The organism is Nocardia miyunensis NBRC 108239 (genome assembly GCF_001613065.1).
GTDB lineage: Bacteria > Actinomycetota > Actinomycetes > Mycobacteriales > Mycobacteriaceae > Nocardia > Nocardia miyunensis.
On the sequence record NZ_BDBQ01000086.1, the window covers coordinates 1 to 57671 of the forward strand.

The window sequence follows — 57671 nt, forward strand, 5'->3', positions numbered from 1 at the left end:
GTTCGGGCAGCACCCCGACGGAGTATTCGTAATGGCTCCTAACCGGTTGGCATGCGGTGATCGACAAGGGCGAGCAAATCGAAATATCATGTGCCGGAGGCTATGTAGGCCGCCGGGATGTAGTTCGGGTGCCGGTCCAGGACCGCCCACACGGTCACCGCAGGATCGGTCGATCACACGGCCCACCGCTGGCGGCAGCGGCATCAGTGCGACCTTGGCGCCCATGCCGACGACCCGCATGATGCGATGCTCGTGTTCTTCGCCGAGATCGGATCCGCAGGCTTCGAAGATCCGCAATCACAGCACCCCGAGCATCCTCGCCGACGCGAATCGGTGGCGTGGGACGAATCCCGCGCCGCGTGAGCATCGCGACGAACTGGAGATGCGAAAGCCTCGGCGTCGGTGACTCGTTCGATACCCGTGGTCGGCGTACATACTCCGCAGGCGAGTGCTCCGGAACACCGTCGATGACGGCATGAGCGGACACTCAGTTATTGGTGAACAAGCGAGCGCGTGCGGCCGTCAGCGCCACTGCCGCAGCCGCGTCGGCGGTGCTGTCGTCGACTGGCTCGCCGGTGATCAAGACGCGGAAATAGATCGGCGCCACAAGCGTTTTCACCATTTCGGCAGGATCCGTGCCGTCGGGAATCTCCCCGCGGGTGATCGCGCGCGTCACCACCGGCAGTGTTTGCCGAATCCGGTCGCGGAAGACGTGTCGAGCGGACAGTGGTGGCGCCGGTAGGCCCGCGGCGGTGGAAACCATCACGGCCAGCACTGCTCGGCCGGAGGCGCTGTTGGCCCATGCGACGAGGCTGCGCGCGAGCGCGCGGAGGTCTTCGTCGACCGAACCGGTGTCGGGGAGGGGGATTTCGGTGGTGACGCTATCGGTCAGAGCCTCGGCGATCAGGGTCTCGCGATCGGGCCATCGCCGGTAGACGGTGGTCTTGTGTACTCCGGTGCGCTGGGCGACGTTGTCGATCGTGAATGCGGCGTAGCCCCGTTCGCTCAGTTCGTCGATGGTTGCCGCGAGCACGGCGGTGCGGACCTTGGGACCACGGCCCAGGGGTGCGGTCGGACTCATTGCAACTCCTAGTTGCGATATCGGCGATGTACGGGCATGCTGACAATATCGCAACTAGGAGTTGCGATAGGAGTGGAGTGTCGATGCTGTCGAAATCCGTTCGGGGAGCCGCGTTGTTGTTCCCCGGTTTGCTCGCCGGTGCGTTCGGATACGGCGCGGTGAACGTGCTGTACGCGTTTCGTGAAGTGCCCCTTGATGTCCGGTTCACCTTCCATACCGCGCTGATGCGGGTCAACGGGCCTGTCATGCAGTCGCTGATGGGTCTGGCGGTGCTGAGCACCGTGCTGCTCGCGGTGCGATCGACGCATCGGCAACGTTGGCTCGCCGCGAGCGCCGCGGTGCTGGTCTTCTCCTCGTTCGTGGTGACCCGATGGGGGAATGTGCCGATCAATCAGCAGATCAAGCGCTGGCGGGTAGGCGCGTTGCCCGCTGACTACACCGAGATCCTGCGTCGCTGGGAATTGTTCCACTTCACCCGAACCGGTTGCGCCCTGATCGCATTCGCTCTGGTGATCACCACCGTGATCGGTTCCGCCGCCGATCGCCGCGCCGGTGCTCGCATCCACCCTTCCGTGGCACCGGAGTATCGATGACTCGCGCACGGGCCACGCCGGTCACTGGACACACCCTCGATTCACGACGCAAACCGCTGGATCGGCGGCATTACGGCGTGTCCGCATTGTCATGCGACGCTTCGGGTTTCCGGCGCGCTCTCAGGTGTGCGGCTGTTCGAGCAACCGGGTTGCGGAACGATGGACCTTTTCGAGCGCGGTGAGCAGGCATCGGCGTTCGGCTTCGGTGAGATCCGCGGTGATCAGGTTCTCCAGCGATGTCCGGCTGGTTTCGACCTGGTCTCGAAGCTCGTGCCCTTTGTCGGTGAGCCACAGCCGGACGAGCCGGTTGTCGTCGGGGTCACCGCGCCGGGTCAGTAACCCGGTCTCGGTCATGCGGTTGGCCATCTTCACGATGGTCGGCGTGGTGACTTTCAGTGCGGCGGCGACCTCGCCGGGGGTGCGGCCGTCGCGGTCCCAGAGCACGCCGAGCACCAAATCCTGACCCGGATACAGCCCGTAGGGCCGTACGCTGCGCTCGACCAGCGCCCGCAACAGCTTCGATGTGCGGCTGTGCAGGTCGAGGAATGCGGGCATCAAGCCTCCTGAGCTGGAGCGAGACCGTCGTCGGCAGCGCGCTTGTCATTGGGTTGTTAGCCGTCTATCGTTTTTCGATAGACGGCTAACGAATGGAGTTGTGATGATACTTCTCACCGGAGCTACCGGAAACATCGGTCGCGAACTCGTGCACGCCCTTGCCGTGCAGGATGTCGAGTTCCGCATTTTCGTCCGCGATCCACGACGTGCCGAGGGCCTGCCCGAGCGCGCTCGCCGCGTGGTCGGCGACCTGGATGATCCGAACACCTACGCGGCGCTCGACGGTGTCGACCGCCTGTTCCTGCTCGTCCCAGGGATCGGCATCGACCACACCCGCGACATGGTCGCCGCAGCGCGCGCGGCCCGGATCGGCCGGATCGTGCTGCTGTCGTCCTACAACGTGATGGGCGATCCGATACCCGCGATGGGGCGCTGGCACCACGAACGCGAGACCATCGTGAGAGCCGCGGGCATCCCGTACACGATCCTGCGGCCGGGCGGCTTGATGACCAACGCCCTGGAGTGGGCGCCGGTCATCCGTGCCGGAGGTGTTGTGGACGACCCCACCGGTCCCGGCCGATACGCGCCGGTCGATCCAGCCGATATCGCCGCGGTCGCCGCCATGACTCTCACCGAGAACGGCCATGACGGCAAGGAGTACTACCTCACCGGTGACGAGACGTTCACCATCGCCGAGCAAATCGCGGTCATCGCGGCCGCGATCGGCCGCGACATCGACGTGCGCGAGGCCGCCACCCCCGAGCAGGCCGTCGCGTCCCGATATCCCCACGGCGCACCCCCGGCCCTCGCCGCCGCCATCCTCGAAGGCTTCACCCTCATGCGCCAGGACACCACCGGATTTCGCACCGACACCATCGAACGCCTGCTCGGTCGCCGCCCCCGAAACTTCACCGACTGGTGCGCACGCAACATCGACGCATTCCGTACGGATCAGGCCGTCTACAATTCATGACGCCCGACTCCGTATGTGGGGAGCATCCGGTACTGCGGACACCCCAATAACTGTGGATGCCATAGTGATTCGCTAGGCATCGCATCGAAGCGTCCAGCCGCCCGGGAGTCGATGATCTCGACTCGAGTGAGACAGGGTGTGCGATGCGCGATCCTATCGCAGCGCATCGGAATGCTCTGGCGCACAACCGGACTGATCGCAGACCGCACCGCAGGCACATCGCCCCTTCCGGCCACCGGGACCACCTGCTCGTCTTACAATGCGCCCTTCGGGTACGCCTCAACCCGGTGACGCTGCCGCCAGCTCGGCACAGAGCGCATCCAGTTGGGATGCAGGGATTCGAGGCGCGTCCGGAGAATCGGCGTTGTGCCACGGCACATCTCGTGCGGTGTCGGCGGGGCGGGTGAAGACGTGCTGGTGCAGGTGGACACCGGCTGCGCTCAGGCCCGCCACGAAGGTGAAGACATGGGCGGGTTCGAGAACTCGGCGCAGGGCGCCGATCGACGAGCGGACGGCGCGCGCGAACGCTACTGTCTCAGCGTCGTCGAGCAGATCGAGGCTCGCAACGTGACGGCGAGGCTCGACGAACAGGTAACCCGGCCGGACCCACTCGCCATGGCCGGGCCGGTGGGTCACCACCACGAGGTCGTCGGCATGGATCACCGGGCTCACCAGTGGTCCGGTCCCATTGTGTTTGTCGCAGATCATGCACCCCCACATGCGGGGGGACGATACCGCTGCTCCGGCAGTTGGTGTGCAGGCGCATCTCGAACTCTCGATTCGGCGCAGGGTCAGTTCCGGCCGGAGGTGATGTAGTAGTACATGGGGTCGACCATGTCGAGTAGGTGTTCGATTTCGTTGTCGGTGAGACGGTTTCGGCGGGTGATCGTGATCAGCACGAGGTCGTTGATGGCTTGGGCGATGGTGTCGAATTCGCTGCTCGGCGGTGTGCCGGCGGTGTGCTCCGGCGGGTTCGCTTGCCGCAGTTCGATACCGGCGTCGACTGCCAGGGTGCGGAGGATGCCGGTGGCTCCGCGTGGGCTCGCAGCGGCGGCGGTGTGGTCGTAGAACTGGGCAGCGGCTTGGATCAGCGCGGCGGGATGCGGATGGATCAGCGGGTTCCTCGTTCGTGCTGGATCCGCGGTGTCGGCCGGACTGTTCACCGCTCCGTCGAGGGGAGCGAGGGATTGCGCTTTCGCCACCAGATAGCGCGCGACCAGAATGTCACGGATGGCACCGTATTCGGCGGTTCGGAGCAGGTCGATGGCCGCCTGCTCGTAGGCTTCGACGATCGACCGGATCCGGCCGGATTCGTCGGCCGGGCCGATCCGGTCGAGCTGGCGGGCCAGATCATCCAGACGCAGTAGGGCACGGACGTTGCCTTCGTGGCGATGGCTTTCGCTGGTTGTCGTGGGAAAGCATGCCAGCAACTTTCGTGTCGTGTCCGCCATGCTGTCACCGAAGATCGTGGCGTGCAGTTCGTGGTATTCGGGATGGGTGGCGTAGGCCATGTCGATTCGGTGCAGTCCGACGATGATGTCGGCGAGTTCCTCGGCTCGCAGCGTGTCGCGAGGGTCCAGGATACGAGCTGGATCAGGTCCGCACAGCTCGATCACGGTGGCGGCGATCGCTCGATGCGATCGCATTTCGCGGTCGGGGTCTTCTTCGCTGAGGGCGCGGGCGTGTTCGGCGTGGAAATGTGCCAGTTCGCGGCGCACCTGCCAGCCGAGGGTGTCGGCGAAGGCCATTTCGGTTTCTTTGATGGACCGGATCCGGCTGAGCCCGGTGGGCTCGTAATCGGTCTTTCTGCACAGTGCCGTTTCGGCGGCAGCGGCGGTCCGGGTGCAGCGTATCCCCATCATGCAATCCAGGCGCGCCGTGGAGTCGACCAGGCCGATGCCCCGGCGCGCCCAGTCGCGAGCCGCGATGACCGTTCGGCGCTCGCCGCGGCGTCGGCGTTGTAGGTGGCGTTCGGCTAGTTCGGCCGCCCAGAACAGCATGTCGGACTGCTCGTTTCGCGCCGATGCGGCGTCGAACTCTTCCGCCAGGCGAGCGATGTCGTATTGCCGCGCCGAGAATCGCGCCTCCAGCCGCTGCGCGTCGACACCGTTCCGGCTGGTATCGGCATGTTCGTCGCGCGCCGCCAACGCGGCAATCGGATCGGGAACCTGCCGATTGTCGGCAGTCAGGTTCTCGACGACGGCGGCAGCGAGCGCTTGGACGGACTTGAAGTGCTTCCACATGGTGGCCTTGGGAATCGGGCCCTCGGTGCCGTCGCGTCGAATGTATCCACTTGCGGCAGCGCACACGTCGGCGATGGTGAGCCGTTCGATCGAGTGGCCCGGGCGGGACGTGTTGATTCGTTCCATCATCACCTGCTCGGCTGCGGCGATGATCATCGCTTTGGTGTTTTCTTCGATCGCTCGGCCGGCTCGCGCTTGGTAGCTCGGCGCATCGCGATGCATTGCAGTAGACGCCACAGCATCGAGTTTATTGCAGTACATATAGTTGTGTACTCGTCTATTCCGACTAGGGTCGGCTCTCGAGGCGAAACCGGTCGCATGGCCGGTCCGAGGGAGGACGTATCCGTGGAAACGACGACCGCCGCGAAACTGGCTCTGCTGCAACAGAATCTCGCGGCGACACGCGAGCCGACAGGGGCGGCGGGCATCGCCAAACGCGCAGCCAAAGGCATCCCCAGTCCCCGCGAGCGCATCGAAATGCTCGTGGACCCAGGCAGTTTCATCGAATTCGGTGCGTTGGTGCGCCAACCGGGACGTGCTGATGCTCTCTACGGCGACGGGGTGGTCACCGGGCGGGCCGCGGTCGAAGGGCGTCCGGTAGTGGTGGTTTCGCACGATCAGACGGTCTACGGCGGGTCGATCGGGGAGATGTTCGGGCGGAAGGTTGCCGCGGCGATGGACTTGGCGGCCGACGTCGGCTGCCCTTTCGTCGCGATCAATGATTCCGGTGGTGCCCGGGTACAGGACACCGCGACCTCGCTCGCCTGGTACGCGGCCTTGAGCCGACGGCAGCTACGCATGTCCGGTGTGGTGCCCCAGGTGTCGCTGATGCTGGGCAAATGCGCTGCGGGAGCGGTCTATTCACCGATCAACACCGATGTGCTGATCGCGACCGAATCCGCCTACATGTTCGTGACCGGCCCCGACATCATCCGCGAGACCACAGGCGAAGAGCTCAGCCTCGAAGAGCTCGGTGGCGCGTTCAACCAAGCCCAGAACGGCAACATCCACCACATCGCCACCGACGAACGCGCAGCATTCGACTGGGCGCGCAACTATCTGAGCTTCATGCCGTCGAACTGCTTCGACCGGTCACCCGTCGTGAATCCGGGCCTCGAGCCCGGCCTCACCGACAGCGACCGGGAGTTGGACACGATCATCCCCGATTCCGACCGGGCCGGGTACGACATGTACGACGTCCTGGCCAGGATCTTCGACGACGGCGACTTTCACGAAGTCGGCGCTGCCGCCGCCCGCAACATGATCACCGGCTTCGCTCGGGTCGACGGCCGCAGCGTCGGTGTGGTCGCCAATCAGCCGCTGGTGGCCAGCGGTGCGATCGATGCTCGCTGCTCGGACAAGGCGGCGCACTTCATCCGGCTCTGCGACGCATTCGACCTCCCGCTGATCTTCGTCGTCGACACCCCGGGTGTGCTGCCCGGCGTCGAGGAGGAGAAGATCGGCGTCATCAAACGAGGCGGTCGCTTCTTCTACGCCGTCGTCGAGGCCACCGTGCCGATCGTCACCGTCATCGTGCGCAAAGCCTACGGTGGCGCCTACGCCGTCATGGGATCCAAACAACTCGGCGGCGACGTCAATCTGGCCTGGCCCACGGCGCGCATCGCCGTTATGGGCGCCGAGGCCGCCGTCAGTCTGACCCAACGCCGCCAGCTCGCAGCCGTACCGGATGACGAGCGACCCGCCCTGCGCCAGCAGATGATCGACTTCTACAACGCCACCATGGCAACCCCGTGGACGGCCGCCGAACGCGGCTACATCGACGCGGTCATCGAACCAGCCCACACCCGACTGGAAATCCGGAAAGCACTGCGCCTGCTGCGTGATAAAACCATCCGGCACGGCCCCCGCAAACATCACCTCATGCCGCTCTGACACCCGAGACGCCCGGCACCGCTTCACCCCGGTCGCGGTCGCGGTCAGCGAGCGGCAACTCCAGGTCGTCCCGTTGACGCTCGGTCCGCTGCCGGTCCACGCTGCGGCGTCGGTCGGCAACCACAGGGCGATGACCGGATCTGCCGCCGCCGCATGTCCGTACGGACCGCCACAGGTCATGGGATAGCCTGCGCCACAGCAAATCTCGGCCTACCTACCGCGCCGCGTGTCGATACAGGACGGCCGCCGACGGGCGCGAGACGGTGAAGGCTACTCGCGCCCGGCGGCGGCCGCATCCGGAAGCCGGTCGGCTCGGACGGGGTTCTCAGGTGTGCGTCAGACCGCTGCGGCGCCTCCCTCCGCGGTCAGCAGGGCCGCCTCGGAGGCGCCGCCGCGGGATGGCGTCCGTCCGGTGCGCAGAGCGATGGCGAGCAGCACTGCCAGGACGGATGGTATGACGCCCACCGCGATGTAGGACAGGCTGTAGGCAGTGTCGGTGTAAACGCTCGGGATATTGCTGACGATCGTCTTACCCCCTTGGTTGGCGATCAGTTGGAAGGGGTGAGCGGCCGCGACCGCGGTGAACACGGCAGTGCCGACGGAGGTGCCGATGGCGCCGAAGACCGCCAGCATGCCGGCGCTGATTCCCTGACGTTCGGCGGGGACGGCGTCCATGAGCAGGTTGGGATTGGCGGCGTAATAGAACCCGAAGGCGATTCCGTACAGCACGCCGATGAACACCTGCTCCTGCCAGGTCGAGTGCCACTTGATCCACAGCGCGCAGGCGATCACCAGGAAGACGCCGCTGGTGATCAGCAGCAGGCGCGCGCCGAAGCGGCGGCACAGCCAGCCGCCGACAATGCCGAAGATCATGCCGAACAGCGCGGTCCACACGGTGATGTGCAGTGCCATCTGCAAGACCGAGAAGCCGTTGGCATAGCTGATGTCGCCCCGGAAGGTGACGAACTTCTCCACCAGTGACGGTGGAACGTGCGCTTGGGCTGCCGCACCTGCCACGACCTGTGCCTCCAACTGCGGAGCCTTCGGCGTCTGGAACATGTACGCGATGATGATGTTCAGCGTGCTGATGGTCAGGGTGATGAGGAATGCCACCGCCATCGGGATCGCGACTGCCCGCGACCGCAGCAGCGACAATTCGATCATCGGCTCGGGCACCCGCAGTTCCCATGCGATGAACGCGGCGAGCAGAACCACACCCACGATGAGGTAGACCAGCGAGGTGGCGCGCACCCAGCCCCAGCTCGACCCCTCGCTGACGTACAGCAGGATCAGGCCGATGGAGCTGCCGAACAGTATCGCCCCGAGAATGTCGAGGCGTTGTTTGACCCGGAACGGTGACTCGGGCACGAAGATCATCACGAGCGGGGTTGTGACCGCGACGTAGATGATGAGGAACCAGAAGACCGACCGCCAGCTGTAGTGGTCGGTCAGTGCGCCGCAGATGATGGGCGTGAGCACCGCGCCGATGCCGAACCCGGTCCCGATGACGCCGATCGCGACGGGGATCCATTTGCGCGGCAGGAGGTCGCGGACGAGGCCGTACTCGACCGCGGTCAGAGCCCAGGACGCGCCGCCCAGGGCACGCCCGACCAGGAACAGCGGCCAGCTCGAGGTGAATACGCACAGCAGGGCGCCGATCAGGAACAGCAAGCCGCACAACAGGGTCAGGCGCTTCTTGCCGATCAGGTCGCCGAGCTTGCCGAGTAGCGCCATGGTGGCGCCGCCCGCGATGCCGACGATCGTGACTGCCCAGGTCACGCCGGCTCCCGCACCGGGGAAGGACGCTGCGAATTTCGGCACGATGATCGAGACCATGCCGAGCTGCATCGGCGCAATCTCCGAGTACAGCACCAGTGCGACGAGGATTGCGACGAGGCGACCCCAGTGTGCGGAGTCGATTCGGCCCGCGTCCTCCGCTGCCGTTGGCTGTGAATGTTGGATGTCGGTTGGTTCAGCCACGATGTGTTACCTGCTAGCTACTTCGATGAGATTCGGGTTCAAGGGTGGATCGGATACTGAAGGCCATGGCTGCCGGGCCGCTTGTGCGCCCCTTCGGCTAGCCATGATGGGCCGCCTGCTCCTTTCTGGCAGGGGCGAGCCGTGGGTGGGATGCTCGAGGTCGGTCGCTTGCGGAGTCAGGCGTCGGCGTATATCTGTGTGCCGGGCGAATTACGGGCTATCGATTCGAGGGAGTGCGGGGCGCCCGGGACGGTGTCGCCCCTGGCTGCGGCGAGTCCGGCGGCGTAGTCGCAGCGGGTGGAGCCGATATCCGCAACGCGATCGCTTCCCGTGTGACGCCGGGCGGTGCCGCGCGGAGCTCTCATCAGTGCGGTGGCCTTTCGGAGGATCGTCCGGCGTACTGGACTGCCGACAGCCGGGTTGGGGTGAGAACCGGCAGGCGGGCGTAGCTCGGGGTGCAACTGTGCGACGCAGACGCTTGCATGGGTGTCTCTCCTAGTCCGCAGTGAGACGGTCTGTCCTGGATTTGCCCGGTGGGCGAACCGATCATAAGGCTTTTGAGAACGGGATTACCGTGAAATGAGAATCTAAGTCCAGGCCTCCAGCTGGGGCGTACAACCACGAGCCCGAGCGGCTGAGCGCACCGCGACCCTTTCATTTTTTAATCGGGACATCTAATATCCCTATTATGAAGATGGGTGAGGGCGTCGAGTGGAGCTTGCACTGTTGTGTGACCCTGGGTTGGTTGCAGGAGCAGGGCCCGGTGTCGATCGCGCGGCTGGCGAGCTGGTTCGACCTGCCGGTGGAATACCTGAAGAAGCGTTTGCAGGCATTGGTCCGCGCCGGGATCTTGACCTCCACCCCGGGGGTGCGGGGCGGTTTGAGCCTGGCTCGCCCGCCCGAGCGGATCACGCTCCTGGAGGTGGTGACGGCCATCGAGGGGGGTGTGGATCCGTTCCGCTGCACCGAGATTCGCCAGCGTGGGATCAGCGGCGCATCGGCGGTCGAAAAGTTCTCCCGCCCGTGCGGTATCGCAGTGGCGATGCGGCGGGCGGAACTCGCATGGCGGCGTGAACTCGCCGCACAGACCATCGCGGATCTGATGGCGGGCGCACCCGCGAGTTCGGTGGCGCGCACCCGGCGGGGATTCGAAAGCATGAACCTCTAGCTGATCGGAGCATTCGCCGGTGATCGCCGCCGTCTGCAAATAAAGAGGACATCTCATGTCCCTAATAGCTGAAAGGAGGACGCAGTGTCCAAGATTCTCGTAGTGGGCGGCGGTTTCGCCGGCGTCTGGAGTGCGGCGAGCGCGGTGCGACTGGTCCGCGCGCACGGTGCCCAACGTGACGTGTCGGTCACCGTTGTCGCACCCGGTGACGACTTGGTGATCCGTCCGCGGCTGTATGAGGCCGACCCGGATCGCATGCGCGTGTCGCTGGATCGAATTCTGGGTCCCGTCGGCGTGCGCCGGATGGCCGCGGTCGTCACCGGCATCGATACCGACCGGCGAACGGTCACCGGCGTCGGGTCCGACGGCCGCGGCATCCAATCCGATTACGACAGACTGATTCTCGCCACCGGGAGCCAGCTGACGCGACCGCGGCTGCCGGGCGCCGAGCTGATGCACGACGTGGATACCTTGCCCGCCGCGGCGGCGCTCGACGCGCACCTGCACCGGCTGCCGGAAATCCCTTCCGGGGAAGGGCGTTTCACCGTGGTCGTCGTCGGCGCCGGCTTCACCGGCCTGGAGATCGCCACCGAACTGGTGGACCGGCTTCGGCCGATCGCCGAGAGCGCGCCGGGCGAGGGCAGCCGAATCGTGCTGGTCGAGCGGAACGACGAGATCGGACCCGAACTCGGTCCTGGCCCCCGCCCGCACATTCTGGCGGTTCTCGCGAAACTCGGTGTGGAACAACGGCTCGGAGTGAGCGTCGCCGCCGTGGATCCGCGCGGGGTCACCCTGTCCGACGGCAGCCGGATTGCCGCTGCCACCGTGGTCTGGACCGCCGGAGTGCAGGCCAGCCCACTCACCGCCGACATCCCTGGAACCCGGGATCGGCTGGGGCGCATTCGCGTCGACGATTATCTGCGAGCGCGCGGTGCGCCCGGCGTATACGCCGCCGGCGATACCGCCGCGACGGCCGTCAACGATGACACCAGAGTTCTGCAGTGCTGCCAGCATGCCCTGCAACTGGGCAAATACGCCGGTCACAACGCCGCTGCCGAGGTGCTCGGCCTCCCGCTCGTCCCGTTCGTGGCCGAACCGTACGTCACCTGCCTGGATCTCGGTTCCACCGAAGCCATGTTCAGCAATGGCTGGGACCGTCGGGTGGTCGCCACGGGAGCTGCCGCAAAGGCACGCAAGCGCAGGGTCAACGAGCTGTTCATCTACCCGCCGGTCAACGACCCCGACGAACTGTTGCGCCAGGCCGACTATCGGTTCTCCGTGCGCCAACTCGGCCAGCCGCAGATGGCCTGATTCGGGCGGTCATATTGCGGCAAAGGCGTTCGGAGACAGAGTGATTGGCCCGGCTGGCACCAGCCGGACTCACCCTCGGCTGCCCAGCCCGCCCCACGGCGCTCGACTTCAGTTGTTCGGGACGTCGAGAGTCGGCGGGTGTGATCCGCCGGTGATGGTCAGGTCCTCGAACCGCACCGGCATTCGGCACGCCGAGCAGACCGTCCCCACCTCGAGCTGGTCGCCGCATCGGTGGGTGAACTCGACGGTCTGCTCACCGTCGCGACACCAGCGGTCGCCCCACTGCTTCAGGGCCAGCAGGATCGGCATCAGATCACGCCCGGAGTCGGTGAGCAGGTATTCCTCGCGGGGTGGGCGTTCGCTGTATCGGCGACGCTCCACGACGCCCGTGTCGCACAGCATGGACAGCCTGTTCGACAACACGCTGCGTGGTGCGCCCAGCTGTGCGACGAGGTCCACGAAACGGCGGTTTCCGTAGAACAACTCACGCGCGATCTCCAGCGTGTACCGGCCGCCCAGGACGGTCAGGGCATCGGTAACGGAACATTCTCGAGGGGTCGGTTTCAATGATGGACTCACCTTGTTAGAGTAACGACAACACTCAGTCCACATTCCGGACCGACTAGAAGGGATAAGCGTCATGACCACCGCTCAGAGCGTGCATGAGACCAATCGCATTGTCCGGCGTGTGCTGACCGACGGGCAGTACGTCGTCAACCACTCGCTGGTCACCGGCGACAGCGGGCCAACCGCGGTCCGTTTCGATTTGTGGCGTATCGACACCGGCGAGATCGTTGAGCACTGGGCCGACGAGGAACCGTGGGCGCCGGAGACCGCCAACGGTCATACGCAGATCGACGGTGTGCAGGCCATCGACCAGAGCAAGGACACCGAGGCAACCCGCGGGGTCGCCACCGCCACGGTGCAGGCGATCCTCGTGGGCGGGGACGTCTCGAAAGTCGACGAATACCTGGCAGAGTCCTACGTACAGCACAATCCGCGGTTCGCCGACGGTTCCAGCGGGCTACTCGCGGCGCTCGGCGCGCTCGCTGCGCAGGGCATCACGATGAAGTACGACGGGATCGAGCAGGTCGTTGCCGAAGGGGACTTCGCCTACGTCCGCTCGGAGGGTGCGTTCGGCGGGGAGCCCTACATCTTTCACGATCTGTTCCGCGTCGCCGACGGACGCTGCGCCGAACACTGGGACGTGATGGTCCCCCGGCAGTAGCCGCCGACCTTCGACCGATCAAGGAAACCGTGATGGCAACCAACCTGAGTTATGACGTACTGATCGCCGACCCCATCCCGCAAAACGTCGATGCGCTCGTTCCCAACGGGGATCACTACATGTGGTCACCACAATCGACCACCCTGATCTTCGGTGAGCACCAAGCCGTCTTGGTCGATCCGCCCTTCACCACAAAACAGGTGCATGACGTGATCGACTGGGTGCGTTCCAGCGGTAGGAACCTTACGCATATCTACATCACGCACGGACACGGCGACCACTGGTTCACCGCCGGAGTGCTGGCAGATCGATTCCACGCGCGAGTCGTCGCCACCGCGGGGACCATTGAGCTGATGCACCGTGAGGTGGCGAACCGGGAAGCGCTGTGGGACAAACTGTTCCCCGGCCAGATTCCGGCGGCCGAAGTTACCGCGACGCCCCCCGAAGACAACCACATCACGTTGGAGGGGCACTCACTGTGGGCTGTCGAGGTCGGCCACAGCGACACCGACGACACCACGGTGCTGCACGTACCGTCCCTGGACCTGGTCGTAGGTGGCGACGTCATCTACAACGGCGTGCACCAATACCTGGCCGAATCAGCCGGCGGCGGCCTCCGGAAATGGCTCGAGGCGGTCGACGTCGTCGAGTCGCTCGAACCACTGCGGATCGTCGCCGGACACAAGGACAGGAACCTGGACGACGCGGGTCCCCGGGCGATCACGCAAACCAGGGACTACCTGCGCAGCGCTGAAGAACTCCGCGCCGGCTGCGGCACCGCGCGCGAATTCTTCAGCGCGATGAGCGAACGCTATCCCACCAGACTCAACCCCACGGCGCTGTGGATGGGGGCGACCGCACTCTATCGATGAACCAATCAGGGCTTGGCCCAGCATGTTCCACTCGTGCAGCTCGGTCAGCCGCGGATGTACTGATTCGGTTGGTCAGCTCAGCGGGGTCATCCACGGGACTGCGTTGTGGGCGAAGCTCTGTCTGACCGGTACCAGGTTCGCATGATCGTCCAAGGCTGTGATCGTGACGCCTACCAAGCCGGTTTCATCTCCCTTGGACGCGACCGAGGAACCGCACTTCGGGCAGAACCCTCGGCAGATCCGCGGGAAGGTCTCGAACCAGGTCGGTTCCCCACCCGGACCGGTCCACGCGAATCCTTCCTCCTGGAAGGACACCCACGACATCACCGGGGCGCCGGAAAGTTTCTGGCAGTGCTCGCACGAGCACAGGTGAGGGAAGTCCGGGTCGCCGGTCGCGGAGAACCGGATATTGCCGCAGAGACAGCCGCCGTTCACATCGCTCCTTCTTGCTGGAAGCCAGGTCGTTTCATCCGATGTCGCGCGTTGCCGATCAATGACGCCCGACGCTCGGCAAGGCCGTCGCCGTCGCGGCACCGAGCAGGCATGGTCACTCTGTCACAGCGCGACGACGAGTTCGCTTGCGCAGCGCGGAGAAGGGGCCGGAAACGTTATGTGGCCCGGCCGCGAGCGGGGGCGTGTACTGCTCGGTACAGTCGGCGTGACCGACCCGTCGGAAGGAGTCAGGTATGGCAGCGTTGCCGTGGGATCGTAGTCCAGGGCTGCGGGAAGAACTCGCCGATTTCTATCGTGACCTGCACCGGCACCCGGAGTTGTCGTTGCAGGAATTCCGGACCGCGCAACGGGTTGCCGAGGCGCTCGCTCCGCTGAAGTTCGAGGTGACCACCGGGGTCGGCGGTACCGGGGTGGTCGGGGTGCTGCGGAACGGGGACGGGCCGGTGGTGCTGATGCGGGCCGATTTCGACGCGTTGCCGGTGGCGGAGAAGACCGGTCTGCCGTATGCGAGTTCGGTTCGGGCGCAGGATCAATCGGGTGTGGAGGTCCCGGTGATGCACGCCTGCGGTCACGATATGCACGCCACCTGTCTGATCGGTGCGGCCGCACTGCTGGCGAATTCGACCGCCGAGTGGTCGGGGACCGTGGTGGCGGTGTTCCAACCGGCGGAGGAACTGGCCTGCGGCGCGCGAAATATGGTGGCGGACGGGCTGTTCGAGCGATTTCCGAAACCGGACATCGTGCTGGCGCAACACGTCGGCCCGCTACCGGCCGGGATGATCGGCTACGGCAGCGGTCCGGTCATGGCCGGTATGGATGGGGTGCAGGTGACGCTGTATGGCCGCGGCGGGCACGGATCCCGGCCCGAGGCCGCGATCGATACCGTCCTGATGGCCGCGAACGTGGTGACCCGGTTGCAGGGCGTCGTCTCGCGCGAGGTCCCGCCCGCGGCGACCGCGGTGGTGACGGTCGGCCGCCTACAGGCGGGCACCAAGGACAACATCATCCCGGACACCGCCGAACTCGGCATCAATATCCGCACCTATGACGAGAAGATCCGCGCCCTGGTCCGCGCCGCCATCGAACGCATCGTGCGCGCGGAGGCCACGGCGTCGGGAGCCGAGCGCGAACCGGACTTCGACTGGAATATCAGCGCCCCCGTCCTGGTGAACGACCCGGATGCGACCACCGCGACGGTCGCGGCCCTCACCGAACATTTCGGCGAACAGCGCATACTGCCCATACCCCAGGTGAATGCCAGCGAGGATGCGGGCGTCCTCGGTGAGTCCGCGGGCGTGCCGAGCGTCTATTGGTTCTGGGGCGGAATAAATTACGCGGGCCGAGATCTGGATCAGGTACCCGCCAACCACTCACCCGAATTCGCCCCGGAGATCGAGCCCACCCTCACCACGGGAGTCGAGGCGCTGGTGGTGGCAGCTCGTAGGTGGCTGGAGCACACTGCCTGAACGGGGTTGCGTCTTCCCGTCGCTCAGCCGACGTGCCTGGGAGTTGACGCGCTGGAAACTCCAGCGCGGCGGGATTGGATACAGCTCGTGAACAGGTTTCGGCGAGAATGGGTTTCGCGCGTCTCGAGCGCCGAATGCACAGTTGGCGTGAGTATTGCGGGACGTACACATCGTATCGGTGCGCCCGGTGAGGTAACGGATCAGGGCTGTCGCGCGCTTGCGGAGGGGCGCATGTCGCTCGCCGGGGCGATGGACAGTGATGTGGTTTCCAGGAATCCGTCCAGACCCTCGGGGCCGAATTCGCGGCCGATGCCGCTGGCCTTGACGCCGCCGAACGGGGCTGCGGGGTCCATGCTGTAGGCCGCATTGATTCCCAGTGTGCCGCTGCGGATTCGGTGGGCGACCGTAGTTGCCCGGGAGACGTCGGGACTCCAGATCGAGCCGGAGAGGCCGTATTCGGTGTCGTTCGCGAGGCGGATCGCGTCTTCGTCGCCGTCGTGCGGGATCAGGGTGAGCACCGGCCCGAAGATTTCCTCCTGGGCGATGCGCATGCTGTTGTCGGCGTCGGTGAAAAGGGTCGGTCGGACGTACCAGCCGCGGTCGATCCCTTCGGGCAGGCCGGGACCGCCGACGAGCAAGCGCGCGCCTTCGCGGACACCCTGTTCGATGTAGCCGCGGACACGCTGCTGCTGAGGTCGGGACGCCATCGGGCCGACCCGGGTCGCGGGGTCGAAGGGATCGCCCACCGGCAGACTCTCGACGGTACTCGCCAGTGCGTCGGCGAACTCACCATACCGGTTGCGTGGCAGCAGGATTCGTGTCTGGGCGACGCACGCCTGTCCGCTGTTCATCAAACCCGCGACCGTCATGCCCTCGGCGACGACCTGTGGATCGGCATCGTCCAGGACGACCGCGGCCGATTTGCCGCCGAGCTCCAGGCTCACCCGGTGCAGCGCGGAACCACATGCCGCCGCGACCTGTCTGCCCGCGGCGGTGGAACCGGTGAACGAGACCTTGTCCACGCCAGGATGGGAGACCAGATAACGGCCGATCTCGCGGTCACCCGGCAGGACGCTGACCAAGCCGGGCGGCAGACCCAACTCGTTGAGCAACTCGGCGGTGAAGTAGGCGTCGAGCGCTGTCTCCGGGGAGGGCTTGAGCACGACCGCACATCCGGCCAGCAGTGCGGGAACGAGTTTCGCGACGGTGAGGAACATCGGCATGTTCCACGGGATGATCGCCGCGACCACGCCGACGGGTGCACGACGCACGGCCACCTCGCCGCCGAACGCGCCCGCGCGGGTCTCGTGCCACCGATGCCGGGCGGCGACGTCGGCGAACGCCCCGATCATCGCCCCGGGCAGGCGGGCGTGCGCCGACCGGGAGAAGGTGATCGGCGCACCCATCTCGGTGCTGATCAGCCGGGCCAGTTCCTCCTGTCGCGAACCATAGCGTTCGGCGAAGTCGCGTACGACCGCGATGCGGTCCCGCGGGTCCAGGCGCGGCCACGGTCCCGCGTCGAATGCGTTGCGCGCGAGCGAGATCGCGCGATCGACGTCGGCGTTCGTCGGCGCGGGCACGCGACCCACCGGTTGCTCGGTGTGCGGGGAGATCACCTCGATGGTGTCCGTCCCGCTGGGCGCGACCCACTCACCGCCGATGAACAGATGCCGATGAGTCGACACGGTTACCTCCTCGGTAGTCCGTTGTCCTGCGTGCGGGTCACGTTGTGCGAGTGCGGATCTGCCGCAGGAGCGCTTCGGATTCGACGTGGGGAATTCCCTGGGAATCGACGGGATTCGGCCTATTGACGTTTGACGACGCGGCCGTCCTTCATGACGAAGCGCACGTCCTGCAACGTGGTGATATCCGCGGTGGGATCGCCCGGGACGGCGATGATGTCCGCGAGCAGTCCGGCGGCCAGTCGGCCACGGTCGTCGACGTCGATGAGTTCGGCGCTGGTGACGGTGGCGGCGCGTAGCGCCTGAGCGGGTGTCATGCCCCGATCCACCAGTGCCCACAGCTCTTTGGCGTTGTCGCCGTGCGGAACCGCCGGTGCGTCTGTGCCACAGGCGATCTTGACTCCGGCCGCGATCGCTTTGCGCAGTGTCTCGCGAGCCTTCGGGAACACCTCCGCGGCCTTCTTCTGTAGCGCCGGAGCGGCTTTGGAGATGTCGAGGCCCTCGGACAGATAACTCGTCGGCACCAGGAACGTGCCGTGCTCGACCATCATCGCGATCGTGTCGTCACTGGCCAGCGAGCCGTGTTCGATGCAGTCGACCCCGGCGCGGATGCAGGCGCGAATTCCCGCGTCGCCGTGGGCATGTGCGGCGACCCGGATCCCGGCGCGGTGCGCCTCGTCCACGATCGCTTCCAATTCTTCGTCGGAGTACTGCTGCGCACCCGCGACGGTGCCGTGCGACATCACCCCACCCGAGGCCGAGATCTTGATCACGCCCGCGCCGTATTTGATCTGATAGCGCACGCATTCGCGCACCTGTGGCACACCGTTGGCGCGGCCCTCCTCCACGCTCACCGGCATGATGTGCGGGGCCAGGCGCTGGAACATCGTGGGATCGAGATGACCGCCGGTCGGGGTGACGGCGTGTCCCGCCCCGACGATGCGCGGACCCTCCACCCAGCCCTGATCGATCGCGCGGCCCAGATCGACGTCCAGCAGATAACCACCGGACTTCACCATCAGCCCCAGATTGCGGACCGTGGTGAATCCCGCGTGCAGGGTGGTGCGGGCGTTCACGGTGCCGCGCAACGTGCGATAGACCGGGTCGTCCTGCACTCCGTGCATGGGATTCGGCAGCCCGGTGGGGGTGTCGGGCCCGCCGATGAGCAGGTTGATCTCCATATCCATCAGACCGGGCAGCAGGGTGAGATCGCCCAGGTCGATCACCTTCGCGCCCGCGGGCTCCCGAGGCGGATCGACCGCGGTGATGTGCGTGCCGTCGACGACGATGGTCGCGGGGGAGTGCACCTGTCCGGTCTCGACGTCGACGCGGCGCGCGGCGCGCAGAACTGTACTCGGCTCGGTCACGACCGCACCTCCCTGGGCATCGTTGTCCGCTGTCTCGATCGTTCGTTCACGGGATCGGCTCCACGACGCAGTCCAAAGCCGTTGTGCCACTGTCGGGTACCCACGGCTGACTCCAGACCTCCACGGGGAAGGAGACGTTGATCATCGAATAGAGCAGATACAGCAGGTTCTGCACCTGTTCGGGGAGATCGTCCAGCGGAAACTCGTCGCAGTAGGCGATGACGGCCTCCGCGCGCGGCGTGATCGCATCGTAGAACTCCTGCATCTGCGGCATCGTGCCGGCCAGGCGACGGGCATAACGCTCGGGCTCGGTTGCCAGACACCATGTTTCGGCGAAGGGTTCGAGATCGGCGAATTCCGGTGGCAGTAGGGGCTCGCTCATCGCGCGGCCTCCGCCCGCTCACGCCGGTAGTCCTCGACCCAGTCCCCGGCCACCTTGTGCAGATGCCGCAACAGGATCTCCTGGTCGTTCAACGGAAATGCCGTCACCGCACGGGATTCCAACATCAACTGCGTCGCCTCCAGCGTGCTGCAATCCTGCAGGCCGTACTCCTTGAACGTCACCGCGGCCATCTCGTGCGCGACCCGCTCCCGCGTGTTGCGGGCGGGCGCGAAGTACAGATTTCCCTCGAAGATGTGGGTGTTGTGGGACGTCGGCCAGTAGTGATAGGTCAGATACCAACCGCTGGACCAGATCAGGATCACGAAGTTAGGCCACAGCTGGAACGAGTCCAGGCCCCACGGTTCGCATTTCGCGGGATTCACCCCGACGGGCATGGGCCCGAGATCCGGTGTGTCCCAAGGCCCGAACAGTCCGCTGCGGGTGATGTCCTCCATGGGTTTGCGCATGGTCGGATCGAGCTCCCAGGTGACCACGCCCGAGGTGCTGACCATCCGGTGCGGTCCCTCGAGCCGGTAGTGCGGCGCCTGAAAGCCCGCTTCCTGCGCGGCATTCGAAAAGTTGGCCGGTGTCTGCTTACCGTGCAGGACAGGTGCGTGATAGAACTCCTGGAAGGCGTCCATGTAGAGCTTCCAGTTGGCGTGCACCTCGGAGCGGTAGGAGAAGCGTTCGGTGAGCGCGTCGAAGGGGTACCCGTCCAGGTCGGTGATCATGGGGCCCAGGAATTCTCGCAGCGACTGGCGCGGCTCCCGAGCGAGATTGACGAAGACGAATCCCGACCACACCTCGCAGTGCACCCGCACCAGGCCGTACTCGTTCTGGTCCAGATCGAAGAATTCCTCCGGCTGCTGAACGAAATTCAGCGCGCCGTCCAGGCCGTAGCGCCAGCCGTGATATTTGCAGGTGAACTGGCGGCAGGTGCCCGACACCTCCTCGCGCGGGATGGTGTCCCATACCAGTTTGTTGCCGCGGTGGCGGCAGACGTTGTGGAACGCGTTGACGCTCCCGTCGCGGTCGCGCACGACGATGACCGAGGCGTGCGCCGCGGCGATCTCCTTGGTGAAATAGCTGCCGGTGCGCGGAAGTTGTTCCACCCGGCCGACATTGAGCCAGGCGCGTTTGAACACGGCCTCGCGTTCGAGTTCGAAGAACTCCGGTGAGATCGAATCCTCGTAGGACATCGGCGCGGTGCCGAGTTCGGGATAGTGCTGGGTCCAGCTACCCTCTGCGGGCTTGGGCCAACGGGGCATTGTGTCGCTCCTGGGGGTGGGTGGTTCTCGTCAGCTGATCGGTTCGTCGCCGAGTACGGTGGTACGCAACATTTCTCGCGGCGAGCCGGGTTCGTACGGGGCGGCGCGGTGGATGACGCCGCGGTTGTCCCAGATCACGGTGTCGCCCACCGACCACTCGTGCCGGTAGACGTGTTCGGGGGCGGTGCAGCGGTGCAGCAGGTCGTCCAGTAGTGCGCGGCTCTCATCGGGATCGATGTCCACCACGTGATCGGCCGAAGCGCCCAGCACCAGCGAGCGGCGGCCGGAACGATGCGTCCAGATCAGCGGATGCTCGCGGGTAGGGCGACGACGCCACGCGGCCAGCTGCTCGGGGGTGGGATCCGGGGTGACCGGACGTTGCGAGGCTTCCAGCGAATGCACCACCCGCAGTGCGGCCAGCCGGGTGCGCTCGGCCTCGGTGAGATTGTCGAAAGCCTTGTAGGTGGAGGCGAATTCGGTCTCGCCGCCGCTCGCGGCCACAGCCTTCGCGGTGAGCACGGTGGCCATCTGCGGGTAGGCGTCGTCCTGGGGTGTGCAGCCGTCGATATGCCAGTCGAACGTCGCGCGCAGATAGTTCGCCGAGGAGTTCTTCGTGGTGTCGAGGCTGACGCGGTAGATGCCCTCGACCGGATGATGCCCGGGTTCGGTATCGATCTCGCCGAGCTTGCGGCAGAACGCCACCTGCGTCTCGGCCTCGAGGTGCAGATCGCGGAAGACGAGTACCCCGTACTCTTCGAGAGCCCGGGGCAGGATGCCGGCGAGGGTGTCGTCGTCGAGCAGCTGTCCCCGCTCGACGCCCGTCACCTGTGCGCCGACCTCGTGGCCGAGGGGTTCGACGGTGATCGTCATGACGATGTCCTTCCGGCCCGTCGCCGGAATCGGCAGCGGGACTTGGGTTTACGGCGACGGCTCGGCAACGCGACGCAATTGCGCGTCGGCGCTGTCGGTGGGTGCGGGCTGCTGGAAGATCTCCACGGCCATGGCGACCATCACCAGCGAATACACCAGGTACAGCAGGTTCAGTACGTCCTCGGGCAGGTCGTCGAGGGGGTATTTGTCGCAGTGCTGGATAGCCTCTTCCAAGCGTGGCAGGAACGCGTCGTGGAATGCCACCAGATCCCGCATGGGCGTGGACATCCGGCGATCCCATCGCTCGGATTCGGTGGGCAGGCACCAGATTCGCGCGTACGCCTCGAACTCGGCGAATTCGGGCGGCAGCAGGTTCTCGGCCACGGCGCTCACACTCCCGCCGGTTCGCGCTGGTATTCCCCGACCCAGTCGGCGACCGCTTTGTGGAAGTGCCGCACCAGGATTTCCTGATCGTTGACCGGGAAACGGGTGATCCCGGCGCTGCGATACGCTTGTTCCAATGCGGTCTGGGTGCCGGTGAGCATGCCCGCGTCCTGGAGGGCGAACTCCTTGAACACCACCGAGGCGACCTCGTGTTCCACGCGTTCACGCACGGTCCGCGCGGGCTGATAGCACAGCATGCCCTCGAAGCGGTGGGTGTTGTAGGAGGTCGGCCAGTAGCGGTAGAGCAGATACCAGCCGCGGTAGATCAGGATCTCGATATTGGGGAATATCTGGAAATTGTCGATTCCCCACGGTTCGACGCGTCCGGGGTTCAAACCCGTTGGCATATCGCCGAGTTCGGGCGATTCCCACGGCCCGACCAAGCCGCTGCGGGTGATCCGCTCGATCGGATACATGAACTCCGGCGGCAGCGTCCAGCGTCGCGCGCCGCCGGTGCTGACCATCCGGTGCGGGCCGTCGAGTTGAAAGTGCGCGCACTCGAAGCCTTTTCCGGTGCGCACCGCGTTCGGGATCTGCTGCGGGTGCAGGCCGGGGACGTGGTAGTACTCCTGGAACGCGTCGGCGAACAGTTTCCAATTGCTGTCGTTGTCCGCGGTGAACTCGTACCACTCGGTCATCCGGTCGAACGGGTAGCCGTCCAGCGCGGTCACCATGGGGCCGAGGAATTCCCGCAATGTCTGCCGAGGCTCGTCGGCGAGGTTGATGAAGACGAATCCGTTCCAGACATCGCAGTGCACGCGGACGAGCCCGGATTTTTTCGTGTCCAGATCGAAGAATTCCTCCGGCTGTTGCACGAAGTCCAGTTCCCCACCGAGCCCGTAGCGCCAGCCGTGGTATTTGCAGGTGAATTGGCGGCAGACGCCGGAGGATTCGGTGCGCGGATCGTCGGTCCAGACGAGTTTGTTGCCGCGGTGGCGGCAGACGTTGTGGAAAGCGTTGATGCTGCCGTCGCGGTCGCGCACCACGATGATCGAGGCGCGCGCGGCGTCGATCTCCTTGGTGAAATAGCTTCCGGTGCGCGGAAGTTGTTCCACCCGACCAACATTCAACCATGCGCGCCGGAAGATCGCCTCGCGTTCGAGTTCGAAGAATTCCGGTGACACCGAGTCCTCGAACGAGATCGCGCCGGTGCCGAGGTCGGGATAGTGCTCGGTCCAGCTGCCCGCGGCGGGTTTGGGCCATTGCCTCACGGTTGCTCCTTGATCTCGCGATCCGTTCATATGACCGACCCGCCGTTCACGCCGAGCACCTGGCCGGTGATGTATCCGGCCTGCTCGGAACACAGGAACAGACAGGCCGCGGCGATGTCCTCGCCCGCGCCGAGGTGACCGACCGGGATCGCCTTGGCCATCGTGGCGTTGTCCGGGAGGTTCCCGGCCGCTTGGGAGTTGCGTGACATGGGCGTATCGATGCCCGAGGGCGGGATGGTGTTGACGGTGATGCCGCACGATGCGTATTCGCGGGCCAGCCCCTTGGTCATCGCCACGACCGCGCCCTTGGCGGCGGTGTAGTGGACCATGCCGGGCGACCCGCGCTGGGCGCTGGAGGAGGAGATCGTCACGATCCGGCCCCAACCGGCGGCGACCATATCCGGGATCACCGCCTGGGCGCAGTGGAAGGTTCCGGTCAGATTCACCTCGATGATGCGATGCCATTGTTCGGGGGAGATCTCGGTGAACGGGGCGAACCCGACCATTCCCGCGCTGGTGACGAGGATGTCGACCGGCCCGAATTCGGCGCGGACCTGACCCATCGCCTCGAACACCGCTTCGCGGTCGGCGACATCCACCGCGCGGGCCAGCACCGCTGCGCCACCGGCGCGAAGCTTCTCGGCGGCCTCTTGTGCGGCCGGGCCGTCGATGTCCAGGATCGCCGTGCGATAGCCGTGCGCGGCGAAGGACTCGCAGATGGACAGGCCCATTCCGGATGCGCCGCCGGTTACCACCGCCACCTGCTCGCGAGGGGATGCCGCCAGGCCCGGACCGGACGATCGGTCCAGGTCGGGCCGGTTCGTATCGCTCATCACATCTCCGTTCGTATGCCGCGCATGCGTGCAGATCGGCCGGGCGATCCGCCCGGTACGGTGCCCCGCCGCAGCGCCGCATTCTCGGATCGGCCGTGACGGATCGAGCCGTCGCGAGGCTTTCGGACGTCCCGGGGCGAGGCCTCGGGGGAGTTGATCGACTGCCTAATTAGGCGAGTGACTAAGATATACGGCAGCGGTGTCCGAGCTGTCAATAGGCTTCGGCGGGAAGCGTTTCCGTTCGGTGCGCGGTTCCGAGGCCCGGATTTGCCAGCCGTACACTGGGCGAACGTCGTCGAGTCCGCAGGAGGCCACCAGATGAAGCCGGGCACGGGTCCCGAGGACTCTCCGACCCGCATCGCGTTACTGGACGCGGCCGAGCGGATCATGCTCGAAGAGGGCTACGCCGCGGTGAGTACCCGTCGGATCGCGGCGCGGGCCGAGGCGAACCCCGCGCTCGTGTACTACTACTTCGGCACCATGGACAACCTGTTCATCGAGCTGTTCCGGCGCGGCGCGGAGCGCAGCTACCAGCGACAGAGCGAGGCGCTGGCCTCCGCGCAGCCGCTGTGGGCGCTGTGGGAGACGATCCACGACCGCTCGCATACGGCCCTGACCATGGAATTCGTCGCCCTGGCCAACCATCGCAAGGCCATTCGCGCCGAGATCGCCAACTCCTCCCAGCGATTTCGCACGCTGCAACTCGACGAGGTCACCAGGGTCCTGGACGGCTACGGCTACCGGTCCGAGACATACACACCGGCCGCGGTGGTCCTGCTGATGTCCAGTGTCTCCCGGTTCCTGCGCATGGAGGAGGCGTTCGGCATCGATGCGGGCCACCGCGACGTGACCGCATTGCTCGAGACACTCCTGCGCGAACTCGAGGGTGACCCGCGGCCGGTCACCGAAGCGGCCGTCCCCGCGCGACCCGGCCAGTCCTAGGCGACCGTCGAGTCGTGGATGTGGGGGCCAGCCCACCTGCCGCGGCCGCGTGGTCAGGCGTCGCGCGAATCTCGGCGGAGGTCAGGTAACCGACATGCCCACCCGGACGCTCGAGAAGGTCACGGCCGAGGTGGCGTCTCGCCGCGCGGGCGGCTCGTCCGTCCGGGAAATCGGTCCGAGATCTCCCTGACCGGCCCTCCAAGCGAATTACCTGAGCGATGCAATGATTTCTTGTCGACCGGTTCGGAATCTTCCGGCTGATCACGGACCATGCACGGCTCGACCGGTCGATCGCCGGTTGATTACGGACGTCTCGGCTGGGTATACACCGATGGTGCCCGGTGGACGAGAGTTCGATGAAAGATCACGAAACGGTCGCAATCGACGTTTCGTGCGAATTTTATTGCCATTTTCATTGCTGAACAGTTGCTGCCAGGCATAGCGTCGAGGTCCGACAGTCGCAAAACCGACATCGTGAGGCATGAGCCGCAGCGAGGTCGATCGCGACGCGGAGCAGCAGAGGGGTCGGGGGATCCCGCAAGCGAGGACTGTGCCATGAACAGATATCCGCACCCGATGTCCACAGTGCCCAATACACCCAATACCTCCGCCCCGGTCGGCGACGGAAGACTCATGGTGGCCAGAGTGCTTGTCGCCGAAGGCAATCCGGCCGCCGCGGAGATGGTCGGGCTGGTTCTCGAACACGCCGGTTATCAATCCTTGCGCACCGTCACCGGACGCCAGGTGCTCGCCGCTGCCCCGCAGTGGCATCCGGATCTGGTGCTTCTGGATCTGGACCTGCCGGACCTGCCCGGTCCGGACGTGTGCCGACAGTTGCGGCAGATGGTCTCGGCCCCGATTGTGGCCGTGTCGACCGAATCAGATCCGGAGGCCGCCGAATTGGCGATGGCCTGTGGCGCGTCGGATTACGTGCGCAAGCCGTTCCGCACGGTCGATCTGCTCTCCCGGATCGAATCGCGCCTGGCGGGCAGTGCGCTGGGCGGCTGACCCGCAGGCGCTCGGGACGCGTCAGGCGCGGTTGGTGCGTACGACCCAGAAGTCGTGCCGCCCCACGGTGATTCGCTCGATGCCCGGGTCCGCCAACCCCGCCGCGCGGCACAGCTCGGCGAACGATCGCGCCTGATCCTCGGTCCAGCCGTGTGTGGCCAGACCGGTCGCGCCCACCGGTGAATATCGCTCGACGGCCACGAAACGGCCGCCCGGCGCCAGCACCCGCGCCACTTCGGTCAGTGCGGTCGTGACATCGGGCCAGTGATGCACCGTCGCCACGGCGAGCGCGACGGTGGCCTCGTCATCCCCCAGCGGCAACCGCTCGGCGACACCGGTCGCCCACCGGATAGACGAACCGCGCACGAGCAGCCGGGCCAGTCGCAACATCACCGGCGACGGGTCCACCCCCGTGACCCGAGCGCCGCGACGGGCAGCGGCCCGCACCGCGGCACCGGAACCGCATCCGATGTCGACGACCCGGTCGGATCCGGTCACCGCGGCGGTCTCGATCACCATGCGGGCGCGTCGCCGCCCGGCGGCGAACATCAGCGCACCGGCCGCCAGCCCGGCGGGTCCGGAGAATCCGGGATGATCGGCGTGATGGTTGACCGGCAGGGTCTGCGGCGGGTTCATGCGAACGTCCTCCTCGCGAATGGGTGTTGTCACCACCTTGCAAGTTCAAGCCGACTGGAGGTCAAATGGCGCCATGGACCTGATCCCGATCGGGGAGGCCGCGGCGAAACTGGGCATGGCCGCCTCGGCGCTGCGGTATTACGACGAGCGCGGCCTGGTGCGTCCGGCCGCGCGCCGCGGCGGCAAACGAATGTACGACCGGGAACAGCTGCGCCGGCTCGCCTTCATCAAGGTGGCGCACAGCCTGGGACTTCCGCTGGAGACCGCGGCGGCGGTGCTGGACGCGCCGAGTCCGCAGTGGCGCGAGGTGCTCGAGCGACAGATCGCCGAACTCGAGGAGGCCATCGCGCGGGCCCGCACCGCACAGACCTTCCTGACGCACGCCGCGCGGTGCCCGTCCGAGCATCCCGCCCGTGAATGCCCGACCATGCTCGGCGGTCTGGACGCACTCCTGACCGGAACGCCGGTCACCGAGCTGATGGACGAAAACCACTGAGCGCGTACTGATTCGCACGTTCGACAGACATGGGCCGGCGCACGGTGTTGCGCGGCGCTGCCGTGGCCGGTGCCGCGCTGGCCGCCACCGCGGCGGCATATCTACCGCGCGCATCAGCCGGTCCGATCGCGGCTCGTGCGACCTCGCGGGGACGGGAGGTGGCGATCTTCGGCGGCGGGATGTCGGGATTATCGGCCGCGCACGAACTCGCCGAACGCGGATATCGGGTCACCGGGTACGAGCCGTCGTGTCTGGGTTCATTCCCGCCCTGCCGCACGCCGAACTGGCGTTCTTCGGCAAACAGGTCGCCATGTGGTTCACCAGCTCCGCCGAGCGGCGGTTCGGGCAGTTCGAGTACATCTCGTGGGAGGACATGCTCCAAGCGCAGGGCAAATCCGACGCGTACCGCGAATATCTGGTCGCCGCGCTGACCCGCATCACCCTCGCGGCCAAACCGCATCTGAGTTCCGCGCGCACGATCGGCACCATCGGCGAGGCGCTCGTACTCGCCGGGACCGGACTGTTCCCGCAGTATCAGGGCGGCGCGGACCGGATCCTGAGCGGTCCGACCAACGAGGTGTGGATCGATACGTGGGTGGCGTATCTGCGCTCGCGTGGTATGCGGTTCGTAATGGGCGCTCGCGCAACGTGATTGGACGTCCGGGATCGGCGGATCACCGGTGTCCGGGTCGTCGGCGGCGGGGTGAGCGGGCCGTCACGGCCGACTGGTGCCTCTGTGCGATGCCGGTCGACAAGGCGGTGTCCCTGCTGAACGGGCCTGTGCTGGAAGCGGATCCGTCGCTGGCGGGTATGCGGATCGGTAACTGTTCTTCGGCGGCGACTACGTGCGCACCCACATCGATCTGGCGACGATGGAGGGTGCGAACGAATCCGGGCGCGCGGCCGCGAACGCGATCGTGGACGCCGCGGGCGATCCCGGCCCGCGCGCCGGAATCTTCCCGCTGGTCGAACCGCCCGAACTCGAGCCGTTCAAACAGCTCGACGCGGCCCGCTACCGCGCCGGTCTGCCGCACATTCTGGCGTGAACCGATGGGCCGCAACCGGTGAGCCTGTCGGTCTACTGCGGGGGAGTCAGAGGGTGGGTGTGGCTGTGGCGCTCGGTGGTTCGGTGCGAGGTGCGCAGGACCGAGCGGCCCTTGTGGTTCGCCTTGGCCAGGTACAGGACGGTGTCGGCGGAGTCGAGCAGCGACTCCGCGTCGGAGCCCGCGAGCGGGGTGACGATGGCTCCGATGCTGGCCGAGACGTGCAGTTGGTGGCCGTCGACGGCGATCGGCTCGACCAGGGCCGACTGCAACTGGTCGACGATCGTGATGACGACGTCGTTCTCCGCCGGTGGCGGGATCAGGGCGACGAATTCGTCCCCGCCGATGCGGGCGATGAGGCAATCCTGTTCGCGCACACTGTCACCGAAGCGGGTGGCGACCTCGGTGAGCACCCTGTCCCCGGTGCCGTGGCCGTACATGTCGTTGATGGGCTTGAACCTGTCCAGGTCGACGAAGCACAGGCCCACCTGGTCGTCGTCGCCGACGCCGGAGGACACGGCCTCGATGCTCTCCAGCAGGCAGCGGCGGTTCGGCAGGCCGGTCAGCGGATCGTGCCGGGCCTGCCAGTGCAGTTCCTGCTGTAGTCGATGACGTTCGGTCACATCCTCACCGACCGCGAGCAGGTAGTCGCCGTGGCTCTGGTTGCCCTTGACATAGGTGATGGAGAACGCCACCCAGCCCACACTGCCGTCCGAGCGCAGCAGGCGACGTTCCATCTTGACCGAGCCCTCCCCGGCGGGGACCAGCTTGTCGAAGATCAGGGCCCGGATCTCGTCCTGATCGTCCGGGTGGGCGAAGTCGTAGACCGAGATTCCCCACAGTTGTTCGACGGGCACGCCGATCATGTCGGCGAGTCCGCGGTTGGCGTCGACGAGCGTCCCGTCGGTGTCGCCTATGGCGATCGCGATGTCGGTGCTGTCGAAGACGATGCGAAAACGCGCGTTCTGATCCTGCCGGAGCTGCTGCCGGGTCAGGAACATCTGATGGCCCTGCGCCAGCGCGGCGCCCAGCACGGCGAACCGGGCGCCGGCGTCGGGCCGGTCACCCTCGCCGACCAGGGGCTGCAGGACCTGGACGGTGCGGATCGGGACGGTGGTGTCGGTCCACCCCGCATCCGCCAGGGCCTCGCCGACCGAGGTGCCCGCGGCCGGGTCGAATTCCCGCGCCGCGAGTCCGGACCGGAGGGTATCGACCAGCCGCGTCAGCAGCCCGAGGGCCTGCTCGGGCTCCGCAGGTCCCGCACCCGTGGCGGACAGTTCCCGCCACCAGTCTGCGACCAGGGAATCTCGGTCCATACCCTCCAGCACCCCCTCGATGTCCGGCGACCGATCGGCATACCCCTCTCCGATCTGGCGCAGTCTTGCCTCTCACACTAGATCAAATGTGCAAGAAGCTGTTGCGCGGAATATTTCCGGTTGGTGGCAGCGGTCAGACGGCATGGTTCTCGTCGAAGATCGAGACCCCCTTGTATCGCGGGGTGACGATCTCCCAGGCCCAGGTCGCCTGCACGCAGCCGACCAGATCGCGCACGTGCGCGGCCACCGACTCCGCCGCCCGCCGCTCGGCCCGGGCGACGTATTCGTTGAGGATCTGCTCGCTCAGGGTGTGGAATTCGGTGAGCCGATCGCGCACGATCGCCGCCGACCCGTGCACAGCGTCTGCCAGGGTCGCGCCCGGTGTGTTCAGCAGCCACACCGGGATCAGGTTGAAGTCGGCGCCATCGGCGATGCACTCCTTCTCGAAGGAGAACATGTCGTTCATCAGCGCACCGATCTCGGCGGTCAGCTGTTGCAGTCTGCGCAACTGCGCGGCCGGGACGTCGGCCGGGATGAGATCCCAGGGCAGATAGTCGTCACGGCCGAACTCGCACATCGCGATCGCCGGATACATGCCGGAGACCTCCGATCGCAGATCGATGTACTCCGCGACGCTCAGCAATCCGCCACGGGCGTCGGTGTTCTGATTGCGGATCGCGGTCCGCAGATGTTCGGCCGTCGAGCTGAGAAACCGATCCAGCCATACCGGTTCGGCGTCGCGGGCCAGCAGGTCCAGGAATTCGGCTGTGGCGATTTCCTCCCGGCTCGGATCCGCTGCCGGGCTTCGGGATTCGAGCATGTCACGTAATCGGCCCGCGGTGTACGAGGCACGCAGCTGCTCGTCCTCGGACAGATGCGCGAACTTCTCCCGGCCGACGGTGTCGTTCAGCCAGAACAGGATCGCGTTGAAGATCCCGATGATCGTCATCCGTTCGGCGGTAACCGCGTTCGGATGCAGATAGGGGGTCATGCTGTTGTAGTGCGCGCCGCCGGATTCCAGCCAGATCCGATGTCGGCGACAGAAACGTTCCACCTCGGCGAGTGCGTGCTCGCCGAATCTGTTGGGGCGGAACTCTCGGCAGTAGTCCTCGATATCTCGGTCCGGTGTGCTGAACAGTGCTCGCAGCGACCACCGCTCACCCTGTTCCACCAGCGCGTCGTACTCGGATCGCATTGCGACCAGCGCCGTGTCCACCATCGTTTGCTCACTCACCACGGGATTGCCTCCCCGGTCCATCCGATCCACCAACCACCGTCGAGACGGTCAGACCGACTGGTGATAATCGTTCCAGTCGGTGCTTAAAGAGTAAGCAATAAGGACGAATCGAACAGTGTGTCCGATGTTCGTCCTGGTTAGGGCGCTGTCGGACCGGGCCGATCGGGTCAAGTTCACGAGCATTCCGACCAGCCCCCGCCGGGCGAGGGTTGGTGGGATGCGGCTCGGGGCAGGCTCAGCGGCGGATCAGCGGGCCGCGAACGACACTCGTGCCCGACACGCGATCGGCCGAGTCGAAAGAAGTCCTCGCGGTAGCTGTCCCGCGGGAACAGTCGTGCCTTCATCAGGGCCTTCATCGTGTCGGCGATCATCTCCGGGCTGCCGCAGAGGTACGCGACACGCCCGGCCGCCCAAGGATGGCCCTGGGCGAGTCGGCCGGGTATCCGGCCGCGCGGCCCTGTCATTCCTCGCGGGACAGCGCCGGGCGGTAGGTGAACCACGCGTGCTCGTCCTGCACGGCCTCGAAATGGGTGTGCTCGTGCAGATCCTCGCGGGTCGACACACGTGATACAGGACGGCATCGTGTCCGTACCTGGTCGGGTCGATGTGCGCGAGAATGGATTTCAGCGGTACGAGCCGGGACTCGCTGCCCAGCAACAGAATCGACTGGGTCCGGGCGGACGGAAGGAGAATCGCGACGCGGGACCTTCGAGATACCCTGCGAGATAAGCGCAATAGCGGTGCCCGGCGTACTCGAGCGGCGTGACGCCCTGGACGAACAGCTTGATCGGCGAGGTCATCCTCGGATTTCGGCGCCCAATCGGGATTCACCCCGGCCGCGACCGCCGCCCAGCAGGGCCTGCGATCGGGCGAGTACCCGGGCCAGGACGGGGGAGTCGTCGCCCTTGCGCCAGGCGATCGCCAGTTCGACCTCGGTGGTGGTGCCCACCAGGGGTTTGAACGTCGCGCCGGTGATCTGCAGATGCCGCACCGACGCGGGCACCAGCGCTACCCCGAAACCGGCGGCGACCAATGAGACCAGCGTGGATGTCTCGGCGACCTCCTGTGTCCGTTCGGGGCGGAATCCGGCTTTGCGGCAGGCCGTTTCGACCGCGTCGTGCACCACCGATCGCCGGTGCGAGGGATAGCTGATGAACGTGTCCGCGCGCAGGTCGGCCAGCCGCACCGCCGGTTGATCGGCCAGCGGATGCGCCAGCGGCAACGCGGCGATGAGCGGTTCGCGGCGCAGCACGCGCACCTCGAGTTGCGGATCGTTCACCGGCGGGCGCAGGAATCCCAGATCGATGGTGCCGTCGGCGAGTGCGGCGACCTGTCGCGGGGTGAGCATCTCACCGCGCAGATCCATTTCGATGCCGGGCAGGTCCTCGCGCATTATCTGCGCCAGGGTCGGCAGCAGTTCGTAGGTGGCGGTGCCGGTGAAGCCGATCGCCAGTCGCCCCACCTCACCGGACGCGATGCGCACAGCCTCGGTGCTCGCGACGTCGAGGGAGGCCAGAATGCCGCGGGCGCGATCCAGGAAATGCCGACCGGCCGGGGTCAGTTCGACCCGGCGGGTGGAGCGCTCGAGCAGGACCACGCCGAGTTCGTTCTCCAGCGCCTTGATCTGCTGGGACAGTGGCGGCTGGGCGATGTGCAGGCGTTCGGCGGCACGGCCGAAGTGGCATTCCTCGCCGACCGCGACGAAGTAGCGGAGATGACGCAGTTCCATGGCCTGAGCCTAGGCCGGACTGAAATATTTCCAGTCTCAATCCGGGGTAATTTCTATACGGAAGATATCAGTGCCGAGATGGTGCACTCGGCGAGATCGATCATGCGTTGCGCCAATGTGGTTCGCGCCCTTCGCGGTACGCGGTCATACCGTCGACTGGATCGCGGTGCGCGACGAGTGCGTCGGCCAGGACCGCTGTGTGCGGTGCGGTGGTCTCGGCATCGGGCAGCGTTTCGGTTCGCGCCAGGAACGTCAGGGCCGCGCGGGTGGCGACGGGCGAGCGGGCCACGATGTCCGCGGCCATCTCCCGGGCCAGATCCAGGGCCTTGCCCTGCGGTGCGGTGCGGGTGATCAGACCGGCCGCGAGCGCCTCGGCGCTGTCGACGCGGCGTCCGGTGAGGATCATGTCGTAGGCCAGGGCCCGGCCGACCAGGTGCGGCAGGCGCAGCAGGATGCCGGTTCCCGGCGGCATGCCCAGAGCGGTGTCCGGGACGGCGAAGGTCGCGGTCTCGTCCGCGACGCTCAGGTGGCAGGCCAGCGCGAGGGCCAGGCCGTCGCCGTCGGCGCGGCCGTTGATCGCGGCGATCACCGGTTTGGCCGGTGTGGCGTCCAGGGGTGAGCCGTCGAATCCGTTGTGCGGCTGGAGCATCAGCTGTAGCGGCGAGCGGATGCCGTGCAGGTCCGCGCCGAGGGAGAAGGCCTCGTTCCCCGCGCCGGTGAGTACCGCGACCCGGAGATCGTCGTCGTGGGCGAAGGCGGTGAGGATTTCGCCGAGTTCGCGGTAGGTGTCGCCGGTGAGGGCGTTGCCGTTCGCGGGCCGGTTGATCGTCACCTCCAGGATGTGCCCGGAGGTCGAGACCGAGACGGTGTCGTATTCCGCGCGCAGGTCCGGAATATGCTGTGCCAGTGCCGCATCCATCGCCTCGCGGCTCAGCGTGACATGGTTGCCCGCATCTCTGGAGCGGACGAAGACGCGTCGTCCGGCCGGGTGTTCGGTATCGGTCAGGACGCTGGTGGTCTCGCCGTCCAGGGGTGCGGCCAGGAATCGGCGGCCGTCGTCCAGGCGGCCCACGACGGTGGCGCGCGGGGATCCGCCGGAACCGTAACGGAGAACGAAACTTTCGATCGTTCCCCAGCCGTTGGGTTGATAGGCGACCGATACGCCCGGCGCATCGTTCAGTTCGGCCTGCAGGGATGTGGTGGGCCGGACGCGCCACGGCGCCGGTGTGGTCGAGTAGACGCCCGCCGAATGTTTGCTCAGCACACCGCCGTTCGCGGAGACCAGGCCGTAGCTGCCGGGCCGATCGCGAAGGCGCGCAACGGTTTCGGCGATGGCGTGCGTGGTGTAGTTGTTCCCCGGTCCGCCGAAGAACGGCAGCCCGCCGGTGACGGTCAGCCCGCGCGGATCGACCGGATCCAGGCCGAGACCGTCGCACAGATTGAACACCGCGATCGGGAAGCAGCTGTACAGATCCATGGTCGCCAGATCGTCGATGCCGATGGCGGCCATGTCCAGTGCGTGCCGCACCGCCGCGACGGCGGCCGGGCTGCGATCCAGATCGGGGCGGACCAGCAGTTCCCGTTCGGTGAGGTCGGCGTATCCGTGCAGATAGACCCGCCGCGATTGCGGAATCCCCAGCCGGTCAGCGGTTTCCGTGGAGGTCACCAGGACCGCGGCGGCCTGGTTCACCTGATCGCGGGCGACCATGAAGCGCGGATAGATGTCGGTGATGAGACGGTTGCGCTCGTCCACGCGCACGAGTTCGGCGGCGTCGCGTTCGATCGGGGCCGCCGCATGCGGGTTGGTCGCGGCGACCGCGGTGAACGGGCTGAACAGCTCGCCCATCGCCTGCGCGTATCGCGCCCGCGAATCCCCGAGCCGGGCGCGGCGGGCGTTCTCCAGTAGCGCGTAGCTGACCGCGGGTTCGACCACGTTGTGGCGCACCGCGTAGAACGGGGTCATCCCCTGGATGGAATATCCGCGATCCTCGAGCGAGCCGGTGTCGGACTCGGTGAAGTCGGGGCGTTCGGCGGGCGGCAGACTCGCCAGGTGCCGGACGGTCGAGATGGTTTCCGCGCCGACCAGCAGCGCGGCGTCGCAGCGGCCCTGCGCGATCTTCCCGCACAGCTCGTTGAGCAGCTGTTGCGGGCCCTGTCCGCCGGTCGGGCCGAGGATAGCCCGGGACGGGTTCGCGCCGATCCGCCGCGCGATCGCCCGGGGCACATTGTCGGGCGCGCCGAGTGCGGCGGTGGCGTAGGGACTCGAATCGTCGAACGCGCGGATAGCGGCGACGACGTCGAGGGCGGCGGCGAGTGCGGTCGGATCGGTGGTGGTGTCGGTGAGTGCGGCGCGTACGGCCTCCGCGGCCAGATCGGCGGCGGACAGGCCGCGATATCCGGTGTCACCGAGCCGTTCCGAGGCCTGGCCCACGCCGACGAGTACGGGTGTGGCCGGGGAGATGGTCACCGATTCGGGTGAGTTGTCGGGCATGATCGCGGCACTCCTTCCGGCCTGCAGCAGGTGTCATCCGCGCTGGGGATGGGCCTCGCACTGCGAGCGGCGGCAGCCGCACCTCGTGGACACTGTTCTGGACATTTGTTTTACACCGTATCAGGACTGTTCGGTACGAAGGGGGGCCCCGTCGCGAATTCGAATCGGACAATATCCACTCCCGGGGGCACAGCGGCCGTTCGGCTGGTTGGATGGGTGTGTGTCGAATCCCCTTCGCCCACAAGCGGTTGCCCTTCTTGCCGAACTGTCCACCGATGGCGCGGATTCGGGGGTGTGGTCGAATCTTCGGGAAGAGCTGTATTACCGGCACATCGGTGAGCACGCCTGCGCGGCCCTGCCCGCGCTCGCCGCGCTGGCTCGCGAGGGTCGTCCGCTGACCCGCCTGCGCGCGATCGAACTCGCCGGTGATCTGCTCGCGCGGGCCGATCCGCACACCGGGTGCATTCGCCGACGCTACGCACGGGACATCGCGGCCCTCCTGGACCTTGTCCGGTCGGATCTGGCGAAGAAGTACGCCGACGTGGACCATGAGCCGGACATCTTCGTCTATCGCATGCGCAGCATGCTCGCGTTCGAGGGCCAGACCGAATGGTCCCGCAGGCTGGTCGGGCTGATCGGCGGCGAATTCGAGATCAAATGCCCCGAATGCTCCGCGGTGGCGTTCGTAGCCCTGGGTACCCACGGCGTCTTCACCTGCTGGGACGACGACTCCCTCACCGACGACGCCGACGACACGGATCTCATCCCCGCCGCCCCCACCCAACTCGCCGGGCTCGCCCACCGGCTGCACACTCTCGCGGTCACCGCCCGCCAGCCCATCCTGGCCCGTCGCCTCACCTACTTCTTCGGCAGAACCACCTGCCCTCGCAATGCCCACGAATTCACCCCGGCCGACACGATCGCGGGGCTGCCCGGGTAGCTGGTACGCGAAACCCCCGTTTCCGGTTGGTTCGTCGAAACTGTTGCCAGGGTAGGTGATTTGCGCGGCTCTCACTCATCCCGTGTGCTGCGCGCGGACGCGGTCGCGTATCTACCCTGCACTGGTTCTGCGTGCGGGCCACCACGAACTGCTGACTTCGCCCACGCCTGCGGGTGGCGAACCCCGGCAGGCTTTCAGCAAGGTCATCGGCACCGTCCGGGCCGCTACAGGACCGGCGTCGGGACTGATGCGTCCGGGAATAGTCCACGCCCAGAGGATTTCGCCGACGAGCCGTTCAGTCCTGCCGATCGGTGCCCCGGGGACGGCCCGGGGCCCAGAAGACCAGGGCCAAGGCGGCGGCGCTGATGATGGCCAGGACGAGGGTCGTGTGGTGAAAACCATCGAGGAAGCCGGTGCGGGCGAGTTCGAGGAGGGGCTGGGCGCTGGGACCGGCTCGGTGGGCGAGTTCGGTTGTGGCAGCGAGGGAATGGGAGACGGGGGCTCGGGCCGCTTCGGGAAGCTGGGGGAGTACGGGGGAGATGACCGTGCGGTAGCCGGCGGCGAGAACTGTTCCGGCGAGGGCGATTCCGATCGCCGCGCCGATCTCGCGGGCTGCGTCGTTGACGGCCGCGGCGACGCCGTGCGCGTCCAGGGCGGTGTCGGTCATGATCGAGGTGGTGGCGGGGGCCGCGGTGAGCCCGAGTCCCGCGCTGACGATGCACAGCGGGACGAGTACGGCGAGATATCCGGAGGAGGGTTGCAGGCGCGTCATCATGCCGAGTCCGGCGGCGATGACGAGCAGTCCGGCGGCGGTCGGCCAGCGCAGTCCGTAGCGCATGGCCAGATGCGGTGAGACCGCGGACAATCCGATCAGGGCCGCGCCCATGGGCAGGATCGCGACGGCGGCGCGCAGCGGACTGTATCCCAGGATCAGCTGCAGATACTGCACGACGATCAGGAACATGCCGAAGGTGACGAGGAATTGGACGGTGATGGAGGCTGCGCCGGAACCGAATCCGCGCCTGGCGAACAGTCGCAGATTCAATAGTGGTCTGCTCGTTCGCAGTTCGATCGCGATGAAGGCGGCCCCGGCCAGTACGGCGCCGGTGAACCCACACAGGATGTAGGGATCGCTCCAGCCTCGGTCGCCGACGGCGATCAACGCCCACACCAACAGACCGACGGTCGCGATCACCGTGAGGGCTCCGAACGGATCCCATCCCGTAGGGATCGTGCTGCGGGATTCGGTGAGCGCGAATCCGGCCGCGGCGAGTACGGCCGCGAGTACGGCCAGAGCGACGAAGATCGACTGCCACGACCACCAGTGCAGCAGCAGCCCGGACCCGACCAGGCCGAACAGGCCGCCGGAACCGGCGAGCCCGGCCCACGCGCCGATCGCCCTTCCCGCGCCGCCTTCCGGGAACCCCGCGGTGATGAGGGACAGGGTGGAGGGCATCACCAGCGCCGCGCCGACCCCGCCGATCGCACGAGCGGTGATCAGTGCGGTGACCGTCGAGTTCACCACCGGGATCATCGACGCGGCGGCGAAGATCACCAGCCCGGCGATCATCACCCGGCGTCGGCCGTACCGGTCGCCGAGCGCCCCGGCGGGCAGCACCAGACATGCCAGTGCCAGGGTGTATCCGTCGATGATCCACGCGCTCTGGGTCTGATTCGCGCCGGTGGCGACGGCGATCGGCGGTAGCGCGGTGTAGAGCGCGGCCATGGACGCGACCACCACGCCCACCGCCGCACACGCGATGAACACCGTCCGCACCTGTGCCCAGGACCACCGGCCGGTCGAGGTGTCCGCGGCCTCGGTGGATAGCGACATCGGCGTTCTCCGTTCAGGATTCGGCGTTGCGCATGAGTCGGGCGGACGGGGAGCGTGGTGTTCGTCCGTGGCCTCCACGCTCGCTGACGGATCGGGTGCCGGACAAGGTGTGCGATCGAACTAGACATGTACCCGGGTCGCCGGTCGGCCGAGTGTGTCTCACCCCGGTGCGCCGACCTGGGTGAACTCTGCCGTCCGGGGTGCTGGAATGTCGCATACTGAGGCGATGAGCTCCGACTGGCTGCTGGGCGCGGATCGGCACGAGACGGCCGCCGATCACATCTACGCCGCCGCGGCGGATCTGATCACGCGGCACGGATTCGATTGCCTGACCGTCGATACGGTCGCCCGCCACGCGCACTGCTCGCGCGCGACCGTCTACCGTCACACCGGCGGCGCGATGCACCTGCGCGAGACCGTGCTGACCCGCGCTGCCACCCGCATCACCGACGTCGTCGACCGCGTCATGGCCGACCACACCGGCCCCGACCGCGCCTACGCCGCCCTCACGGTGGCCCTGCGTGAGATCCGTACCGAACCGGTCGTCCTCGCGTTCCTGTCCTCCGAGCACGGCCCCCGCGCGGCGGTAACCTTCGCTCAGTCACCCGCCCTGAACCGGCTCGCCGCCGAATTCACCGGCAGCCACCCCGGCGACCTGCTGACCACCACCTGGCTCATCCGCTCGGTCCTGCAACTACTGCTGTGGCCCACCGACCCGGACACCGAAAGCCTTCTGCTGCAACAGTTCCTGCTCCCGAGCCTCAGCCGCCGCGAGTCGATCCCAGAACGAGATCAATAGGGCAACAACGGCATTCAAGTGGGCAGGGCGAATTCTGCACCCATTCGCCCTGCCCTCTGCCACGGTAACGTGGCCCGCACCCCGATTCCAGACGGAACCACCAGCACTGGGACCATTCACCGCTTCACCCCACCCGGCCCTGTGAATTCGACAGTGTGGCTGGGGGTTCGCGTGCTGTGCCGCGCGTGGGGGCACGTGCGACTCCGCTACCGTGCGACGAACCAGTGCGCCGGATGGCCTCGGGCACATCGAGGTTCTGGTCGGCCGGAGCCGGTCCGCGCTGGTGACGGTGTGACGGGCCACCAGCCGACGGTGATGCGCCGGACGACGTGGCCCTCGTCGATGCCGTGCGCAGGCGTGCAGCGCAGACCGTCGGCGGCGACCGGACCGCGGCGAAGATGCCACGATGACAGGATGACCGCCGCCGCCTTCGACATCGCCCGGCAATTGGTGCTCGACCGGTTCCCGCGGGCGCGGGCCGCCTGGCTGGGCGGCAGTGTCGCACACGGAACGGCAACGGCGACTTCGGATCTGGACATCACCGTGCTGCTCGCAGGTTCATCCGCCCCATATCGTGAGTCGCTGCGTCACGCGGATTGGCCGGTGGAGCTTTTCGTGCAGACCGAGGAATCGATCGAGTATTTCCGCGCGACGGAGCGTGCCGCGCGACGTCCGGCCACGGCGCGACTGATCGGGCGGGCCCACATCTTGCTGGACGTGGACGGCAGCGGCGCGCAGCTGCGGGAGGATTGCGCGAGAGAACTGTCCGCCGGACCGGAATTGTTGAGCGACACGGAATTACGAGGCCAGCGCTACGGAATCACCGATCTACTCGACGATCTGGTGGGTTCCGAGGACGAGAACGAGAGGCTCGCGATCGCGGTCGCGCTGTGGCAGGCGGCGGCCCATCTGCTGCTCACCGCGAACAGGCACTGGAGCGGCGGTGGCAAATGGCTGCATCGGGAATTGGCGGACTTCGATCAGGTCGGCGGCACGGCCTTCGGTCGCGCGCTGATGGACGGAGTGCGCACGGCCGCTCTCGGTGAGATCGGCCCGATGGTCGAGGTGGTCACCGAGGTTCTGGACCAGGTCGGCGGACGGCTGTTCGAAGGATTCCGGGCGGACGGTCCCGTCTGAATCGACGTTCTACGGCGGATCGCCAGGAGCGCTATGGCGATCCCGCGGCGGATCGGCGTGAGTTTGCGGCGTAAGTGCTCGGATCTCCGGGAAAAGGGCAGGTCCGCAGGGGAGTTGTGGTCCGGAGGTCGGCGTAACGAGGCGCAACAGAATCGGATACGGGGCGGAAATACGGGGTTGGGACGGTCGATCCAGCACAGCGAAGGGATCGACCGATGGGCTTCACCGACAACCCCAAAATGGAGGACTACTCCCTGCGGTACACACCGGCCGCATTCCGTAAATGGTCACCGTGGATGGTGTTCCTGTCCTGCCTGGTCGGGATATCCGCGATGGCGGGATACGCACTGGACGCGGCGTTCGTCGACTCGTTCGGCTTCGGCAACGCGCTGATCGGCTTCGGCCTCGCGGCGGTGGTGACGTTGCCGCTGACGATCGTGATCGCGTTCGCCATCGCCCGCGGCCATATCGATATCGACTTACTCACGCGCGGTTCGGGTTTCGGCTACCTGGGCTCGACCGTGACCTCACTGGTCTACGCGACCTACACCCTCATCTTCCTCGCCTACGAGGGCGCGATCATGGCGCAGGCGGTCACCGCGCTGACCGGATTGGACATCCACCTGTCCTATGTCGCGGTGGCGGTGGTGATGATTCCGCTGACCCTCTACGGCATGTCGTTCAGCGCCAAATTCCAGGCGTGGACCTGGCCGTTGTGGATCGCGCTGATCGGGCTCGCCCTGGGCAGCGCGGCCACCGCACCGGATGCGGGAACGCATATGGTGCACCCCGCCAGCGTGGGGCCGGCGGGCGTGGCCGGGATGTCGGTGCTGGCGATCTTCACCATCGCCGCCGCGCAGTTGTCGCTGGCCGCACAGGTGGGGGAGCAGGGCGATTATCTGCGGCTGATGCCCGATCCCGAGCGCGGCAAGCGGGGGCGCTGGCGACTGGCGGTGCTGTTCGGCGGACCGGGATTCGCGTTGTTCGCGATGGGAATCTTCTTCGCCTCCACACTGCTGGTCGGTTACGCCTCGACCACGCTGAGCCCGGGGCAGGTCGGCGTGCCGGTCGATCTGTTCACCTCGGTCTACCAGCGGGTCACCGGTAATCACACCAGTGCGTTGATCCTGGCCGGAACACTGGTGCTGCTGTCGCAGATCAAGATCAACATCATGAACACGTACTCGGGTTCGCTGTCGTGGTCGAATTTCTTCTCTCGGCTGCTGCACCGTCATCCGGGCCGCGCCGCCTGGGTCTTCCTACAGGTCGGCCTTTCGTTGGTACTCATGGAGATCGGCATCTTCGACCACATCGTCGAGGTGCTGGCCTGGTACTCCAACATCGGCATCGCGTGGATCGCGGCCATGGTCGCGGATCTGGTGATCAACAAGCGCTGGCTGAAACTCGCACCGCCACAACTGGTCTTCCACCGCGCCCACCTCTACAACGTGAACCCGGTCGGCTTCGGATCGATGGTGATCGCGGGCGCGGTGTCGATGATCGCCTACTACCGCGTGTTCGGTTCCACGGCCGCGGCGCTGTCACCGTTCGTGGCACTTGTTCTGGCACTGGTGCTGCCGCCGCTGATCGCGTGGGCGACCAAGGGCCGCTGGTACATCGCCCGGATCTCCGAACTGCCCGAGCACGACGGCGAACTGCCCTGCTCGGTGTGCGAGGGCGACTACGACGTGGTCGACATGGCCACCTGTCCGTTCCACGGCGGCACCGTGTGCTCACTGTGCTGCTCGACCGAGGGCTCCTGCCGGGACGCCTGTAAATCCAATGCCTGGCGGCCACCGAAAGGTGCTGTGCCACTGGGCATGCCAGCGGTCGTCGGTACCGCACAACCCGAATTGGAGGTGGCGCGATGAAAGCGCTGATCGTCGTCGACATGCAGAACGGCTTCTGCCATCCGGACGGCTCACTGCCGCGGCTGGGGATGGCTCTGTCCGGGGCCGAGGCCGCGGTCGCCAATACCGCCACGGCTGTGGAGCACGCCCGACGCACCGGGATGCCGGTGGTCTTCACCCGGCACGTGTACAGCCCCGGCTATCTCGATCAGGGACCGTGGATGTGCGCCCGGACACCGGACCTGTCCTCGGTCGACGGCCTGCTCGCGGGTAGCTGGGACGGTGACGTGGTGGACGAACTCGGGTGTGGCCCAAAGGATCTTGTGGTCGACAAGGTACGGATGGACGCGTTCCAGTGGACCTCGCTCGACCAGCTGCTGCGCGGCCTGGGCGTGACGGAGCTGGTCGCCTGCGGCGTGGTGACCAACTTCTGCGTCGAGTCGACCGTGCGCTCGGCGGCCATGCGCGATTTCGAGGTGACGCTGCTGCACGACTGCTGCGCCGCGCAGACCCCGCGCCTGCACGAGATCGGCATCGAGATCATGCGCGACTGCCGTTTCGCCGAGGTCGTCTCGGTCGCGGACTTCGCGCAGACGGCGGTGGCGGCATGAGCGCGCGCACCGGGTTCGTGCCGGAGCCGATTGCCCGAGAGGTGCGACATGATCGTGCTCACCCGTAACACCCCGGTCACGGAGGGGAGATCGCTCGGCAACGGCGGTTGCTTACCGTCCAGGGGTATGCGGACTGCGGCCGGAGGGCAGCGGGCCCACGATGTGCGTCGGCTGCGGGACATATTGCGTGCTACGGTGCGCGGCGGCGGGTATGCGCGCGGTCAGTTGCCCAGTGAGAGCGAGCTGATGACCGCCTATCGGGTGTCGCGGGCGACCGTGCGGGCCGCCCTGGCGCTGCTGCGCACCGAGGGGCTGATCGAACGGACCCAGGGGATCGGCACGCACGCCGTCCTGAAACCGGTGACGACCTCGCTGCCCGAGGCGCACGGGGTGATGAAACCCTCTATGGGCAGCATGTTCAACCACCGGATGCGGCCGCGGGAACTGGATCGCTCGATGGTCCCGGCCCCGGGCGCCATCGCCGAACGGCTCGAAATCGCCCCGGGCACACCGTGTCTGCGGCTCGAGTACGTGGCGTTGCACGAGGACGAGCCGCTGGCGATCGCGACGAACTATGTCCGCTGTCCCGAGGCGATCCAGCTGCTGGACACGCCCTTCGTCTCCGACTGGTACCAACTGCTCGCCGATTCCGGTGTGGCGCTGTCGGATTCGGAATTCGTGATCGACTGCGAACCGGCCGACGCCCCGTTGGCCGCCGCGCTGGGCGTTCGGGAGGGGACGCCCCTGATCTCGATGGAACAGATCATCTACGACCTCGGCGGCCACCCGTTCGACGTCGCCTTCATTCACACGCGCGGGGAACGGTTTCGATTCGTCTCACGCGCCAGCAGTAGCAGGGAGTTGTCATGACCGACATACCACTCACTCTCACCGACGCGGCAGCGGCACTGCGCGCCGGAACGACCACCTCGGTCGCCCTGACCCGCGCCGCGATCGCCGCGGCCGATGAATTCGACGGCACCGTAGGCGCGTATCTGGCCCGGTTCGACGAGTACGCGCTCGAGCGTGCCGCTGCGGCCGACGCCGACCTCGCGGCCGGGCAGGATCGCGGCCCGCTGCACGGAATTCCCGTGGGCGTCAAGGATATTCTGGCCATGGCCGAGGGGCCCACGACCGCGCAGAGCCTGATCCTGGACCGGGAGTGGGGTGCGGGCAAGGACGCGCCGGTCGTCGCGCGGCTCAAGGCGGCCGGTGCCGTGCTCACGGGTAAGACCACGACGATGGAATTCGCCTGCGGTATGCCCGATACCACCAAACCCTTTCCGGTGCCGCGCAATCCGTGGGATCCGGCCACCTGGCCCGGCGGGTCCAGCTCGGGTACCGGAATCGGCGTCGCGGCGGGGATGTTCCTGGCCGGAATCGGCACGGACACCGCGGGCAGCATCCGGATCCCGGCCGCGTTCTGCGGTGTCAGCGGGCTGATGCCGACATTCGGCCGGGTGCCCAAATCCGGTTGTGTGCCACTGGGTTACAGCCTCGACCACATCGGTCCGCTGGCGCGCAGCGCGCGGGATTGCGCGGCGATGCTCGAGGTGCTCGCCGGTGCGCATCCCAGCGATCCGGACTGCGTGGACGCCCCGTTCGCCGCACCGGAATGGGCCGGGGATCTGACCGGTGTGCGGATCGGGGTGGTGCGCGAGGGGCACTTTCCCGAGCTGAGCGATCCCGCGCTGGTCCCGACCTTCGACGCGGCCGTGGACGTGCTGGTGCGCGCGGGTGCGGACGTGCGCGAGGTGGTGCTGCCCTATCGGCAGGAGATGATCACCGCCGACATGATCACGATGGGATCCGAGGCGCTGGCCTATCACCGCACCGATCTGTCGCAGCGGTGGGACGACTATTTCGTCGCGACTCGGGCGATGCTGGCGATCGGCGCTCAGGTGTCGGGCGCGGATTACGTTCAGGCACAACGGGTCCGGAGTGTCGCCCAGAATGCGGTGGGCGAGCTGTTCGACAGCGTGGACGTGGTGGTCTGCCCGACCGCGGCGGTCGGTGCGCCTACCTTCGAATCGATCACCGGCCCGGGCGGTCAGACCGATGTCGGGACGCTGTTCAGCCTGATCCACACCCCGTACTGGGATTCGGTCGGTAATCCGGTACTGGCCGTGCCCATGGGTTTCACCGCGGCCGGACTGCCGCTGTCCATGCAACTGGCCGGACCGGCCTTCGGCGAGGCGGAGATCCTGCGCGTCGCCGACGTATTCCAGCAGGCCACCCAGTGGCATCTGCGGGCGCCCGAACTCGCCACCGAAGGAGCTGCGGCATGAACGAGATCATGAAGACCCTGCTCGACGCGGCACAGCTGCCCGCGTCCGAGGACGAGATCACCGCCTATGCGGCTGGATTCGCCGATCAGCGGGCCGCGGTCGATGCCCTCTACGCGGTGCCGGACGCGCGGTACGCCGCCCCGGCGCTGCATTTCCGGGCCGCTTCGCGGATCGCGGACTGGGCGAGCTGAGGTCCTGCGAGTAGGCGGCCTGCCTCTTGCCTGTTGAATGTGCCGTTAAATGACGGTACATTAAATAACGGTAAGAGGCGGATCCGTCGGGCGGGGCATGGTCTCGGGCGATAAGCGGATCCGAACACGTTGTGCACGTAAGGAGTTCGCATGTCTCGAAATGTCGTTCCGCTGGGCGCGCGGCGCACGCTGTCCCGTGCGGCCGTCGCGTTCGTCATCGTCGCGACGCCGGTCGCGGTCGCGGTCCCGGCCTTCGCCGCTCCGGCCGCCGGAATTCCGGTGACCCCGGCTCCCGCGGCCACCGCACCCGCCACCCCGTCGGCCGATCCGGTGCATCGCGGCTGGGGGCATGGCGGTTGGGGTCATCCCGGTTGGGGGCGTCCAGGTGGCTGGGGTCATCACGGCTGGGGTTGGAATCAGTGGCGTGGCGGCGGCTGGGATCAGTGGGGCGGCGGCATGTTCTCGCCATACCCGTACGGTGGCATGTTCTCGCCGTACGGATACGGCGGCATGTCCACCGGCAGCGCCATGTGAGCGCGGCGCATCGCGGGGCGGAGCCGTCGCCGGCGTGGATCGGCGGCGGCCCGGGGTCCTCAGCGCCGCCAGAAGAAGTGGTGCACCATACCGCTCGGGCTGGGGATCTGCTCCAGGTGGAAGCGGTCGGTGAGTTCCTCGGGACTGGACCACAGCCGCTCGCCACGGCCGATCTCGATCCGTCCCACCGCGATGTGCATCTGATCGATGAGATCGGCGTCGAGAAATTCCCGCACCGTGTTCACCCCGCCGCCGATGCGCACGTCCTTCCCGTCGGCCGCGGCGAACGCCTGTGCCAGCGCCTCCTTCGGTGACGCGTCGAGGAAGTGGAATGTGGTCTCGCCCAAGGTGAACGACGGTCGCACGTGGTGGGTGAGCACGAAAACCGGCGTGTGGAACGGGGGTTCCTCGCCCCACCAGCCCTGCCAGTCGTAGTTCTCCCACGGGCCGCGTTGCGGGCCGAATTTGTTGCGCCCCATGATCTCCGCGCCGATGTTGTTGTGGAAGTCGCGGGCGCAGTAGTCGTCCAGGCCGTAGGTGCCGCCCGGTTCGGTGCGGTTCGGCCAGTGTGCGGTCGCGCCTGCCCAGGCGAACAGTTCGGACGGATCGGCGTGGCCGAACGGCCGCTCGAAACTCTGCCCCTCCCCGGCTCCGTAACCGTCGCTCGACAGGGTGAAGTTCTGGACGCGGACCAGCTGTGTCATTCGAAACCCCTTCTGATTGCAATCTGCAGTCGGGAGACTAGCTGCGCGGGAGGCATCGGGGGGGCGAGCCGATGCCTGAGGGTGGCGTTCTCGCGGAATCGACCGCGGCCTACGAGGATGCGGTCGCCGCGCGGCATAGGTGCGCGGGCCTGGCGGGCTGAGCCGCCGCTATCTCATTTCTCCCGAGTTTGTGACGGCGTGGTGAGCAGATCGATGACGGCGTGCGCCTCCTGTGCGGTGGGGATGGGTAGGCTGTCGCGGCCGTGGATCAGGCCGATGCCCAGATAGACCATCGCGCCCGCGCGCAGGCGGGCCTGGGCGGTGTCGAAACCGAGTTCGAGCATGGTCTGCTCGACGATGTCGAAAACCTTGCGCTCGAGCGCCTGGACCGCGCCGGCCACCTTGGCGTCGTTGCGCGCCCATTCGCGCACCGTGGCCTCCACGATCCAGGTGCTCGGATCGACCAGCAGTGTGGCCATCTGCTCGATGCGCTGTTCGACGGGGATGGAGTCGATGGCGCCGAGGGCGCGCACGGCGTCGCTCTGCACGGCGCTCCAGCGGTCGGCCATCGCCTTCATCAGCTGCTGGATATCGTCGAAATGCCAGTAGAAGCTGCCCTTGGTGACGCCCAGTTCGGTGCACAGCCGGGGAATCTTGATGGCGGACACGCCTTCTCGCGCGAGCATGGCCAGCGCGCCGTCGACCCAGTCGTCGTAGGACAGGCGCGGGCTGCGGCTGCGACCGCTGCGCTGGGCCTGCGCCTTCTTCGATCTCCGCGGCCGCGCATCGGATTCCGGCTCGGTTCCGGTGCTCGGTTCCGGAGGGCTGTCTGCTGCGCTCACGTCTTCGATGCTAGGCCAACGATCGGTCGGGCCATTGCATGCACGGCTTGCGGCGCAGGTGAGGGGGCTGAATTCACGGGTTCTCCGATTCTGCTCGCCCGGTGGTCGCGGCTGTGTACCATTCAGCGAAGTACCGTGGACTATACCAAAAAGTATGATGGGACAGGATGTGCGATGAGGCCATCCGAGGAGGACCAGCGATGGGCGCGATCGGCCGCCGGAGATTTCTGCGGCGCGCCGGAATCGGTCTGGCCGTCGCCGGAATGTACGGCCGCGCAGGGAATCTCGCGTCCGCCGAGCCGCCCGCCCTGCCGCCGAGTCCGCTGCTGTTCCACTCCCCGCCGATGCGGCCCTTCGTCGACGAGATGCCGCGGTTGCCGGTGCTGCGCGGCGATGCTCTGGAGCTGAACGCCGTGACGACGACGCACCGATTCCATCGCGATCTGGGGCCCGCGCCCTCGCTCGGGTACGGCGGAATGGAGTATCTGGGCCCGACCATCGAACATCGCGTGGACGAGCCGCTGACCCTGCGGTTCGGCAACCGGATCGGCGCGCACCCCTTCGCGGCGGATATGGACACTACCGTGCACGGGGTCGGGGAGCACTACCGGACCTCGCCACCGTGTTCGTTCCATCTGCACGGCGGGGTGACCCCGCCGGACAGCGACGGGCATCCCGAACGGCTGGTCTTCCCCGGACAGAGCCTGACGCACCACTTTCCGCTGCGCCAGTACGCCGCCAACCTCTGGTATCACGACCACGCGATGGGCATCACCCGCGCGAACGTCTACGCCGGGCTGGCGGGGATGGTGCTGCTGCGGGACGAATTCGACACCGGCGCGCCCGGCAATCCGCTCGGACTGCCCGCGGGTGAGTTCGAGATCCCGATGGTGTTGCAGGAGAAGCTGTTCAGCGCCGACGGGCAGCAGAGCCTGCGTTCGACGGTCGTCGTGCCGCAGGGCGCGTGGGAGGGCGGCGGCGTCGGCGACGTGGGGCTGGTCAACGGCGTCGTGTGGCCGGAACTCGAGGTCGCCCGCGGGCTCTACCGGTTCCGGGTGCTCAACGCGGCCTCGTTCAGTCTGTGGAATCTGTTCTTCGGCAATCGAATGCGGTTCTGGGTGATCGGCAATGATCACGGCCTACTGGATCGACCGGTGCCGGTGCGCAACCTGCTGCTCGAGCCGGGGGAGCGGGTGGATCTGCTGGTCGACTTCTCCGGACTCGCACCGGGGGAGACCGTCGAGTTGCGCAATGACGAGGCGCCGGTGTTCCAGGCCGCGATGCTCGGTGAGGTCGCGATGCCGCTGTTCTGCCGATTCCGCGCGGCGAGCCGTCGCGGGTTCACCGGGCCTGTGCCGCAACGACTTCGGGGAGCCGCGGGCCTGCCCGCGGCGATGCCCGCGCTGGAGAGACCGGCCGTCGTGCGGAACGTCACCGTCAGCCAGCCCTACGCCGTGCGCATGCCACCGGCGATCATGGTGCTGAACAACCTCACCTTCGACGACCCCGAGATCGAGTTGCCCCGCCAGGGCACGGTCGAGCAGTGGAACATCGTCAACATCACCCCCGATCCGCATCCCATCCACATCCACCTGGTCAACTTCCGCATCCTGGGCCGAACCCCGTTGCGCACCATCGACTATCAGCTGGCCAACCCGCAGCCGCCCGTCGGAGTGAAGTGGACCCCGTCGGCGGAGAACTTCCTCGGCGGACCCGAACAGCCGCCTGCCCCATGGGAATCGGGCTGGAAGGACATCGTCCGGGCCGAGGGCGGCACCGTCACCAGAATCATCGTCCGATTCCCCACCGCCGAAGAACTCGGCTTCGACCCGGACGCGACATTCCCCAGCGTCCCCATGCAGCACACCGGAAACAACATGGCGGCAACGCATTCCATGCCCGGCGGCGAACTACAGGGCTACGTCTGGCACTGCCACCTGCTCGACCACGAGGACCACGAGATGATGCTGCGCTACCGGACGGTCCGCGAATGAACGCCCGCATCGCATCGCCTCGCGCGGAGCATGGATGGCATCGCCGTGAGCCACGGTGGCGTGAGCGCCGCAATTGTCGGCTGACGATCTCGCGAAAGGCCGGGCGAACGGCACCGTGTGGTCACTCGGGCCGCGGCCGGGGTCGACGGCCCTGCGTCGACTCTGATCGATGAGCTCGGACCGCTGCTGGACACCCAGACCGTCACCGGGGATCGGATCCGGCAGTGGGCCTCGTCGCTGGCCGCGCTGACCGGGACATTGCGCACCGTGGACGCACACCTGCGCGGCGTCATCGCCCAGGCCGGACCGGCTGCCGACGAGGTCACCGCCCTGTTCACCCGGCTGCGCCCGACCCTGCCGCTGCTGCTGTCCAATCTCGTCACCGTGGAACAGGTTGCGGCCGTGCACAACCCGTCACTACAGCAGATTCTGGTGCTCTATCCGCCGCTGATCGCCGCGCCCGCTGCGGCCGTACCCGCACAACCGGCCGCCGCGGTCACCACCTACACCCCGACCGACGGCAGCTACGTCGGCGGCGCCGGCAAACTCTACGCCGATGGGTCTGCGCCAGAACAATTCGGGGCATCCCCTCCGACTGCCCACCCTGCTCGCTCCACCACCGTGAAGGTCGATCGCGACTTTCACGGCCGATGTCGTTGCGGTGGAGCATGATTCGAGTCGGCCGTGGTTCGGGTCGAGCTGTTGTCGGCCCGCGAGCGCGGTCGCGGCAGGGGCTACTCCGAGGCCGGCTCGGAGTCCGTCGGTGTCCAGGTGTCGGCGGTTTCGCCGGTGGCCAGGAAGATGGTGCGGCGGCCCACCTCGACGGCGTTGTCGGCGAAACGTTCGTAGTAGCGGCCCAGGAGGGTGAGGTCGACCGCGGCGGTGACGCCGTAACCCCAGTCGGGATTCAGGACCAGGCCCAGGAGTTCCTCGTGGAGGTGGTCCATGGCGTCGTCCTGGGCGTCCAGGGTGGCCGCGGACTCCGGGTTGCCGGATTCGAGGACCGCGGCGGCGCTGGTGGCGATCTCGACCGCGGCCTCGCCCATGCGAGTGATCAACGGCCGCACGGGATCCGCGACGACGAAGTCCGGATGACGACGGCGAGCGCTGACCGCGACGTGACCGGCCAGCGCGCCCATCCGCTGCAGATTCCCGATCAGCTGGATTGCGGTCACGACCTGCCGTAACTCACTCGCCACGGGCGCCTGCAGCGTCAATAGTCGAATCGACTCCTGCTCTGCCTGCTGCGCCATGGTCTCGACGCGAGCGGCGGTATCGATCGCGGCTTCGGCCAGTTCGATATCCGCCGTCACCAGAGCCTGCGTCGCATCGGCGATCGCGGCCCTGTCCTGAAGGCAGATCAGTTGCTGCAGCTGTGCCAGCTGCCGCAGGTTCTCGTGGTAGTCACCGCGCATACCCGATTCAATCGCATTCGGGTTCGCGGCGCGTCACCACCCCGGGGGATTCGCCGATCGGATTGGGCTGCGGTTCAGTCGTTACGAAACTGTTCGGCTCGACCCTGCACCCGCTGGGAGAAGGTTTCGGTCCATGCGGCGGTCTCCCCGGCCTCCTCACCGAGCCCGCCGCGCCGCCCGGGGACCGCGGATCCCTTGGGGCGGGATCGCTGCGCGATCTTCCGCACGTTCCAGGCGAGGTAGTCCGGCACGCTCATGCCCGCGCACACGGCCGCATCGCACAGGGAATCCCAATCGAAGCTGTCCACGGTCACTGTCACAGTGACATCTCTGGTCGCCATAACGGAACACCATAGACCTCCAAGCAGAACGCGGTGCGCGACATTGCCGAGTTCATACGGTGTCCAGCTTGCTGACCAGCCAATGTTCACCGACCTCTACCAGTTCCAAACGCAAACTGCTGGACATGGTGGGGCTGATTGAGATCGTCCGCGGTCGTGACCTGACTGACGAAGACGAGCGCGACCGCGTGTCCGGAATCCGCCGAGACGACCGACGTGGCGGTCACCGTCGCGGTGGAACTCGTATGGCGTCCCGTAGCCGCCGGAACGACCACGTCGGTGCCGAGCTTGTCGAAATAGGTGGCGAAGTCTCCGGTGAGGTGAGAGTGCGCCCGCGCCAGATCCGCGGTGACGGTATCGGGTTTGTAGGACAGGACCGCAGCGGCCGCGTCGGCGGCAGCGGGTCCGACTTCGCGGTCGGCCGCCGTGAGCACGCGGAGCCGCCAGACCCGCGGTTCGTTGTTCGCGCCCGTCGCATCGGTGACTCGGGAGGTGGCGGCCACGAGTACCTTCGCGTCGTCGCCGGAGATCGATTCGATTCCGGCCGCGCTGACGGTTCCGGTGGTCGAGACGTGTGCCTGCTTCACGACGGCGGTGAAAGCGGCTGAGCGGGAACCGAAGTCGCCGTGGAAGGTGCTCGTGGACGCGGCGAGGATTCGGGCGCGTAGGCTCGCCGGCGTCGTCGCCGTCCGCACCTCTCCAATACATACTCTGGTGTACCGTCTGTGCGTACTATAAAGTACGGTGCGCGCGATCGCGATGCAGATCGCACCGACGTGGATCGCATTTTCGGTGGGAAAAAGATCAGGAGGCCGACGTTGGCCGGGACTGTCGAAGAACACTTCCAGCGCATGCCGTATCGCCCGGCGCAGGACGGGAAGGTGGAGATCCACTCCGGACTGAGTCGCCACTATCCGACCCTGCACGGCAATCTCGTGACGCCCCAGGGGTTTTCGCGCGATCTGGTGGTGCTGATGGCGCATCCGGCCTCGAATTTCCTGTCCCACTTCCTGCTGGAGGCCTTCGCCTCGGCCGGTATCCCGATCATGGGCATGAACACGCGCTACTCGTCCAATGAGCCCGCATTGCTGATGGAGCGTGCGGCGGAGGACCTCGGGACCGGCGTGCGCTGGCTCAGGGAACAGCACGGCTTCGCCCGCGTGGTGCTGCTCGGTTTCAGCGGCGGCGGTCCGCTGGTGTCGTTCTATCAGGGGCAGGCGGAGAATCCGACCATCACCGAGACGCCCACGGGCGAGCCCGTCGCGTTACAGGACGCGATAGCGGCGGACGGTGTGATGCTGGTCGGTGCGCACGCCGGGCGCGCCCGGGTGCTGCTGAACTGGATCGATCCGGCCGTGGTCGACGAATCGGATCCGTATCGCACCGACCCGGCCCTTGACCTCTACGATCCTGCCCGGACGCTCCCGCTGGATCGGGACTGGGTGCGCGAATACCGGCAGGCCCAGCATCGACGCGTCGAGCGGATCGACGCCTGGGCGCTCGAACAGGTGGAACTGTCCAAGGATCGGCCCGGCGCGGACCCGGGGCGCGTGGTGCACCGCACGGTCGCCGATCCACGCTTCGTGGATCCGACGCTGGACCCCAGCGACCGGGAACCGGGCAGCATGTACGGCGATCCGAGCATCGCCAATCAGGGGGCCGGTGGACTGGCCCGGTTCGTCACCGCGCGCAGCTGGCTGAGCACGTGGAGCGTGAACCACTCGCGCGCCGACGCGCTCACCGATCTGACTTCGGTCAAGGCGCCGACGGTGGTGATGTGCCTGCGCGGCGATCAGGCCGCCTTCGTCAGCGATTCGCGCGAAATGCACGCCGCCAGTGCGGATCCCGGTGCGGAGCTGATCGAGATGGCTGACCTCGATCACTATCTGGTCGATCAGCCCGAGGGGTTGCCGACGATCGTGCGGCGGCTGCGATCCTGGCTCGACGACCGCGTCCTGAGCGCGTAACCGGCTGCGGCACAAGATGACCGAGTTGCGAACGAATCCAAGGAGAACTCGATGACGGTGCAGGTCCAGCCCGCACGGGCCGATGAGCCGACGCGCTGCCCGAGCGCCTTCCGATACTGGGACGCGCGGCGCAGACCCGGCGTGCGGCGGCTCGAGCGGATCTTCAGCTCGCTCACCGGCCGTGCGCTGTTCCCGACCGACGAGCAGGCGCGCGCGCTGTGCGCAGACCTGTTCAGCGGCGACCCGGTCGCCGAGCGGTTCGTCGCGGAGGTCATGCACGGCGAGACCGGTTCCGAGCGCGGCCGCGAGATGCTCAACCAGGCCCTGAAGACCGGAATCGCCACGGTGCCCGACGCGCCGGAGGCCATGCGCGAGCTGTTCGCCGAGTTCGAGACCGTACCGGACTGGGTACGGCCGGAACTGGTCGAACAGGGCGCGGCCATCTGGCGACGCTGGGGCACAATGCTTTTCAGCTTCGCCGGAGCCGAGACTCTGGAGATGTACACCGAATCGGCCGTCGCCACTCCGCTGTCGCTGGCCGGGGGATACGCCGGTGACAGCGCGCTGCGCCGGTTCCTGGAGACCTGCCGGTTCTGGATGGACGTCTCCCAGCCCGGCGGCCTGCTCACCCTCGGCGCGCAGGGCCGCGCGACGGCGCTGCGGGTGCGCATCATGCACGTCTCGGTACGCGCCCGCGTCGCCGAACATCCCGAATGGGAGATCGACCGGTGGGGTCTGCCGATCAGTCAGACCTATCAGCTGCTGACCCTGCTGGGTGGCAGCGTCACGCCCGGACTCGGGTTGTGGGCGTTGGGATATCAGACCACGCCCTCGGAAATCCGTGCGCTGCTGCACTTTCAGAAGTACATGGGTTATCTGCTGGGCGTCCGGGTGGCCTGGTATCCCGAAACGGTGCTCGACTCGCTGCGGGTGCTGGCCATGACCATCGCCTCGCGCTCGTACGACGCCGGGCAGCACGGCGCGGAGCTGATCGAGTCCTATCCCTCGGCCTTCGCACCCCGCGACGGCCACCGCGGCCTGACCCGGCTGCGCGAGATGTACAACTTCCGGATCAACTCGGTGTATTCGGCGATGTACATGGCTCCGGGAACCCGTCGCAAATACCGTATGCCACCGGCATTTCCGTGGATCGCCATCCCGATCGCGCGATTCCCGCTGATCACCGCCATGGAACTGGCCCGCCGGTCCTGTCCGGCGTTCGCGCGGCGGCACGAGAAGCTCATGCTGTGGCATCGCGAGAACTGGTATCGGGCCCAGATGCAGGGCCGCGAAGCGAAATTCGATGCCAGCGGCGCACTGCGGCGATGAATCCGACTCTCTCCCAACGAAAGTGACCATGAGCACTACGGACATCATCGAAGCGTGGAACGGCCCGGGTCGCCGGGACGGCGAGCTGACCGCGGTCGAACCGCGCCACAACGCATTACATCCCGCGTCGAGCAAACTCGCCTTCGAGCACTGGTATTTCGATGCCCGGCTGGACACCGGGCACGTGGTGGTCGGGTTCCTCACCAAACGCCGCCCCGAGGATCTGCCCGGAGCCAAGCCGTGGGTCGAGTTGATCGTCTACGCCCCCGATGGGAGTCGGCGGCAGGTGGCCAAGCGGTATCCGCGCACTGCGGCGAGTTTCGGCACGGACTTCTTCGACGTGCGCGTCGGAGACAACCACGCGCACAGCGAATTCCGGGACGACGGGCTGCCGGTGCATCACGTCCACCTGGCCGAGGACGGTCTGGTTTTCGATCTGGAGTTCCGCAACGAACTGCCGAGTTGGATGCCGGGGCAGGGTGAGACGCGTTTCGACGCGCAGAACTCCTTCGGCTGGGCGGTCGGCGCACCCCGCGCCCGCGTCACCGGAACCGTGCGGATCGACGATACGGTCCTGTCGGCGCAGGGCCGGGGTTACGCCGACCACAACTGGGGCGTCGGCGATATGAAGAAGATCATCGACCGCTGGCACTGGGGCAGGCTGTACGACCAGGAATACTCGCTGCTGTTCGCCGACGTGCTGACCCAGCCGCGGCGCGGATCACACGAGATCGCGCCGCTGATGCTTGCTCGTGACGGGCAGATCGTCCTGTCGACAGGCGAGACCGTACTCACCGAGGGCCCCAAGCGATTTCATCCCGTCGCGGGCCGGGAATATCCGGAGTGGATCGAACTGCACGTGCCCGATCGGCTGGATCTGCGGCTCACGGTCGAATCGGTCATCCACGCGCACGACATCATCGACGATTTCCCGATCGTGCGTTCACGGCTGATCAAACCGCTGGTGTACCGGGCGATCGGGCATCCGGCGTACTTCCGCTTCCGGTCCGGGTTCGAATTGTCCGTGCACGAGGGCGGGCGCACCGACGTCCGCACCGGCACCACTCTGCACGAACTGGTGGCGCTGAAATGAGTTCCACGAATCGGCGCGCGGATCCGTTGTACCTCAACGGATTCGGCAATCAACATCAGACCGAGGCCGTCGAAGGCGCACTGCCGCGCGGGCAGAACTCGCCGCAGCGCGCACCCTTCGGGCTCTACGCCGAGCAGATGTCGGGCACGGCGTTCACCGAACCACGGGCGGTGAACCGGCGCAGCTGGCTCTATCGCATCCGGCCCTCGGCCGCGCACCCGCCGTTCCAGCGCATCGACAACCGCACCTTCCACAGCGCGCCGCTCGACGGCGTCGCGAATCCCAATCGGCTGCGCTGGGATCCCATGCCGCGCAACGGTTCCGGGGTGGATTTCCTGGACAGTGTGTACACCGTCGCGGCGAACGGTGATGTGCTGCAACGTCAGGGCATCGGGGTACACCTGTACTGCGCCACCGCTACCATGCGGGACTGCTACTTCAGCGATGCCGATGGTGAGTTGCTGATCGTCCCGCAGGAAGGGGACATCCTGGTACACACCGAATTCGGCCGACTGCTCGTCACGCCCGGTCGGATCGCCGTCGTGCCCAGGGCGATCCGATTTCGGGTCGAGATCATGGATTCCGTTGCGGCGGGCTATATCTGCGAGAACTACGGCAGCCCGTTCACCCTGCCCGAGCTCGGTCCGCTCGGTGCGAACGCGCTGGCGCACGCGCGGCATTTCCGCTATCCGGTCGCGGCGTACGAGGACATCGAGCACCGGGTCGAGGTGGTGCAGAAATTCGGCGGGAATCTGTGGTCCGCCGAATACGGCCACGCACCCCTGGACGTGGTCGCCTGGCACGGTTCGCATGCGCCCTATCTGTACGACCTGGCGGATTTCAACGCCTTCGGCACCGTCGGCTACGACCATCCCGATCCCTCGCTGTACACCGTGCTGACCTCGCCCTCGGATACGCCCGGTCAGGCGAACGTGGATTTCGTGGCCTTCCCGCCGCGCTGGATGGTGCCCGAGCACACCTTCCGACCGCCGCATTTCCACCGCAATGTGATGACCGAATTCATGGGACTGGTACGCGGCGTGCACGATTCGAAGGCGGAGGGTTTCGTGCCGGGCGGTGCGAGCCTGCACAACATGTGGGCCGCGCACGGGCCCGATCGCGAGACCTTCGAGACCGCCAGCGCCGCCGAATTGCGGCCGCAGAAGCTCGAGGGCTCATTGCCGTTCATGTTCGAGACCCGGCGGCCGCTGATCGTCACCGACCAAGCTTTCGACGCGCCGCATCGGCAGCGCGACTACGACACCTCCTGGGCCGGTCTGCGCCGGCATTTCCAGGCGCCCAGCTGAATCATCCACCACCCGAACATCTCTGCAATTCCCGGAGCGCGACATGACCGCCACCCGCCCTGCCTACGAACTGCCCGACCCGACGTTGCGGATCGGGGGCCGCAACCTCGAGGCTCGGGATCGAAACACCTATCGGTCCCACAATCCGGCCACCGGGGACCTCGTCGTCTCGATCGCCGCCGCCCAGCCCGAGGATGTGGACGATGCCGTCGCCGTCGCCCGTACCCAGTTCGAGGAGGGGGAGTGGTCGCGGATCAGCGGGGCCGAGCGCGGCCGGATCCTCACGCGCGCAGCGGATCTGATCGAACAGGATGCGGAGAATCTCGCGGCCCTGGAAGCCATCGAGATGGGCAAGCTGTTCCACGATTCGGTCGCCGGTGACATCCCCTGTGCCGCACAGGCATTCCGGCACTTCGCCGGATGGGCGGACAAGGTCACCGGAACCACCGCGCTGCTACCGGATTTCGGCCCGCAGAAGCGATTCGGCTACACGCTGCGGCAGCCCCTCGGCGTTCTCGGCGCGATCACGCCGTGGAACAATCCGGTGCTCATCGCGGCCTGGAAACTCGCTCCCGCGCTGGCTGCCGGGTGCACCGCCGTGGTGAAACCGGCGGAGGACGCGTCGCTGTCCACCATGCGTCTGGCGGAACTGCTTGCGGCCGCGGGCATTCCGGACGGCGTGGTCAATATCGTGCCCGGCCTCGGTGAGGTCGCCGGTGCGGCGCTGGCCGCCCATCCGGGGATCGACAAGATCTCCTTCACCGGTAGCCCGCGCGTCGGCAGGCAGATCCAGAGCCTGGCGGGGGACACCTTCCGCAAGGTCACCCTGGAACTGGGCGGTAAAGCGCCGCAACTGATCTTCGCCGACGCCGACCTCGAACAGGCGATGCCCTGGATCGCGATGGGCAACTTCTATCATCAAGGACAGGTCTGCGCGGCCGGAACCCGTGTGCTGGTGCACGAATCGATCCTCGATCAGGTTGTCGAGGGTCTCGTTGCCGCTGCGGAGCAGGCGCGGCCGGGTGATCCGTTCGACGCCGACAGCACCATGGGCACGATCGTCAACGCCAAACAGCTGGACCAGATCCTGCGTTACGTCGACATCGGTCGGGACGAGGGCGCGGACCTGATCACCGGCGGCAGCCGGCTGGACCGTCCCGGATATTTCATGCGGCCCACGGTCTTTCGCGGCACCAACGATCTGACCATCGCCCGCGAGGAGATCTTCGGCCCGGTCGCCACGGTGATCGGCTTCTCCACCACCGAAGAGGCCGTCCGCCTCGCCAACACCACCAAATACGGCCTCAACGCCATGATCCACACCCGCGACCTGTCCCGCGCCCTGACCGTCACCGAACAGCTGAAAGTCGGCACGGTGTGGGTGAACGGCTGGGGCGTACCGGATCCCGCGCTCCCCTGGGGCGGGCGCGCGGGCAGCGGCATCGGCCGCGAACTGGGCCGCAGCGGCATCGAAGGGGACACCGAGGAGAAAACGGTGCATATCGGCCTGTAGCTGCTGTGGACGGAGGTGTTGCGGGACAACAGTGGACGATTCGTCCGCCGACGTGCTGGTGATCTTCAACCCGGGCATCGAACGTTTCGACTACTTCAGGCTCGGTGACCGGATCCGTCGCGGTGCGGCCGACCCGGCCGAAATCCTCGCCACGCAGCAGAGATTCGACAACCATTTCGTGGACAGCCCGGTGTGGCGGCAGGCGCGCGGC

At 66.8% G+C, this 57671-nt stretch carries 56 protein-coding genes (1 of these 56 running past the window's edge); 30 read left to right on the top strand and 26 right to left on the bottom strand.

The window, feature by feature from the left end; all coding sequences use genetic code 11:
• Positions 1-487: 487 nt before the first annotated feature.
• On the bottom strand, positions 488-1081 hold the full coding sequence (locus tag NM2_RS34255) for a TetR/AcrR family transcriptional regulator (RefSeq protein WP_067677663.1): 594 nt from the start codon (positions 1079-1081) through the stop codon (positions 488-490).
• An 83-nt stretch (positions 1082-1164) separates the two neighbouring features.
• Here NM2_RS34255 and NM2_RS34260 point away from each other — a divergent pair, with 83 nt between their 5' ends.
• On the top strand, positions 1165-1674 hold the full coding sequence (locus NM2_RS34260; RefSeq protein ID WP_067677842.1) for an anthrone oxygenase family protein: 510 nt from the start codon (positions 1165-1167) through the stop codon (positions 1672-1674).
• Between the two features lie 120 nt (positions 1675-1794).
• Here NM2_RS34260 and NM2_RS34265 read toward each other — a convergent pair whose 3' ends face one another.
• Positions 1795-2229, bottom strand: a complete 435-nt coding sequence (locus NM2_RS34265) for a MarR family winged helix-turn-helix transcriptional regulator (protein ID WP_067677666.1) — start codon at positions 2227-2229, stop codon at positions 1795-1797.
• A 103-nt stretch (positions 2230-2332) separates the two neighbouring features.
• Between NM2_RS34265 and NM2_RS34270 the strand changes: the two genes are divergently transcribed.
• Entirely contained in the window at positions 2333-3202 is an 870-nt protein-coding gene (locus NM2_RS34270) for an SDR family oxidoreductase (RefSeq protein ID WP_067677668.1), read from the top strand.
• Positions 3203-3481: 279 nt separating this feature from the next.
• Here NM2_RS34270 and NM2_RS34275 read toward each other — a convergent pair whose 3' ends face one another.
• Both NM2_RS34275 and NM2_RS34280 read right to left on the bottom strand, forming a co-directional pair.
• A complete protein-coding gene (locus NM2_RS34275) occupies positions 3482-3874 on the bottom strand; it encodes an HIT family protein (RefSeq protein WP_067677845.1) in 393 nt (130 codons plus the stop codon).
• Positions 3875-3993: 119 nt separating this feature from the next.
• Positions 3994-5601 carry a hypothetical protein gene (locus NM2_RS34280; RefSeq protein ID WP_157121488.1) on the bottom strand — a complete coding sequence of 536 codons (1608 nt, stop codon included), beginning with the start codon at positions 5599-5601 and terminating at the stop codon, positions 3994-3996.
• Positions 5602-5790: 189 nt separating this feature from the next.
• Here NM2_RS34280 and NM2_RS34285 point away from each other — a divergent pair, with 189 nt between their 5' ends.
• Positions 5791-7338 carry an acyl-CoA carboxylase subunit beta gene (locus tag NM2_RS34285; RefSeq protein ID WP_067677848.1) on the top strand — a complete coding sequence of 516 codons (1548 nt, stop codon included), beginning with the start codon at positions 5791-5793 and terminating at the stop codon, positions 7336-7338.
• A 336-nt stretch (positions 7339-7674) separates the two neighbouring features.
• Here NM2_RS34285 and NM2_RS34290 read toward each other — a convergent pair whose 3' ends face one another.
• Positions 7675-9318, bottom strand: a complete 1644-nt coding sequence (locus NM2_RS34290; protein ID WP_084531855.1) for an MFS transporter — start codon at positions 9316-9318, stop codon at positions 7675-7677.
• Positions 9319-10006: 688 nt separating this feature from the next.
• Here NM2_RS34290 and NM2_RS34295 point away from each other — a divergent pair.
• Together NM2_RS34295 and NM2_RS34300 are read left to right on the top strand one after the other, a co-directional pair.
• Positions 10007-10486 carry an RrF2 family transcriptional regulator gene (locus NM2_RS34295; protein WP_067677673.1) on the top strand — a complete coding sequence of 160 codons (480 nt, stop codon included), beginning with the start codon at positions 10007-10009 and terminating at the stop codon, positions 10484-10486.
• 84 nt (positions 10487-10570) lie between these two features.
• The gene (locus tag NM2_RS34300; RefSeq protein WP_067677676.1) at positions 10571-11797 is read left to right on the top strand and encodes an NAD(P)/FAD-dependent oxidoreductase; all 1227 of its coding nucleotides are present in this window, start codon (positions 10571-10573) and stop codon (positions 11795-11797) included.
• A gap of 108 nt (positions 11798-11905) precedes the next feature.
• On the opposite strand, the gene NM2_RS34305 is transcribed toward NM2_RS34300, so the two are convergent.
• A complete protein-coding gene (locus NM2_RS34305) occupies positions 11906-12376 on the bottom strand; it encodes a winged helix-turn-helix transcriptional regulator (RefSeq protein ID WP_169816291.1) in 471 nt (156 codons plus the stop codon).
• A gap of 61 nt (positions 12377-12437) precedes the next feature.
• Between NM2_RS34305 and NM2_RS34310 the strand changes: the two genes are divergently transcribed.
• Complete coding sequence (locus NM2_RS34310) at positions 12438-13025, top strand: nuclear transport factor 2 family protein (protein ID WP_067677682.1); 588 nt, start codon at positions 12438-12440, stop codon at positions 13023-13025.
• Between the two features lie 32 nt (positions 13026-13057).
• Positions 13058-13897, top strand: coding sequence for an MBL fold metallo-hydrolase (locus tag NM2_RS34315; protein WP_067677685.1), 840 nt, complete (start codon positions 13058-13060; stop codon positions 13895-13897).
• A 72-nt stretch (positions 13898-13969) separates the two neighbouring features.
• Here NM2_RS34315 and NM2_RS34320 read toward each other — a convergent pair whose 3' ends face one another.
• Positions 13970-14332, bottom strand: a complete 363-nt coding sequence (locus tag NM2_RS34320) for a GFA family protein (RefSeq protein ID WP_067677688.1) — start codon at positions 14330-14332, stop codon at positions 13970-13972.
• 251 nt (positions 14333-14583) lie between these two features.
• Here NM2_RS34320 and NM2_RS34325 point away from each other — a divergent pair, with 251 nt between their 5' ends.
• Positions 14584-15816 carry an amidohydrolase gene (locus tag NM2_RS34325; protein WP_067677691.1) on the top strand — a complete coding sequence of 411 codons (1233 nt, stop codon included), beginning with the start codon at positions 14584-14586 and terminating at the stop codon, positions 15814-15816.
• Positions 15817-16016: 200 nt separating this feature from the next.
• Here NM2_RS34325 and NM2_RS34330 read toward each other — a convergent pair whose 3' ends face one another.
• The 8 genes from NM2_RS34330 to NM2_RS34365 all read right to left on the bottom strand — a co-directional run bounded on the left by NM2_RS34330 (position 16017) and on the right by NM2_RS34365 (position 23873).
• Positions 16017-17501, bottom strand: a complete 1485-nt coding sequence (locus NM2_RS34330) for an aldehyde dehydrogenase (RefSeq protein WP_084531856.1) — start codon at positions 17499-17501, stop codon at positions 16017-16019.
• A gap of 119 nt (positions 17502-17620) precedes the next feature.
• Positions 17621-18865 carry a metal-dependent hydrolase family protein gene (locus NM2_RS34335; protein WP_067677694.1) on the bottom strand — a complete coding sequence of 415 codons (1245 nt, stop codon included), beginning with the start codon at positions 18863-18865 and terminating at the stop codon, positions 17621-17623.
• Positions 18866-18911: 46 nt separating this feature from the next.
• Positions 18912-19247 carry a hypothetical protein gene (locus NM2_RS34340; RefSeq protein ID WP_067677697.1) on the bottom strand — a complete coding sequence of 112 codons (336 nt, stop codon included), beginning with the start codon at positions 19245-19247 and terminating at the stop codon, positions 18912-18914.
• Positions 19244-20515 carry an aromatic ring-hydroxylating oxygenase subunit alpha gene (locus tag NM2_RS34345; RefSeq protein ID WP_067677698.1) on the bottom strand — a complete coding sequence of 424 codons (1272 nt, stop codon included), beginning with the start codon at positions 20513-20515 and terminating at the stop codon, positions 19244-19246. Before NM2_RS34345 ends, NM2_RS34340 begins: the two co-directional genes overlap by 4 nt.
• A 30-nt stretch (positions 20516-20545) precedes the next feature.
• A complete protein-coding gene (locus tag NM2_RS34350; protein ID WP_067677701.1) occupies positions 20546-21385 on the bottom strand; it encodes a TauD/TfdA dioxygenase family protein in 840 nt (279 codons plus the stop codon).
• Between the two features lie 48 nt (positions 21386-21433).
• Positions 21434-21769: a hypothetical protein gene (locus NM2_RS34355; protein WP_067677857.1), complete on the bottom strand. Its 336-nt coding sequence runs from the start codon at positions 21767-21769 to the stop codon at positions 21434-21436.
• Between the two features lie 5 nt (positions 21770-21774).
• Positions 21775-23040 (bottom strand): aromatic ring-hydroxylating oxygenase subunit alpha, encoded by a 1266-nt coding sequence (locus NM2_RS34360; RefSeq protein WP_067677703.1) that lies wholly within the window; start codon positions 23038-23040, stop codon positions 21775-21777.
• Between the two features lie 26 nt (positions 23041-23066).
• The gene (locus NM2_RS34365; protein ID WP_084531857.1) at positions 23067-23873 is read right to left on the bottom strand and encodes an SDR family NAD(P)-dependent oxidoreductase; all 807 of its coding nucleotides are present in this window, start codon (positions 23871-23873) and stop codon (positions 23067-23069) included.
• 318 nt (positions 23874-24191) lie between these two features.
• Here NM2_RS34365 and NM2_RS34370 point away from each other — a divergent pair, with 318 nt between their 5' ends.
• A complete protein-coding gene (locus NM2_RS34370; protein WP_067677705.1) occupies positions 24192-24815 on the top strand; it encodes a TetR/AcrR family transcriptional regulator in 624 nt (207 codons plus the stop codon).
• A gap of 555 nt (positions 24816-25370) precedes the next feature.
• A complete protein-coding gene (locus NM2_RS34375; RefSeq protein WP_084531858.1) occupies positions 25371-25823 on the top strand; it encodes a response regulator in 453 nt (150 codons plus the stop codon).
• Between the two features lie 21 nt (positions 25824-25844).
• Here NM2_RS34375 and NM2_RS34380 read toward each other — a convergent pair whose 3' ends face one another.
• Positions 25845-26459 (bottom strand): class I SAM-dependent methyltransferase, encoded by a 615-nt coding sequence (locus tag NM2_RS34380; protein WP_067677711.1) that lies wholly within the window; start codon positions 26457-26459, stop codon positions 25845-25847.
• Positions 26460-26532: 73 nt separating this feature from the next.
• Here NM2_RS34380 and NM2_RS34385 point away from each other — a divergent pair, with 73 nt between their 5' ends.
• The 3 genes from NM2_RS34385 to NM2_RS52040 all read left to right on the top strand — a co-directional run bounded on the left by NM2_RS34385 (position 26533) and on the right by NM2_RS52040 (position 28001).
• Positions 26533-26955, top strand: coding sequence for a MerR family transcriptional regulator (locus tag NM2_RS34385; RefSeq protein WP_067677714.1), 423 nt, complete (start codon positions 26533-26535; stop codon positions 26953-26955).
• Positions 26956-27202: 247 nt separating this feature from the next.
• Positions 27203-27607, top strand: coding sequence for a hypothetical protein (locus NM2_RS52035; RefSeq protein WP_067677717.1), 405 nt, complete (start codon positions 27203-27205; stop codon positions 27605-27607).
• A gap of 193 nt (positions 27608-27800) precedes the next feature.
• Positions 27801-28001, top strand: a complete 201-nt coding sequence (locus tag NM2_RS52040) for a hypothetical protein (RefSeq protein ID WP_067677720.1) — start codon at positions 27801-27803, stop codon at positions 27999-28001.
• Between the two features lie 32 nt (positions 28002-28033).
• On the opposite strand, the gene NM2_RS34400 is transcribed toward NM2_RS52040, so the two are convergent.
• From NM2_RS34400 to NM2_RS34415, 4 genes are all read right to left on the bottom strand, one after another.
• Positions 28034-29314 (bottom strand): sensor domain-containing diguanylate cyclase, encoded by a 1281-nt coding sequence (locus NM2_RS34400; protein ID WP_067677723.1) that lies wholly within the window; start codon positions 29312-29314, stop codon positions 28034-28036.
• A 133-nt stretch (positions 29315-29447) separates the two neighbouring features.
• The gene (locus NM2_RS34405) at positions 29448-30548 is read right to left on the bottom strand and encodes a terpene synthase family protein (RefSeq protein ID WP_245718347.1); all 1101 of its coding nucleotides are present in this window, start codon (positions 30546-30548) and stop codon (positions 29448-29450) included.
• Between the two features lie 799 nt (positions 30549-31347).
• Positions 31348-32280 carry a LysR family transcriptional regulator gene (locus NM2_RS34410; RefSeq protein ID WP_067677726.1) on the bottom strand — a complete coding sequence of 311 codons (933 nt, stop codon included), beginning with the start codon at positions 32278-32280 and terminating at the stop codon, positions 31348-31350.
• A gap of 100 nt (positions 32281-32380) precedes the next feature.
• On the bottom strand, positions 32381-34771 hold the full coding sequence (locus tag NM2_RS34415; protein WP_067677729.1) for an acetyl-CoA acetyltransferase: 2391 nt from the start codon (positions 34769-34771) through the stop codon (positions 32381-32383).
• A gap of 220 nt (positions 34772-34991) precedes the next feature.
• Between NM2_RS34415 and NM2_RS34420 the strand changes: the two genes are divergently transcribed.
• Entirely contained in the window at positions 34992-35711 is a 720-nt protein-coding gene (locus NM2_RS34420) for a hypothetical protein (protein WP_157121490.1), read from the top strand.
• A gap of 295 nt (positions 35712-36006) precedes the next feature.
• Here the strand turns inward: NM2_RS34420 and NM2_RS34425 are convergent, their stop codons facing one another.
• Positions 36007-37545: an MFS transporter gene (locus NM2_RS34425; RefSeq protein ID WP_084531859.1), complete on the bottom strand. Its 1539-nt coding sequence runs from the start codon at positions 37543-37545 to the stop codon at positions 36007-36009.
• 226 nt (positions 37546-37771) lie between these two features.
• Between NM2_RS34425 and NM2_RS34430 the strand changes: the two genes are divergently transcribed.
• The 8 genes from NM2_RS34430 to NM2_RS50735 all read left to right on the top strand — a co-directional run bounded on the left by NM2_RS34430 (position 37772) and on the right by NM2_RS50735 (position 44955).
• Positions 37772-38344, top strand: a complete 573-nt coding sequence (locus NM2_RS34430; protein ID WP_067677735.1) for a TetR/AcrR family transcriptional regulator — start codon at positions 37772-37774, stop codon at positions 38342-38344.
• A gap of 414 nt (positions 38345-38758) precedes the next feature.
• On the top strand, positions 38759-39481 hold the full coding sequence (locus NM2_RS34440; protein ID WP_067677741.1) for a nucleotidyltransferase domain-containing protein: 723 nt from the start codon (positions 38759-38761) through the stop codon (positions 39479-39481).
• 215 nt (positions 39482-39696) lie between these two features.
• Positions 39697-41352, top strand: coding sequence for a purine-cytosine permease family protein (locus tag NM2_RS34445; protein ID WP_067677743.1), 1656 nt, complete (start codon positions 39697-39699; stop codon positions 41350-41352).
• Positions 41349-41942 carry a cysteine hydrolase family protein gene (locus NM2_RS34450; RefSeq protein WP_067677744.1) on the top strand — a complete coding sequence of 198 codons (594 nt, stop codon included), beginning with the start codon at positions 41349-41351 and terminating at the stop codon, positions 41940-41942. The genes NM2_RS34445 and NM2_RS34450 overlap by 4 nt, the downstream gene beginning before the upstream one ends.
• 126 nt (positions 41943-42068) lie before the next feature.
• Positions 42069-42812 (top strand): GntR family transcriptional regulator, encoded by a 744-nt coding sequence (locus NM2_RS34455; RefSeq protein WP_245718348.1) that lies wholly within the window; start codon positions 42069-42071, stop codon positions 42810-42812.
• A complete protein-coding gene (locus NM2_RS34460) occupies positions 42809-44230 on the top strand; it encodes an amidase (protein ID WP_067677747.1) in 1422 nt (473 codons plus the stop codon). Before NM2_RS34455 ends, NM2_RS34460 begins: the two co-directional genes overlap by 4 nt.
• Complete coding sequence (locus NM2_RS34465) at positions 44227-44421, top strand: hypothetical protein (RefSeq protein WP_067677750.1); 195 nt, start codon at positions 44227-44229, stop codon at positions 44419-44421. The genes NM2_RS34460 and NM2_RS34465 overlap by 4 nt, the downstream gene beginning before the upstream one ends.
• A gap of 150 nt (positions 44422-44571) precedes the next feature.
• Positions 44572-44955, top strand: coding sequence for a hypothetical protein (locus NM2_RS50735; protein ID WP_067677753.1), 384 nt, complete (start codon positions 44572-44574; stop codon positions 44953-44955).
• Positions 44956-45014: 59 nt separating this feature from the next.
• Here NM2_RS50735 and NM2_RS34475 read toward each other — a convergent pair whose 3' ends face one another.
• Positions 45015-45659 (bottom strand): dihydrofolate reductase family protein, encoded by a 645-nt coding sequence (locus NM2_RS34475; RefSeq protein WP_067677761.1) that lies wholly within the window; start codon positions 45657-45659, stop codon positions 45015-45017.
• Positions 45660-45832: 173 nt separating this feature from the next.
• Entirely contained in the window at positions 45833-46501 is a 669-nt protein-coding gene (locus tag NM2_RS34480) for a TetR/AcrR family transcriptional regulator (protein ID WP_067677763.1), read from the bottom strand.
• Positions 46502-46701: 200 nt separating this feature from the next.
• Between NM2_RS34480 and NM2_RS34485 the strand changes: the two genes are divergently transcribed.
• On the top strand, positions 46702-48495 hold the full coding sequence (locus NM2_RS34485) for a multicopper oxidase family protein (protein WP_067677765.1): 1794 nt from the start codon (positions 46702-46704) through the stop codon (positions 48493-48495).
• Between the two features lie 117 nt (positions 48496-48612).
• A complete protein-coding gene (locus NM2_RS34490; RefSeq protein WP_067677768.1) occupies positions 48613-49167 on the top strand; it encodes a hypothetical protein in 555 nt (184 codons plus the stop codon).
• A 62-nt stretch (positions 49168-49229) separates the two neighbouring features.
• Here the strand turns inward: NM2_RS34490 and NM2_RS34495 are convergent, their stop codons facing one another.
• The 3 genes from NM2_RS34495 to NM2_RS53635 all read right to left on the bottom strand — a co-directional run bounded on the left by NM2_RS34495 (position 49230) and on the right by NM2_RS53635 (position 51177).
• The gene (locus NM2_RS34495) at positions 49230-49910 is read right to left on the bottom strand and encodes a phosphate signaling complex PhoU family protein (protein WP_067677771.1); all 681 of its coding nucleotides are present in this window, start codon (positions 49908-49910) and stop codon (positions 49230-49232) included.
• Positions 49911-49984: 74 nt separating this feature from the next.
• Positions 49985-50251: a hypothetical protein gene (locus NM2_RS34500; protein WP_157121492.1), complete on the bottom strand. Its 267-nt coding sequence runs from the start codon at positions 50249-50251 to the stop codon at positions 49985-49987.
• An 86-nt stretch (positions 50252-50337) separates the two neighbouring features.
• Positions 50338-51177, bottom strand: coding sequence for an Rv1363c family protein (locus tag NM2_RS53635; protein WP_501193638.1), 840 nt, complete (start codon positions 51175-51177; stop codon positions 50338-50340).
• Here NM2_RS53635 and NM2_RS34510 point away from each other — a divergent pair.
• The 6 genes in view from NM2_RS34510 to NM2_RS34535 are tightly spaced (at most 51 nt apart) and all read left to right on the top strand, a layout consistent with a single transcriptional unit that may run on beyond the window.
• Positions 51070-52218: an alpha/beta hydrolase gene (locus NM2_RS34510; protein WP_245718349.1), complete on the top strand. Its 1149-nt coding sequence runs from the start codon at positions 51070-51072 to the stop codon at positions 52216-52218. The two genes, NM2_RS53635 and NM2_RS34510, sit on opposite strands and share 108 nt — an antisense overlap.
• Positions 52219-52269: 51 nt before the next feature.
• A complete protein-coding gene (locus NM2_RS34515) occupies positions 52270-53547 on the top strand; it encodes an oxygenase MpaB family protein (RefSeq protein ID WP_067677783.1) in 1278 nt (425 codons plus the stop codon).
• Positions 53548-53575: 28 nt separating this feature from the next.
• A complete protein-coding gene (locus tag NM2_RS34520) occupies positions 53576-54640 on the top strand; it encodes a lipocalin-like domain-containing protein (RefSeq protein ID WP_067677786.1) in 1065 nt (354 codons plus the stop codon).
• Positions 54637-55947: a homogentisate 1,2-dioxygenase gene (gene hmgA / locus NM2_RS34525; protein WP_067677788.1), complete on the top strand. Its 1311-nt coding sequence runs from the start codon at positions 54637-54639 to the stop codon at positions 55945-55947. The genes NM2_RS34520 and hmgA overlap by 4 nt, the downstream gene beginning before the upstream one ends.
• A gap of 43 nt (positions 55948-55990) precedes the next feature.
• Positions 55991-57460 carry an aldehyde dehydrogenase family protein gene (locus tag NM2_RS34530; RefSeq protein ID WP_067677791.1) on the top strand — a complete coding sequence of 490 codons (1470 nt, stop codon included), beginning with the start codon at positions 55991-55993 and terminating at the stop codon, positions 57458-57460.
• A gap of 31 nt (positions 57461-57491) precedes the next feature.
• A protein-coding gene (locus NM2_RS34535) for a hypothetical protein (RefSeq protein ID WP_067677794.1) crosses the window boundary here: on the top strand, positions 57492-57671 show its 5' portion. Its footprint extends 150 nt past the window's final position; the window shows 180 of its 330 coding nt (coding positions 1-180); its start codon is at positions 57492-57494; its stop codon lies off the right edge, out of view.

Coding starts and splice junctions, on each gene's coding strand:
- NM2_RS34315 (WP_067677685.1), top strand. CDS start 13,058: ATGGCAACCAACCTGAGTTATGACGTACTGATCGCCGACCCCATCCCG.
- NM2_RS50735 (WP_067677753.1), top strand. CDS start 44,572: ATGTCTCGAAATGTCGTTCCGCTGGGCGCGCGGCGCACGCTGTCCCGT.
- NM2_RS34295 (WP_067677673.1), top strand. CDS start 10,007: ATGAAGATGGGTGAGGGCGTCGAGTGGAGCTTGCACTGTTGTGTGACC.
- NM2_RS34350 (WP_067677701.1), bottom strand. CDS start 21,385: ATGACGATCACCGTCGAACCCCTCGGCCACGAGGTCGGCGCACAGGTG.
- NM2_RS34375 (WP_084531858.1), top strand. CDS start 25,371: ATGAACAGATATCCGCACCCGATGTCCACAGTGCCCAATACACCCAAT.
- NM2_RS34345 (WP_067677698.1), bottom strand. CDS start 20,515: ATGCCCCGTTGGCCCAAGCCCGCAGAGGGTAGCTGGACCCAGCACTAT.
- NM2_RS34385 (WP_067677714.1), top strand. CDS start 26,533: ATGGACCTGATCCCGATCGGGGAGGCCGCGGCGAAACTGGGCATGGCC.
- NM2_RS34500 (WP_157121492.1), bottom strand. CDS start 50,251: ATGGCGACCAGAGATGTCACTGTGACAGTGACCGTGGACAGCTTCGAT.
- NM2_RS34265 (WP_067677666.1), bottom strand. CDS start 2,229: ATGCCCGCATTCCTCGACCTGCACAGCCGCACATCGAAGCTGTTGCGG.
- NM2_RS34370 (WP_067677705.1), top strand. CDS start 24,192: ATGAAGCCGGGCACGGGTCCCGAGGACTCTCCGACCCGCATCGCGTTA.
- NM2_RS34440 (WP_067677741.1), top strand. CDS start 38,759: ATGACCGCCGCCGCCTTCGACATCGCCCGGCAATTGGTGCTCGACCGG.
- NM2_RS34270 (WP_067677668.1), top strand. CDS start 2,333: ATGATACTTCTCACCGGAGCTACCGGAAACATCGGTCGCGAACTCGTG.
- NM2_RS34445 (WP_067677743.1), top strand. CDS start 39,697: ATGGGCTTCACCGACAACCCCAAAATGGAGGACTACTCCCTGCGGTAC.
- NM2_RS34475 (WP_067677761.1), bottom strand. CDS start 45,659: ATGACACAGCTGGTCCGCGTCCAGAACTTCACCCTGTCGAGCGACGGT.
- NM2_RS34260 (WP_067677842.1), top strand. CDS start 1,165: ATGCTGTCGAAATCCGTTCGGGGAGCCGCGTTGTTGTTCCCCGGTTTG.
- NM2_RS34495 (WP_067677771.1), bottom strand. CDS start 49,910: ATGCGCGGTGACTACCACGAGAACCTGCGGCAGCTGGCACAGCTGCAG.
- hmgA (WP_067677788.1), top strand. CDS start 54,637: ATGAGTTCCACGAATCGGCGCGCGGATCCGTTGTACCTCAACGGATTC.
- NM2_RS34530 (WP_067677791.1), top strand. CDS start 55,991: ATGACCGCCACCCGCCCTGCCTACGAACTGCCCGACCCGACGTTGCGG.
- NM2_RS34325 (WP_067677691.1), top strand. CDS start 14,584: ATGGCAGCGTTGCCGTGGGATCGTAGTCCAGGGCTGCGGGAAGAACTC.
- NM2_RS34380 (WP_067677711.1), bottom strand. CDS start 26,459: ATGAACCCGCCGCAGACCCTGCCGGTCAACCATCACGCCGATCATCCC.
- NM2_RS34450 (WP_067677744.1), top strand. CDS start 41,349: ATGAAAGCGCTGATCGTCGTCGACATGCAGAACGGCTTCTGCCATCCG.
- NM2_RS34365 (WP_084531857.1), bottom strand. CDS start 23,873: ATGAGCGATACGAACCGGCCCGACCTGGACCGATCGTCCGGTCCGGGC.
- NM2_RS34410 (WP_067677726.1), bottom strand. CDS start 32,280: ATGGAACTGCGTCATCTCCGCTACTTCGTCGCGGTCGGCGAGGAATGC.
- NM2_RS34465 (WP_067677750.1), top strand. CDS start 44,227: ATGAACGAGATCATGAAGACCCTGCTCGACGCGGCACAGCTGCCCGCG.
- NM2_RS34415 (WP_067677729.1), bottom strand. CDS start 34,771: ATGCCCGACAACTCACCCGAATCGGTGACCATCTCCCCGGCCACACCC.
- NM2_RS34280 (WP_157121488.1), bottom strand. CDS start 5,601: ATGATCATCGCCGCAGCCGAGCAGGTGATGATGGAACGAATCAACACG.
- NM2_RS34515 (WP_067677783.1), top strand. CDS start 52,270: ATGACGGTGCAGGTCCAGCCCGCACGGGCCGATGAGCCGACGCGCTGC.
- NM2_RS34520 (WP_067677786.1), top strand. CDS start 53,576: ATGAGCACTACGGACATCATCGAAGCGTGGAACGGCCCGGGTCGCCGG.
- NM2_RS34460 (WP_067677747.1), top strand. CDS start 42,809: ATGACCGACATACCACTCACTCTCACCGACGCGGCAGCGGCACTGCGC.
- NM2_RS34430 (WP_067677735.1), top strand. CDS start 37,772: ATGAGCTCCGACTGGCTGCTGGGCGCGGATCGGCACGAGACGGCCGCC.
- NM2_RS34425 (WP_084531859.1), bottom strand. CDS start 37,545: ATGTCGCTATCCACCGAGGCCGCGGACACCTCGACCGGCCGGTGGTCC.
- NM2_RS34400 (WP_067677723.1), bottom strand. CDS start 29,314: ATGGACCGAGATTCCCTGGTCGCAGACTGGTGGCGGGAACTGTCCGCC.
- NM2_RS34310 (WP_067677682.1), top strand. CDS start 12,438: ATGACCACCGCTCAGAGCGTGCATGAGACCAATCGCATTGTCCGGCGT.
- NM2_RS34255 (WP_067677663.1), bottom strand. CDS start 1,081: ATGAGTCCGACCGCACCCCTGGGCCGTGGTCCCAAGGTCCGCACCGCC.
- NM2_RS34455 (WP_245718348.1), top strand. CDS start 42,069: ATGCGGACTGCGGCCGGAGGGCAGCGGGCCCACGATGTGCGTCGGCTG.
- NM2_RS34485 (WP_067677765.1), top strand. CDS start 46,702: ATGGGCGCGATCGGCCGCCGGAGATTTCTGCGGCGCGCCGGAATCGGT.
- NM2_RS34340 (WP_067677697.1), bottom strand. CDS start 19,247: ATGAGCGAGCCCCTACTGCCACCGGAATTCGCCGATCTCGAACCCTTC.